The sequence below is a fragment of the Lysobacter sp. DMC104 genome, from assembly GCF_056313665.1.
Map to the genome: position 1 here is coordinate 54966 of NZ_JBQUZW010000007.1, position 57671 is coordinate 112636.

General features: G+C 69.7%; 43 protein-coding genes and 1 other RNA gene (2 of these 44 cut by a window edge). 26 read left to right on the forward strand and 18 right to left on the reverse strand.

Going from position 1 to position 57671, the window contains the following annotated elements:
• From ACT53R_RS10505 to ACT53R_RS10530, 6 genes are all read left to right on the forward strand, one after another.
• Nucleotides 1-181, forward strand: partial view of a DUF1631 family protein gene (locus tag ACT53R_RS10505; protein ID WP_476171822.1) — the 3' portion only. Its footprint begins 2444 nt before the window's first position; the window shows 181 of its 2625 coding nt (coding positions 2445-2625); its start codon lies beyond the left edge, outside the window; the stop codon is at nt 179-181.
• On the forward strand, nt 178-525 hold the full coding sequence (locus ACT53R_RS10510) for a PilZ domain-containing protein (RefSeq protein WP_476171823.1): 348 nt from the start codon (nt 178-180) through the stop codon (nt 523-525). The genes ACT53R_RS10505 and ACT53R_RS10510 overlap by 4 nt, the downstream gene beginning before the upstream one ends.
• Before the next feature lie 54 nt (nt 526-579).
• On the forward strand, nt 580-1911 hold the full coding sequence (gene pepQ / locus ACT53R_RS10515) for a Xaa-Pro dipeptidase (RefSeq protein WP_476171824.1): 1332 nt from the start codon (nt 580-582) through the stop codon (nt 1909-1911).
• 18 nt (nt 1912-1929) lie between these two features.
• Entirely contained in the window at nt 1930-2304 is a 375-nt protein-coding gene (locus ACT53R_RS10520; RefSeq protein ID WP_476171825.1) for a hypothetical protein, read from the forward strand.
• Between the two features lie 307 nt (nt 2305-2611).
• The gene (locus ACT53R_RS10525) at nt 2612-2908 is read left to right on the forward strand and encodes a DUF3634 family protein (protein WP_476171826.1); all 297 of its coding nucleotides are present in this window, start codon (nt 2612-2614) and stop codon (nt 2906-2908) included.
• 358 nt (nt 2909-3266) lie between these two features.
• The gene (locus tag ACT53R_RS10530) at nt 3267-5489 is read left to right on the forward strand and encodes an endonuclease/exonuclease/phosphatase family protein (RefSeq protein WP_476171827.1); all 2223 of its coding nucleotides are present in this window, start codon (nt 3267-3269) and stop codon (nt 5487-5489) included.
• 58 nt (nt 5490-5547) lie between these two features.
• Here the strand turns inward: ACT53R_RS10530 and ACT53R_RS10535 are convergent, their stop codons facing one another.
• Nucleotides 5548-6933, reverse strand: a complete 1386-nt coding sequence (locus ACT53R_RS10535; protein ID WP_476171828.1) for a DNA polymerase Y family protein — start codon at nt 6931-6933, stop codon at nt 5548-5550.
• A gap of 245 nt (nt 6934-7178) precedes the next feature.
• Here ACT53R_RS10535 and ACT53R_RS10540 point away from each other — a divergent pair, with 245 nt between their 5' ends.
• Complete coding sequence (locus tag ACT53R_RS10540; RefSeq protein WP_476171829.1) at nt 7179-7871, forward strand: hypothetical protein; 693 nt, start codon at nt 7179-7181, stop codon at nt 7869-7871.
• 12 nt (nt 7872-7883) lie between these two features.
• On the opposite strand, the gene ACT53R_RS10545 is transcribed toward ACT53R_RS10540, so the two are convergent.
• From ACT53R_RS10545 to ACT53R_RS10580, 8 genes are all read right to left on the reverse strand, one after another.
• Nucleotides 7884-8567 (reverse strand): hypothetical protein, encoded by a 684-nt coding sequence (locus tag ACT53R_RS10545; RefSeq protein WP_476171830.1) that lies wholly within the window; start codon nt 8565-8567, stop codon nt 7884-7886.
• Nucleotides 8568-8592: 25 nt separating this feature from the next.
• Entirely contained in the window at nt 8593-9240 is a 648-nt protein-coding gene (gene rpiA / locus ACT53R_RS10550) for a ribose-5-phosphate isomerase RpiA (RefSeq protein ID WP_476171831.1), read from the reverse strand.
• Nucleotides 9241-9251: 11 nt separating this feature from the next.
• The gene (locus ACT53R_RS10555; RefSeq protein WP_476171832.1) at nt 9252-9716 is read right to left on the reverse strand and encodes an EVE domain-containing protein; all 465 of its coding nucleotides are present in this window, start codon (nt 9714-9716) and stop codon (nt 9252-9254) included.
• Nucleotides 9713-10306 carry a 5-formyltetrahydrofolate cyclo-ligase gene (locus ACT53R_RS10560; protein WP_476171833.1) on the reverse strand — a complete coding sequence of 198 codons (594 nt, stop codon included), beginning with the start codon at nt 10304-10306 and terminating at the stop codon, nt 9713-9715. The genes ACT53R_RS10555 and ACT53R_RS10560 overlap by 4 nt, the downstream gene beginning before the upstream one ends.
• A 198-nt stretch (nt 10307-10504) precedes the next feature.
• Nucleotides 10505-10691, reverse strand: a non-coding RNA gene (gene ssrS / locus ACT53R_RS10565) — 6S RNA.
• Between the two features lie 132 nt (nt 10692-10823).
• Nucleotides 10824-11114, reverse strand: coding sequence for a cell division protein ZapA (locus tag ACT53R_RS10570; protein ID WP_476171834.1), 291 nt, complete (start codon nt 11112-11114; stop codon nt 10824-10826).
• 10 nt (nt 11115-11124) lie between these two features.
• On the reverse strand, nt 11125-11346 hold the full coding sequence (locus tag ACT53R_RS10575) for a TIGR02449 family protein (RefSeq protein ID WP_476171835.1): 222 nt from the start codon (nt 11344-11346) through the stop codon (nt 11125-11127).
• 31 nt (nt 11347-11377) lie between these two features.
• Nucleotides 11378-13627 carry a putative bifunctional diguanylate cyclase/phosphodiesterase gene (locus ACT53R_RS10580; protein WP_476171836.1) on the reverse strand — a complete coding sequence of 750 codons (2250 nt, stop codon included), beginning with the start codon at nt 13625-13627 and terminating at the stop codon, nt 11378-11380.
• A gap of 125 nt (nt 13628-13752) precedes the next feature.
• Here ACT53R_RS10580 and ACT53R_RS10585 point away from each other — a divergent pair, with 125 nt between their 5' ends.
• The gene (locus tag ACT53R_RS10585) at nt 13753-14310 is read left to right on the forward strand and encodes a UPF0149 family protein (RefSeq protein ID WP_476171837.1); all 558 of its coding nucleotides are present in this window, start codon (nt 13753-13755) and stop codon (nt 14308-14310) included.
• Nucleotides 14311-14341: 31 nt separating this feature from the next.
• Nucleotides 14342-15667 carry an aminopeptidase P N-terminal domain-containing protein gene (locus ACT53R_RS10590; protein WP_476171838.1) on the forward strand — a complete coding sequence of 442 codons (1326 nt, stop codon included), beginning with the start codon at nt 14342-14344 and terminating at the stop codon, nt 15665-15667.
• A gap of 27 nt (nt 15668-15694) precedes the next feature.
• Here the strand turns inward: ACT53R_RS10590 and ACT53R_RS10595 are convergent, their stop codons facing one another.
• The 5 genes from ACT53R_RS10595 to ACT53R_RS10615 are packed head-to-tail and all read right to left on the reverse strand — an operon-like array spanning nt 15695 to nt 18856.
• Nucleotides 15695-16198 (reverse strand): endonuclease V, encoded by a 504-nt coding sequence (locus ACT53R_RS10595; RefSeq protein ID WP_476171839.1) that lies wholly within the window; start codon nt 16196-16198, stop codon nt 15695-15697.
• A 30-nt stretch (nt 16199-16228) separates the two neighbouring features.
• Nucleotides 16229-16693: a hypothetical protein gene (locus tag ACT53R_RS10600; RefSeq protein ID WP_476171840.1), complete on the reverse strand. Its 465-nt coding sequence runs from the start codon at nt 16691-16693 to the stop codon at nt 16229-16231.
• Entirely contained in the window at nt 16690-17244 is a 555-nt protein-coding gene (locus ACT53R_RS10605) for an NUDIX hydrolase (RefSeq protein ID WP_476171841.1), read from the reverse strand. Before ACT53R_RS10605 ends, ACT53R_RS10600 begins: the two co-directional genes overlap by 4 nt.
• 23 nt (nt 17245-17267) lie before the next feature.
• Nucleotides 17268-18266 (reverse strand): 5'-3' exonuclease, encoded by a 999-nt coding sequence (locus tag ACT53R_RS10610; protein ID WP_476171842.1) that lies wholly within the window; start codon nt 18264-18266, stop codon nt 17268-17270.
• Nucleotides 18263-18856, reverse strand: a complete 594-nt coding sequence (locus ACT53R_RS10615) for a nitroreductase family protein (protein WP_476171843.1) — start codon at nt 18854-18856, stop codon at nt 18263-18265. The genes ACT53R_RS10610 and ACT53R_RS10615 overlap by 4 nt, the downstream gene beginning before the upstream one ends.
• A 150-nt stretch (nt 18857-19006) precedes the next feature.
• On the opposite strand from ACT53R_RS10615, the gene ACT53R_RS10620 reads away from it, so the two are divergent.
• The 7 genes from ACT53R_RS10620 (at nt 19007) to ACT53R_RS10650 (ending at nt 26633) form a co-directional block, all read left to right on the forward strand.
• The gene (locus ACT53R_RS10620) at nt 19007-21346 is read left to right on the forward strand and encodes a DUF1631 family protein (RefSeq protein WP_476171844.1); all 2340 of its coding nucleotides are present in this window, start codon (nt 19007-19009) and stop codon (nt 21344-21346) included.
• A 162-nt stretch (nt 21347-21508) separates the two neighbouring features.
• Nucleotides 21509-22654, forward strand: a complete 1146-nt coding sequence (locus tag ACT53R_RS10625; RefSeq protein WP_476171845.1) for an NAD(P) transhydrogenase subunit alpha — start codon at nt 21509-21511, stop codon at nt 22652-22654.
• A 266-nt stretch (nt 22655-22920) separates the two neighbouring features.
• Complete coding sequence (locus ACT53R_RS10630; RefSeq protein ID WP_476171846.1) at nt 22921-23703, forward strand: hypothetical protein; 783 nt, start codon at nt 22921-22923, stop codon at nt 23701-23703.
• 57 nt (nt 23704-23760) lie between these two features.
• The gene (locus ACT53R_RS10635) at nt 23761-24969 is read left to right on the forward strand and encodes a TrbL/VirB6 family protein (protein ID WP_476171847.1); all 1209 of its coding nucleotides are present in this window, start codon (nt 23761-23763) and stop codon (nt 24967-24969) included.
• Nucleotides 24966-25460: a DUF4189 domain-containing protein gene (locus ACT53R_RS10640; protein WP_476171848.1), complete on the forward strand. Its 495-nt coding sequence runs from the start codon at nt 24966-24968 to the stop codon at nt 25458-25460. Before ACT53R_RS10635 ends, ACT53R_RS10640 begins: the two co-directional genes overlap by 4 nt.
• 81 nt (nt 25461-25541) lie before the next feature.
• Nucleotides 25542-25940, forward strand: a complete 399-nt coding sequence (locus ACT53R_RS10645) for a hypothetical protein (protein ID WP_476171849.1) — start codon at nt 25542-25544, stop codon at nt 25938-25940.
• Nucleotides 25941-26078: 138 nt separating this feature from the next.
• Nucleotides 26079-26633, forward strand: coding sequence for a hypothetical protein (locus ACT53R_RS10650; RefSeq protein ID WP_476171850.1), 555 nt, complete (start codon nt 26079-26081; stop codon nt 26631-26633).
• A 109-nt stretch (nt 26634-26742) separates the two neighbouring features.
• Here ACT53R_RS10650 and ACT53R_RS10655 read toward each other — a convergent pair whose 3' ends face one another.
• Both ACT53R_RS10655 and ACT53R_RS10660 read right to left on the reverse strand, forming a co-directional pair.
• Nucleotides 26743-28491, reverse strand: a complete 1749-nt coding sequence (locus ACT53R_RS10655) for a M28 family metallopeptidase (RefSeq protein WP_476171851.1) — start codon at nt 28489-28491, stop codon at nt 26743-26745.
• 96 nt (nt 28492-28587) lie between these two features.
• Nucleotides 28588-29313, reverse strand: a complete 726-nt coding sequence (locus tag ACT53R_RS10660; RefSeq protein WP_476171852.1) for a DUF4097 family beta strand repeat-containing protein — start codon at nt 29311-29313, stop codon at nt 28588-28590.
• Nucleotides 29314-29421: 108 nt separating this feature from the next.
• On the opposite strand from ACT53R_RS10660, the gene gpmI reads away from it, so the two are divergent.
• The 5 genes from gpmI (at nt 29422) to ACT53R_RS10685 (ending at nt 38381) form a co-directional block, all read left to right on the forward strand.
• A complete protein-coding gene (gene gpmI / locus ACT53R_RS10665; protein ID WP_476171853.1) occupies nt 29422-30972 on the forward strand; it encodes a 2,3-bisphosphoglycerate-independent phosphoglycerate mutase in 1551 nt (516 codons plus the stop codon).
• Nucleotides 30969-32282, forward strand: a complete 1314-nt coding sequence (locus ACT53R_RS10670) for a murein hydrolase activator EnvC family protein (protein ID WP_476171854.1) — start codon at nt 30969-30971, stop codon at nt 32280-32282. Before gpmI ends, ACT53R_RS10670 begins: the two co-directional genes overlap by 4 nt.
• 94 nt (nt 32283-32376) lie before the next feature.
• On the forward strand, nt 32377-33717 hold the full coding sequence (locus ACT53R_RS10675; RefSeq protein ID WP_476171855.1) for a S41 family peptidase: 1341 nt from the start codon (nt 32377-32379) through the stop codon (nt 33715-33717).
• Between the two features lie 163 nt (nt 33718-33880).
• A complete protein-coding gene (locus ACT53R_RS10680) occupies nt 33881-34774 on the forward strand; it encodes an ABC transporter ATP-binding protein (RefSeq protein WP_476171856.1) in 894 nt (297 codons plus the stop codon).
• A 10-nt stretch (nt 34775-34784) separates the two neighbouring features.
• The gene (locus ACT53R_RS10685; protein ID WP_476171857.1) at nt 34785-38381 is read left to right on the forward strand and encodes an ABC transporter permease/M1 family aminopeptidase; all 3597 of its coding nucleotides are present in this window, start codon (nt 34785-34787) and stop codon (nt 38379-38381) included.
• 42 nt (nt 38382-38423) lie between these two features.
• On the opposite strand, the gene ACT53R_RS10690 is transcribed toward ACT53R_RS10685, so the two are convergent.
• Nucleotides 38424-38744 (reverse strand): DUF1820 family protein, encoded by a 321-nt coding sequence (locus ACT53R_RS10690; RefSeq protein WP_476171858.1) that lies wholly within the window; start codon nt 38742-38744, stop codon nt 38424-38426.
• Nucleotides 38745-38793: 49 nt separating this feature from the next.
• Complete coding sequence (locus ACT53R_RS10695) at nt 38794-39486, reverse strand: rhomboid family intramembrane serine protease (protein WP_476171859.1); 693 nt, start codon at nt 39484-39486, stop codon at nt 38794-38796.
• A gap of 208 nt (nt 39487-39694) precedes the next feature.
• Between ACT53R_RS10695 and ACT53R_RS10700 the strand changes: the two genes are divergently transcribed.
• The 5 genes from ACT53R_RS10700 to ACT53R_RS10720 form a co-directional block, all read left to right on the forward strand.
• Entirely contained in the window at nt 39695-41059 is a 1365-nt protein-coding gene (locus tag ACT53R_RS10700) for an OmpP1/FadL family transporter (RefSeq protein ID WP_476171860.1), read from the forward strand.
• A gap of 788 nt (nt 41060-41847) precedes the next feature.
• Nucleotides 41848-42054 (forward strand): MbtH family protein, encoded by a 207-nt coding sequence (locus ACT53R_RS10705; protein ID WP_374297959.1) that lies wholly within the window; start codon nt 41848-41850, stop codon nt 42052-42054.
• A 131-nt stretch (nt 42055-42185) separates the two neighbouring features.
• Complete coding sequence (locus ACT53R_RS10710; RefSeq protein ID WP_476171861.1) at nt 42186-53387, forward strand: amino acid adenylation domain-containing protein; 11202 nt, start codon at nt 42186-42188, stop codon at nt 53385-53387.
• 110 nt (nt 53388-53497) lie between these two features.
• Nucleotides 53498-56776: a non-ribosomal peptide synthetase gene (locus ACT53R_RS10715; protein ID WP_476171862.1), complete on the forward strand. Its 3279-nt coding sequence runs from the start codon at nt 53498-53500 to the stop codon at nt 56774-56776.
• 1 nt (nt 56777) lies between these two features.
• Nucleotides 56778-57671 carry the 5' portion of a serine hydroxymethyltransferase gene (locus ACT53R_RS10720; RefSeq protein WP_476171863.1) on the forward strand. It continues 564 nt past the right edge of the window, so 894 of the gene's 1458 nt are visible here — the first part of the coding sequence; it begins with the start codon at nt 56778-56780; its stop codon lies beyond the right edge, outside the window.

Here is a 57671-nt window from a genome sequence, read left to right on the forward strand (position 1 = left end):
CGAGGCGCCGCCGGCCGACATCGCCGTGCGCTCCTCCCCGGCCGCGCCCGTCGCGCCGCTGGAAGGCGCGGCCGCGCGTTCGGTCGCCACCGCCGCGCCGCCGCCGCTGCGCACCGTCGAGCCCTATCCGGGCCTGATCGGCGATGAGTCCGCGCCGCCGCCGAAGGGAGATGCACGATGACCGCCCGCGAACACCGGCGTTCCCCGCGGCGCAAGGTCGCCGAGACCGTGCGCGTCGCCGACGTGATGACCGAGGAAATCGTCGGCCGGGTCGGCAACCTGTCCGAAGGCGGCATGCTGCTGATCGCCAGCGTGCCGCTGACCGAGGACGCGCTGTACCAGTTCCGCTTCCGCCTGCCCGGCGACGGCGCCACCGACATCGAGGCCGGCATGCACCTGCTGTGGCTGGATCGCGCCAGCTCGCCCGGCCAGTCGTGGGCGGGTTTCCGGTTCATCTCCATGAGCGACGCCCATCGCGACGCGCTGCATGCCTGGGTCGAAGCGCCCGGTGCGCATTACGATTGATCGTCCGGCCGGCCCGTGGGCGCGGTCGTTTTCCCCACTTCCCGCGAGCCTGCCATGACCGCCGATCCGTCCCGCCTGTATGCCGACCACCTTGCCGTCGTCCGCGCCCGCGCCGATGCGGCGCTGGAGCGCGGCGGCTTCGACCACCTCGTGGTGCCCAGCGGCACGCCGCATTACCAGTTGTTCGACGATCGCGACTATCCGTACGCGGTCAATCCGCAGTTCAAGGCGTGGCTGCCGCTCACCAACGCGCCGGGCAGTTGGCTGGTTTACACGCCGGGGCAGCGCCCGCAGCTGATCTTCCTGCAGCCGCACGATTACTGGCACGTGGTGCCGCAGGCGCCGAGCGGCGAATGGGTCGAGCACTTCGACATCCATGTCATCCGCGAGGCGGACGACGCGAAGCACCTGCTGCCGAAGAACGCCGCGCGCTGCGCGATCCTCGGCGAAGCGCAGAGCGCGCTCGGCGCGTACGGCGCCTATGCGCCGAACAACCCGCAGGCGGTGCTCGACTACCTGCACTACCACCGCGCGTACAAGACGCCGTACGAGATCGCGATGATGCGCGAGGCCACGCGCTGGGGCGTGCGCGGGCACCGTGCGGCCGAGCGCGCGTTCCGCGCCGGCGCCAGCGAGTTCGGCATCCACCTGGCCTACTGCCAGGCCGCGCGCCAGGACGCGAACGACCTGCCGTACAACAACATCGTCTGCCTCGACGCACATGCCGCGGTGCTGCACTACACCGATCGCGACCGCACCGCGCCGGCGCACGCGCGCAGCTTCCTGATCGACGCCGGCGCCAGCCATCGCGGCTACGCCTGCGACATCACCCGCACCTATGCCGCCGACACCAACGGCGAATTCCAGGCGATGATCGACGCCGTCGACGCCGCGCAGCTGCGCATGTGCGCGCAGGTTCGCGCCGGCATCGACTACCGCCAGATCCACCTCGACGCGCACCTCTCGCTGGCCCGCATCCTCAAGTATTTCGAGCTGATCCATGTCTCGCCCGAAGTCGCGGTGGAAACCGGCGTCAGCAGCGCCTTCTTCCCGCACGGCATCGGCCACGGCATCGGCCTGCAGGTGCATGACGTCGCCGGCTTCGCCGCCTCCGATGCCGGCGGCACAATTCCCAAGCCCGACGGCCACCCGTACCTGCGCCTCACCCGCACCCTCGAACCCGGCATGGTCGTCACCATCGAACCGGGGATCTACTTCATCGACATGCTCCTCGACGCACTCAAGGACAAGGGCCTCGGCCCCAGCATCAACTGGGACCGCGTCGCGCAGTTCAAACCGTACGGCGGCATCCGCATCGAGGACGACGTCGTGTGCACGGAAGGCGACGCGGTGAATCTGACGCGGGAGGGGTTTGCGGCAGGTTGATGTTGAGGATTGATTTTTATGCCATTTGTCAAATCTAATTTCATCGGGCAATCAATGCCAATGGATCGGCCTATGAGTAAATTGCGGATGATATGTGTGTGGACCTGTGTGACCATGCTTTTTTCCGGCTGCCAGAATGGGCCGAGCTATTCCACATACGAAGATTGCATTCTTGCAGAGATAAAAGGGTCTCAATCGTCGGCAGCGGTTGCTGTGATACGGGATGCGTGCCGTCGTAAGTTTCCTCTTTCTGCTTCAGAAATTGCAGAGAAAAAGCGAGTAGAGAATCAGAGAATTGCTGACGAGATGGATGCGGCCCAATCTGCAGCTGAGGCTGCAGCTGCGGCAGCAGATGCTGCTGCCGCCAAGAGTGCTTCGGAGCAGAGCAAATGATTGCGAGATTGGCGCAGGTTCGTAGGGCGGGCTCCAGCCCGCCATGAACGAATCGCCGAGCCGCGAGATTCGATCAATGCCTGATGCCAACAGCAGATCCCTCCGCGGGCTTCGCCCGCGTTCGGGATGACAATCAAAGGGACGATGTGTCTGGTACGCAGGCGAGTGCGTCGTTCGATGTCCGGCGTGATCGGCAGCGTCGCAGCGGTGAGCCAGATCCCGTCCGACGCATCGGTTTCGCTATGCTGTGGCGCATCGTTCCCGCCGGCGCACCGTGCGCCGGCCTGCCGCATCCCCGGTGATTGTCATGGTGCCTCTGCTCATCCGCATCCTCATCCTCGTCGTCCCGGCCTGGTGGCTGCTGGTCGGGATCGGTCTGCTGCCATCGCCCTTCAGCCGGACCACGATCCGGATCCGCAACGGGCAGATCCGGATCGCTGGCGCGGACCTGCCGCCGCGGGCGCGCGAGCACGTCGCGGACGTCATGCGTGAAGCCAGGCTCCCCGCGGGCTTCATCACGCTGTCCAGAGACCGGCGGGTGACGTTCTCGCGCGGCATCCCGGAAGGCATGCGCCAGCGGCTGCGCAATATCCTGCTCAACTGACGGGCATCGCGCGCGGCTTCGTCGGGCCGCGTTCCGGCGGCATCACGGCCGCGGTGACGGCCGCCGCGATGTCTCCCGCGCCTCGCGATGCGCGGTTTCTGCCATCACCCTGAACTGGCGTTCGCGCTCGCATTGCGGCCGGATGCGGACATCGGTCTGTCCGCATCGCGGCGTTTCACGCGTGACTCTCGACCATGTGCCGCCGTGCACCTCTGCCCTTGCGGGCGGGGCGATCGGCACATGCGATCCCCGTTCACGTTCACGATTCACGCATTCCCCTTCGCACCTCGTGCCTGATCGACTTCGTCGATCGGGCCGCTCCCGGTCGCCCCCTCATCCATCGGAAGGAAGAATCCCCATGCACCTGCGTGTCCTCACCTACAACGTCCAGTGCCGCCCGATCGTCGACAATGTCGACAACGAGGCGCGTGCCGAAGAGATCGCGCGCCGCATCGCGGCGTCGCCATGGGACTACGACATCGTCTGCCTCAACGAGGTCTTCGACGAAGACGCACGCGAGAAATTCGTCGCGGGCCTGAAGTCGAAATATCCGCACTATGTCGAAAGCATCGGCGGTGATCGCGGTTTCGCTTCCTCGCTGTCGGACACGGACAGCGCGGGTTTCGTCGCCTTGTCCGTCGGCCTGCGTGCGCTCACGCTGGGTCTGTTCGACCTCTTTGCAAAATCCGAGGACAGCGGGCTGATGTTGTTCAGTCGCTTCCCGTTCGACCGGAAGCCCGATCCGGAAGATGAGGCGAAGACGCTGCCGGCGATCAACTGGAAGCCGTATTCGCAGCGGGAGAACGAAGATGCGTTGTCCGAGAAAGGCGCGCTGGCGATCCGCCTGCTGCTGCCCGATGGCGGGAAATTCGTCATCGGCGCCACGCACATGCAGGCCAGCGATGGGGACGACGATGAGCACGAGGACATCCGCCGCTCGCAGATCGAGGAAGCCTGGGCCAACCTGCAACCGTTGATCACCGAAGGCACGACCCAATACGATTTCGCCCACTGCGGCGACATGAACGTCGATGGCACGATGAGCCTGCCGGATGCCGGCGATGCGGGCAGGGAATGGACGGCGCGCTTCTCGGCGCCGATGCGCGGTCCCGCGGACTACTGGGATGCGGTCGCGTTCGAGCAGAGCCCGCACCTGTGGGATGCCGTGGGTGGCGGCCTGATCCACCCCGAAGATCCCGGCACCACCGTACCCACGACGCATGGCGACCGGCGTTACGACTACTTCGTCACCCGTGCCGGCACCGGCAACCGCACGCTGCAGCATGCCTTCATCGACCATGCGCTGCGGCGGACGGCGACGACCCTGTCCTTCACCAGCGACCACTGGCCGGTCGCCGCGGATTTCATGCCCGACCATCGCGGGCCGGGCAGCAGCGCCGCGCGCGGCGTGCCGGTGACCTGCGACGAGGCCTCGCCGTCGTTCGGCGCGAGCGGCCGGCTGCGTGCCGGCCAGATCCGCTGGTTCTGCGTGCGCAACGCCGGCACCTACGAATTTTCGACCTTCGGCGCCGCCCTGTCGGTGTACGGAAAGAAGAATCTGAGCCAGCCGCTGGCCGTCTACAAGACGCTGGATCGCGGCGCCGAGCGCGGCGTCAAGTACGTGTTCCCGGATGCGCCGATCTTCGTGAAGGTGCAGGCGGAGGATCGCCATGCAAGGCAGGATTTCGCGTTGAACATCCGCCGCTACCTCGGCACCAGCCTGGAGGACGCGATCGTGCTGGTGCATCGGCAGGTGGTGCACTCGAACCACCGCATCGGCGTGCCCGACAGCGGCTATGAGTGCCGTCTCGCCGACGGCGAGCGCGTGGTGGATGCACGCTATTTCGAATTCGACGTGCTGGAAACGAGCAGCGGCAAGCCGCAGCGGATCCGCCTCGACTGCGCATGCAGCACCGCCGGTGCGCCGATGCGGCTGATCGTGGGCCGCGAGGCCGGGCCGGACACGCTGGACGTCGTGGCCAATACCGATTACGCGACGGGCACGCTGTCGCTCCAGGCCGAATTGCCGGCGGGACACTACTTCGTGGTCGCGCAGCGCCAGCCCGGAAGCGGCTTCGCCGGCTCGGAGTTCTCGCTGTCGTGGGATTCGGACGTGTCGGTGCTCTACATGCCCGAGGGCTATGAAAGCCTCAAGACGCGTGACGGGATCAATCCCCTGGCCGGGCTTCCGGCGCCGCAGGACGCGTGCCTGCTGTGCATCGAGGAAACCGACAGCCCCTTCGACCTCGGGTCCGACGACATCGCGATCGAGCTGTTCGCGGACGGCGTCAGCGTCGCCGTCGTCAAGAACAGCGAACTCGGCAATTTCGACACGGGCAGCCCCCGTGCGCTCGACCCGTGGTTCCCGCCGTACGTCACCTATGTCGACCGGTTGCAGCTGAAGATCGTCGAGGAGGATTCGTTCGAGGACGACGACGGCAGCCTGGAGTTCCCGGTCGCGGCGAAATATCGCCGCGGTGCCCGCCCGATCGTCAAATGGCTCGAGTCCGGGGCGGTGGTGGTCGAGGAACGCGCGGATTTCAGCGGCGGGACGTATTCGTTGACGGTGACGCTGGCGTGATGCACGACAGGCCGGGCGGGGGTTCCCCGCCCGTGCCGTCATGCAGGAGGCGGAGGCTTCAGGAACGGGGCGACGTCTGTCGCTCCTTCTCCCGCGCCAGTCGATGCGCGGTTTCCGCCATCACCCTGAACTGGCGTTCGCGCTTGAGCCACAGCTCGTGGCCGTCCAGCGCTTCCTGCGCGATGCCGACGTCTTCCTCGAGGTCGGTCTTCGGGATCTGGCCGAAGGCGATGCGCATCGGTGCGGCCTTCTCGGCCAACGCGTGCTGCATCGCGCCGAAGTACAGCGCGTTGTTGCCGTAGCGCTGGTTGATCCTGTCGAGCACGGCGCTCATCTCGCGGCTGCGGTGGCGCTCGGGCATGAGCTCGCCGCTGATCGCGCCGCGCGGCTCCAGCTGCACCAGCGTCACCGACACCGACAGCGGCGGATGGCGGCGTTCCTTCCAGCGGCCGTTCGCGAGTGCGCGTTCGAGCGGGCGCAGGCTGTCGCCGAGCAGCTTGAGGAACGTCGGGGTGTCGTCGATCGGCGCGAACGACAGATCGCGCTCGAAACGCTCGTCGCGACCGACGAAGCGCATGCGGATGGCGAGCCCGCCGGCGAGGAAACCTTCGTGGCGCAGGCGCATCGCTGCTTTCGCCAGCAGCTTGAACAGCACCGAGCGTGCGCCGTCGTAGCTGCGCAGCTCCGGCCCCAGCACGTGCGAATGCCCGACCGAGCCGCGTTCGCTCTTGCGTGCCGGCAGCTCGAAGCCGCGCAGTTGCAGCCAGTAGCGTTCGCCCTCGATGCTGCCCCAGGCCGCGCGCAGGTGTTCGCGCGTGGCGGCACAGAGTTGTTCCGCCGTGTGGATGCCCGCGCGCTTCAGGCGCTTCTCCATCGACGGGCCGATGCCGCAGAAATCGCGCAGTGTCAGCGCGTGCAGGCGATGCGGCAGGTCGTCCTGTTCCAGCACGACCAAGCCGTCCGGCTTCTGCATGTCGGACGCGGTCTTGGCAAGGAACTTGTTCGGCGCGATGCCGATGGAGCAGCCGATGGCATCGAAGCCGCGATCGAGGATCGTGCGCTTGATGCGTCCGGCGATTTCGATCGCGTTCTCGCGCAGGCGTTCGCGGCCGATCAGCCAGCAGGGGACTTCGTCGATGGATTCCGGGGTGCCGTGCGGGATGCAGTCCTGGATCGCGTCCATCAGCGCGTGGTGCACTTCGACGTAGCGTGCCGGTCGCGCCAGCCGCAGCACGATGTCCGGGCAACGCTGCTTCGCTTCCCACACCGGTGTGCCGGTCTTCACCCCGAAGGCCTTGGCCTCGTAGCTGGCGGCGATGCAGCAGGTGGTGTCGGCCATCACCGGCACCACGCCCACCGGCCGGCCGCGCAGGCGCGGGTCGTCCTGCTGCTCGACCGAGGCGAAGTACGAATTGAAGTCGACGAAGAGGCAGCGCAGGGTCATGGGGCGGGTCGCAGGAAGGCTGCGGCACGTCCGCCCCAACGGGCGTGCGGATGGTTCGGTGGGGACGAGCCCCGGGCCCGGTCGCCGGACCGGGATGGGGATTATGGCACCGCCGGTCGGGCGTCGAGGCCACCGCCGACCGGCGGCCGAGCATGAACGGCGGGCAGGCCACGGTTGCCGCCAGCTGGAGGCCGCTTCGCCGGTGTGGCCATACTCGGCCCTCATCCACGAGCGGGGGCGGTGCCATGACCAGCGTGCTGCGGGGAATCGTGCTGAGTGCGGGGTTGCTGGCGGTGGGTGCCGCCGCGGCGAGCGGCATCAACGGGATCAACGGCGGGATGCCCAACCGCATCTCCATGAACGTGACGGTGCCGAAGCAGACGCAGGGTGCGACCTTCGGGGAGAAGGTCAATGCCGGCCTGCATGCCGCCGGCAGCGCCATCCAGCAGGGCGCCAGTCTGGCGATCGCGTGCGGCGCCACGGTTTGCACCGTGACGCTTCCCGACGGCAGCGGCTACCGCGCCGATCTGGACGCTCTGGCGTTGGCGCCGCTGGCACCGGGGCAGGCCGCGTCCGCTGCGGACGCAGGCCCCGGCGCGGGCATCGTGTCGGCCGCGGTGTCGTCGGTCGGCAGCCTGTCCGGTGGTGGCAGCGGCGCCGCAGCCGCCTCGTACGCGCGCACCGCCACGCCGGCGCCGCTGGCCAGCCAGCGCCGCGCCAATGGTGATGTCGACGTCACCGAGCCGCTGGGCGACGGCGATTACGTGCTGAGCGTCGTGGTCGAGAAAGCGACCAGCGGCCTCAAGGACACGCTGAAGACGCAGGTGCGCATGGCCGCACCGCAGCGCATCCGCATCGACCTGGTCTTCGGCGTGGAAGGCGGCGTGCTGAAGGCGCGCCACGACACCGCGAAGAACGCGATCGGCAACATCCGCTGATCGCAGCCAGCGTCAGCCCGCGGCGGGGTAGGTCCAGAGGGCGTACCCCCAGGAAGCACAGGCCAGGAGCAGGATCGTCAGGCCGAGGTAGGACGCGGCGTGCACCCAGCGGGTGAAACGCCGGTCGTGCCCCACGGCGAGCAGCGTCAGCGCATTCCCCATGGGCTGCAGCGGGATCGGCAGCAGATTGAGCACGGTCAGCCACAGCGCGATGCGGGACATCGCTTCCGCCGGCGACGCAGCCGCCATGGCGATGTAGTCGGCGATCATCACTTGCGCCGCCGTACGCGGCGCAAGCGTGCCTGCGACGATGTGTCCGGGCACGGCCAGAACGGTGTCGAGATCGATCCACGGCGTCATCAGCAGCCCGAGCAGCAGCAGGACGAATGGTTCGATCGTGATCGACGCCGCGCGCCAGCGCGGGAGCGATTCGAAGGGTTTGCCGCCGACGGTTCCGTCGGCGGGATCTCCGGAATGGAGCGACTTGCTGCGCACGGTGCTGCCCAAGGGCAAGGGGCCGATCGTGACCGGAATCCCGGCGACCCGCAGCCGCAGGCCCTTGCCCTCGAAAAGGGCGCCGATCTGCACGCTTGCGACGCCGACGCCTGCGAGACGGAAGCCGTTGGCGTGGACGAATGCCGCGAGACAGACGAAGAGGTATGCCGTGATCGTCAGCAGGCAGACCAGCCAGAGCATCGACGCGCTACGGCGGGCCGGCGGCTTACAGCACCGTCGGCGGTTCGCCGCCGACGATCACCACGTCGGCGGGGCGGCGCGCGAACAGGCCGACGCTGACCACGCCGGGGATCTGGTTGAGGTCGCGCTCCATCCCGACCGGGTCGGTGATGGCGAGGCCGTGCACGTCGAGGATCCAGTTGCCGTTGTCGGTGACGACGTCGTCGCGCCACACCGGCTGGCCGCCGGTGATGCGCAGGATCTCGCGCGCCACCAGGCTGCGCGCCATCGGGATCACTTCCACCGGCAGCGGGAAGCGGCCGAGGATGCCGACCTGCTTGCTCGGGTCGATGATGCAGACGAACTTCGCGCTGGCCTCGGCGATGATCTTCTCGCGGGTGAGCGCGGCGCCGCCGCCCTTGATCAGGCGCTTGTGGCCGTCGCATTCGTCGGCGCCGTCCACGTACAGGGACAGCGGGCCGGTGGCGTTGAGTTCGAGCACGTCGATGCCGTGGCTGCGCAGGCGCGCGGTGCTCTGTTCGGAACTGGAGACCGCGCCCTGGATGCGGTCCTTCATGCGGGCGAGGCCGTCGATGAAATAGGCGACCGTGGAGCCGGTGCCGACGCCGACGATCATGCCGTCCTCGACGTAGTCGAGGGCTTTCTCGGCGGCCAGGCGTTTCGCTTCGGACATGGAATGGACACTTATTCGAGGGAAAGGATGATCTTCCACTGCGCGGCGGTCACCGGCAGCACGGAGAGGCGGTTGCCCTTGCGGATCAACGCGAAGTCCTCGCCGAGGCGGTCGGCCTGCGCGCGGATCTCGTCGAGCGGGATGCCGCGGGCGAGGGTGCGCACGTGGCGCACGTCGACGAGGTCCCAGCGCGGCTGTTCGCGCGTGGATTTCTCGTCGAAATACTTCGACTTGCGGTCGAACTGGGTGGGATCGGGATACGCCGCGGTGGCGACCTCGGCGATGCCGTACACGCCCGGCACGTCGGCGTTGGAGTGATAGAACAGCACGCCGTCGCCGACCTGCATCTGGCGCATGAAGTTGCGCGCCTGGTAGTTGCGCACGCCGGTCCAGGGCTCGACCTGGACGCGGGCGAGATCGTCGATGGAGAAGTCCTCGGGTTCGGACTTCATCAGCCAGTGGCGAGTGCGGCTCATGCGGGCGGCGTGTGCGGAAGGAACGTGTCGGTTTCGGTGCAGACCGCATCCAGCGGGACATCCCAGTCTTCGACGGCCAGGGCGTCTTCGCGCTGGACCGAGAAGCCGGCGCCCACCAGCCAGGGCGGCGCTGCGGCGCTGCGGCGGAAGGCGAGGGTGCGATCGTACCAGCCGCCGCCCATGCCCAGCCGGTGGCCGGCGGCGTCGAAGCCGACCAGCGGGGTGACGATCAGGTCCATCGCGTCGGCCGGCAGCGGCGTGGCGACCGGTTCGGGGATGCCGAACCGGTTGGCGGCCAGCGCCTCACCCGCGCGCCAGGGCGCGAAGCCGAGCCGGCCGTCCTCGCCCAGCACCGGCAGGCAGTAGCGCACCGTCGGCGGCAGCCGCAGTTGCCAGACGTGCAGCGCGATCTCGCCGTCCATCGCCCAGTAGCCGGCGACGTGGCCGCTCTGCGGCGCGAACGGCAGCGCCAGCAGCCGCGTGGCGAGCGCTTCGGCCGCCGCGATGCGCGTCGCGGGCGCGAGGGCGCGGCGGCGGTCGCGCAGACTGCGGCGCAGGGCGTCGCGCGCGGGATCGGGGGCAGGAGGCATCGACGGGGCGCGGAGCGCGGAAGCGGAAGTCGACGCGCATTGTGCGCCATGCGTCACGTCGACATCAAAGCGCTGCGGCGCATGTGGCCGACGCGTCATCGCCGCATCGCGGATCGTTCGCATTCCGCGAACGAAAAGGCCCGCGTCATGCGACGCGGGCCCGCTCGGGTGCGCACGCGGCGCACCGGGAAATCGAAGGCATCCTCCGCCATGTCGATGCGTGCGAAACGACCTTGAACCCGGGGTTCAAGTGGGGACGCTTGGCTTCCATCGGGCTTCCCGCTGCGAAGGCGGACATGCACACCCGGATTCCGTTGCGCCCCCGTGGTCGTCATTAAGGGACAAGGCGAATGTTTGCGCACGCCGTCGGTCACGGCAGAGGACGCAGGCGCAGTATAGGCGCGTCGTGCGCGATGGCAAGCGCCGTGCGTCGCGAAAACATGCGGCACGCAGCCTGCGCAACGCGTGGAACATCGTGTGTCGTGTTTCCCGCGCGGCGTGGCGCGGTGGAGACCGATCAGTCCGTGCCGGGCAGTGCGTCGAGCCTGCGGTTCAGGTCCGCGAGCGTCTGCGCGAGTTCGCGATCGCGCGCGCGCTGGCTTTCGCGCATGAGTTCCAGTTCGTGGGCGAGGTTCAGCGCCGCGAGCACCGCGACGCGATCGACCGCGGCCATGCGATTGCCGCCGCGCACTTCGCGCATCTTCGTCTCGAGCAGCCGCGCCGCGGCGAGCAGGCTTTCGCGCTGTTCGGGATCGACGCCGACGGTGTACTCGCGGTCGAGAATGCGGATGTTGACCGCTTCGCTCATGGGCGCAGGCTCACGTGTGCTGTTCCAGCGACTTCAGTCGCGCGATCATCGCTTCCACGCGCGAACGCGCCTGCTCGTTCTTCGCCAGCAACTGCGAGCGCTCGCTGGCCATCTGCTCCTGCTGCAGGCGCAGGCTGCGGTTCTCTTCGCTCAGGCGCTGCACGCGCTGGGCGAGGGCGTCCACCCGGGCGGCGAGGGCGCGCAGTTCGGCGATGGCGTCGGCGGTCTGCATCCGGGCACGATAGGCAGGCGCCCGCCGGGGGTCAAGCGTGGTCGGTGCCGGCCGGCGCCGGGCCCCGGCCGCCCGCCGCGACCGCGGCCGAGGTGGCCGCAGGCGACCACTCGCGGATGAACCGCAGGCAGGCGTCCTGATCGACCGGGCGGGACAGCCAGTAGCCCTGGATCTCGTCGCAGCGGAAATGGTCGAGGAACCGCAGTTGGGTTTCGGTCTCCACGCCCTCGGCGACCACGGTCAGGCCCAGCGAGTGGGCCATGGTGATGACGGTGGTGGTGATCGCGGTGTCGTCCGGGTCGCGGTTCAGGTCGGTGATGAAGGTCTTGTCGATCTTCAGCGTGGTGATCGGCAGGCGCTTGAGGTAGGCCAGCGACGAATAGCCGGTGCCGAAGTCGTCGATCGCCAGCGACACGCCCATCTCGCGCAGCGCCTGCAGCTTGGCCGCGGACTGCTCGGCGTTCGCCATCAGCACGCTTTCGGTCAGTTCCAGCTCCAGCGCGTGCGGCGGAACGCCGGTATCGGCCAGCGCCTGGCGCACGATCTCGCTGAAGTCGCCGCGCAGCAGTTGCAGCACCGACACGTTGACCGCCACCGTGAGGTCGGTGAGGCCGGCGTCGCGCCAGCGGCGCAGGGTGCGGCAGGCTTCGCGCAGCACCCATTCGCCGATCTCCAGGATCATCCCGCTTTCCTCGGCGAGCGGGATGAACTGGATCGGCGGCACTTCGCCGAAGTCCTCGCTGGTCCAGCGCAGCAGCGCCTCGACGCCGGTGATGCGGCGGGCGATCAGCGACATGCGCGGCTGGAACACCAGGCGCAGTTCGCCGCGGTCGATCACCTTGTTCAGCGCGCCCGACAGCTGCGCGCGGCGGCGGTTGGCGATCTCCATGTGGTCGTCGTAGCGCACGAACGTGCGACGGCCGGCGGCCTTGGCCTGGTACATCGCGGTGTCGGCCTGCTTCAGCAGCTCGGTCGGCACCTGGCCGTGGTCGGGGTAGAGGCTGATGCCGATCGACGGCGAGATCACCACCTCCTGGCGGTCGTCGAGCACCAGCGGCGCTTCGAACGCGGTGATGATCTCCTGCGCCACGCGGTCGGCGTCGGCCGGCTCGCTCAGGTTCTCCAGCACCACGGTGAACTCGTCGCCGCCGAGGCGGGCGACGGTCTGGTGCTCGCCCACGGTTTCCTGCAGGCGCATCGCGGCCGCACGCAGGATGCGGTCGCCGGCGGTGTGGCCCAGCGAGTCGTTGATGTCCTTGAACCGATCCAGGTCGAGGAACAGCACCGCGATGCGGTGGTCCTGCCGGCGCGCGCGGACGATCGCCCGCGACAGCCGCTCCGACAGCATCGCGCGGTTCGGCAGGTTGGTGAGTGTGTCGAAGTTGGCGAGGTAGCGCAGTTCCTGCTCGGCGCGCTTCTGTTGGGTGATGTCGGTGATCACCGCGATGTAGATGCGGTGCTCGCCATGGATGCTCTCGGTCGCGTTGGACTCGATCTGGCACAGGAATTCCTGGCCGTTCTTGCGTCGCTGCCACATCTCGCCGGCCCAGTGGCCCTCGTTGGCGAGGCGCTGGCGGATGCGGTTGTAGAAGGCGAGGTCGTGCTGGTTGCTGTCGAGCAGGCTGCCGTTCTGGCCCATCACCTCGCGTTCGGCGTAGCCGGTGGTGCGGGTGAAGGCGGGATTGACCGAGATGAAGTTGAAGTCGCGGTCCAGCACCATCACCGCTTCGTTCATGCTGCGCAGCACGGCGATCGCGATCCGGCGCTCGCGCTCGGCCTGGCGCACCCGGGTGATGTCGCGGGCGGTGCCGGCGATCCGGCGCACGCGATCGCCTCCGTTGCCGTTCCCGCCGGTGTCGACCGCGCGGCCGCGGGCGCGCACCCAGACCCATTCGCCGCGCTGGTCGAGGATGCGGTGCTCGGAGATGAACAGCTCGGCCTCGCCGCGCAGGTGGGCGCGCAGCTTGGCGTCGACCTGGGCACGGTCGTCGGGGTGGATGTTGTGGTCGCTTTCGGTGATGGTGCGGACGTGGAGGTCGCCGTGGTGGCCGCGCGTCTCGACCCACATCCGGTGCATGTGCCCGGTCTTGAGGTCGTAGTCCCAGTACTGCTCGGAGGACGCCCACAGCGCCAGTTTCAGCCGCTCCTCGCGGTCGCGCAGTTGCGCGGTGTAGCGCTTCTCGGCACGTGCGCGGCGACCCAGCGCGAAGACCAGCACCAGCAGCACCGCGCCGGCCACGGCCAGCGCGAGGTAGACCTGCAGGTTCGCGGTATCCGGCATGAGGCCCCCCGGCGCCCCCGGCGAAGCGCCCAGTGTACGGGCTCCGGGGGCGCTTGCCGAGCGAGGCCGCACGGTTGGCCGTTGTACACTGCGCCACCGCCGAAGGACGCCGACGACCGCCGATGATGTCAGCCCTGCCCACGCCGGAATTGCCCGATCTCGATGCGGTGGACGGCGCGATCCGCGCCCGCACGCTGGGCGTCGGCGCCTCCGAACTCCACGGTGCGCTCTGCGGCTGGCTGGCCGGCGGCGGGCAGGATTCCCCGCGCTGGCTGGCGCAGGTGCTGGCCGACGACGCGCTCGCCGCGCCGGTCGCCGGCGACGCCCTCGACCGCCTGCGCGCGGCCAGCGTCGCGCAGATGGAGGACCGCGACTTCGGTTTCGCGCTGCTGGTCCCCGGCGCCGACGCGCCGCTGGTGGAACGCAGTGGCGCCCTGTTCGACTGGTGCCGGGGTTTCCTCGGCGGCTTCGGCCTGGCGGCGGGGCAGCATCCGAAGCTGGGCGAGGACAGCCGCGAGGCGTTGGCCGACCTGGCGAAGCTCGCCGCCGCCACCGCGCAGGAGGAAGGCGACGAGGACGACGAGGACGCGCTGGCCGAGATCGAGGAATTCGTCCGCGTCGCCGCCTTGCTGCTGCACGGCGACTGCGCGATGGCGGCCCGCCATCGTCGCCAGCTCCACTGAGCCTCGTCCCACCGACGCCGCACCCCGACGCATGGCCACGCACACCGGCATTTCCGCCCAGACCTACGTCCGCCGCCGCCGCCAGCTGATGCGCATGGCCGGGGACGACGCAATCGTCGTGATCCCGTCGGCGCCGGAGCGCATCCGCAGCCGCGACACGCATTACCCGTACCGGCAGGATTCCGACCTGTGGTACCTCTGCGGCTTCGCCGAGCCCGAGGCGGTGCTGGTGCTGATTCCCGGCCGCAAGCACGGCGAGTCGCTGCTGTTCTGCCGCGAGCGCGACCCCGACCGCGAAGGCTGGGACGGCCCGCGCGTCGGCCCCGAGGGCGCGGTCGACGCGCTGGGCATGGACGACGCCTACCCGATCGACGACCTCGACGAGATCCTGCCCGGGCTGCTGGAAGGCCGCTCACGGGTCTACTACCACTTCGGTCGCGACACCGAATTCGACCTCAAGCTGATCGGCTGGGTGAACCGGGTCCGCGCGCAGATGCGGATGGGCGCGCAGCCGCCGCACGAATTCCTCGAACTCGGGCACCTGCTCGACGAGATGCGGCTGTTCAAGGACCGCGAGGAACTGCGGCTGATGCAGCGCGCCGCCGACATCAGCATCGAGGCGCACCAGGCCGCGATGCGCGTCGCGCGGCCGGGCATCCACGAATACGAACTGCAGGCGGAGATCGAGCGCGTGTTCCGCCGCCACGACGCCGAGCCGGCCTACGGCAGCATCGTCGGTGCCGGCGGGAACGGCTGCGTGCTGCACTACCGCGCCAACAACGCGCAGGCGCAGGACGGCGCGCTGGTGCTGGTCGACGCCGGCGCCGAATACCGCGGCTACGCGGCGGACATCACCCGCACGTTCCCGGTCAACGGCCGCTTCACCCCGGCGCAGCGCGCGCTGCACGACCTGGTGGGCGCGGCCCAGCGCGCGGCGCTGGCGCAGGCGCAGCCAGGCGTGCCCTACGAGGTCGGCCACGTCGCCGCGGTGGAGACGCTGACCGAAGGCCTGCTCAAGCTCGGCCTGCTCAAGGGCACGCTGGAGAAGAACCTCGCCGAGGGGCACTACAAGCGTTTCTACCGGCACAAGACCGGGCACTGGCTGGGGCTGGACGTGCACGACGTCGGCGAATATCGCCTCGACGGCGAATCGCGGCTGCTCGAGCCCGGCATGGTGTTCACCATCGAACCGGGCCTGTACGTGTCCGCCGACGACAAGACGGTGCACGAACAGTGGCGCGGCATCGGCATCCGCACCGAGGACGACATCCTGATCACGAAGGAAGGCCACACGGTGCTGACCGATGGTCTCGCCCGCAGCGCGGACGAGATCGAAGCGTTCATGGCCGGCGACTGAGCCGGCGGCTGGCCGGTAGAGCGGTCTTCAGGCCGCTGCTTTCCGACACGCCTGATCCACGCGCTTCAGCAGCGTCGGCAGGCGGTGTGCACCGTGCATCGCGCGGACATGCGCCTGTGCCTTTTCCAGCGGCAGTCCCGCAGCGGTGACGTAGAGCGGCCGCGCGCTGTCGCCACGACGCACCTCGAAACCCGCATCCATGCCGACGAACGCGGTCTTGGCCACGCCGATCACCGGCACGCGGCCGTCGAGCGCGTCGAACAGATGTTTGCCGAGCCCCGGACGACCCGCATCGTCGAGGAACACATGTCCGTCGACGATGACGACGTCCGGTTGCAGCGCATGTTCGCGCAGCAGGCCGAGCAGGCAGGGCAGCTCGCGCCGGTAGAACGCACCCGGTACGTAGTCCGCCACCTCGGACATATGGGTGAGGCAGGTCCTTGACGCCTCGCCGCACGGCCAGTCCTCGAACAGCACCCCGGCGACGATCGCGCCGCATCCCGGGTAGTGCACGTCGAGGGCGAGGATCATGTCGGCGGATGTCCGTGCCGCTGCAAGGATCTAGTGATCGGCTTCGTGCAGCGTCGCATTCCGGCCGACTCCATCCAGCAGGGCGCGGAGTTCGAACGCGAACGCCCGCACGGCTTCGTACGTGGTCGGCAGGGCCATCCGTACGCATTGCCGGGAAGTGTGGCGGCCGTCGAGTTCACGGTCGTCCGCCAACTGGATCGTGCAGCGGACGCCACCGCGATAGCCGATGGCATCGAACGCGATGTGCAGGCGAACCGGATCCTCGCCGGCTTCGGGCGGCAGGAAGTGGTCGCTTCGGATGTCGATGGTTTCGCCCGGCGGGATCGGGTAAGTGGAAGCCAGACGGTCGGCGAAATACGCGATGCCCTCGCGCGAAAACCACGCGGTCGCCGTCCCGGAAAAGCCATCGGAAACCGCGGAGGCGTCCAGTTCGATGCCGCTGTCGTCTGCGGATTCGATCCGAAACGTCAGGTGGCCGTCCTGCGCCATCGTCACCCTGCCGGCGATCCATCCGGATTGCGGTCGATCATCCACAGCCCGCCCCAGAGCTTGAGGTCGAGTTCGTAGCCTTCGCGCTGCCTGGCCACCAGCCACGCGGGCGCCTCGGCGCGCGGCACGGCGTGCACGGTGATGTCCTCGCCGTCGACGCCGCCGCCGTCGCCTACGCGCACCAACCCGGTGGCGCGCACGAAGGCGATGCGTTCGTTGCTCATGCCCGAGGACGTGGGGCCGATCAGCAGTACTTCGACCTTCTCCGGGTGCCAGCCGGTTTCCTCGGCGAGTTCGCGCTGCGCGGCGCGTTCCAGCGTGTCCTCGATGCCGTCGCCATGGGCGAGGTCGCCGACCAGCCCGGCCGGCATCTCGATCGTGCGCGCGCCCAGCGGCACGCGGTACTGCTCGACGAACAGCACCTCGTCGTCCGGGGTCACCGCGACGATGATCACCGCCATGCCGTCGCGGCCGTGGGTGCGTTCGCAGTATTCCCAGCTGCCACGGCGCTTCAGGCGCAGCCAGCGGCCTTCGTACACGGTCTGTTCGTCGGTCATGCGGTCCTCGTCCGTTTGCTGCTCTACCGATATTCGTCTTCGAGCGTCGCGGTGGCCGGCGCGAACTCCAGCCCACCCGCGGCGTACAGCCGGCGTCGGGTCATCGGCCCGAAGCGCAGGTGTTCGCACAGCGGGCCGAGCGTGGCCGCGTCGGCGGGATCGCGATGGAAGCGCGGCGCGGTGTCGCCGACCGGCGCGTCGCAGGCGATCGTCGTCAGCTGCCGGAACAGGCGCGCGGCGTCGCGATGCTCGCGCAGTTTCGCCGCGGCCTGCGCGGCGCCGCGCAGGCGCAGGAACGGCACCTCCTCGACCCGCGCCAGCAGGCTGTCGAGGTCGCCGAAATGCGCCAGCAGCACGGCGGCCGTCTTCTGGCCGATGCCGGGCACGCCGGGGATGTTGTCGACGGCGTCGCCGCACAGCGCGAGGTAGTCGGCGATCTGGTGCGCTTCCACGCCGTGGCGCGCCTTCACCCCGTGCACGCCCCAGCGCTGGTTGCGGGCGTAGTCCCACTGCTCGTCGCCGAGGTGCAGCAGTTGCGACAGGTCCTTGTCGGCCGACAGCACGATGCCGCGATGCCCGGCGGCGCGCGCCTGCACCAGCGCGCTGCCGATCAGGTCGTCGGCTTCGTAGTCCGGATGCCCCAGCACGGTCAGGCCCAGCGCTGCGCACACCGCGCGGCAGTGTGCGAACTGGCGCTTGAGTTCTTCCGGCGCCGGGTCGCGGTTGGCCTTGTAGGCCGGGTAAAGCGCGTTGCGGAAACAGGTGTCCAGCGCTTCGTCGAAGGCGACGGCGATGTGTTTCGGCCGCTCGCGTTCCAGCACGTCCAGCAGGAAGCGGGTGAACCCGGCGACGGCGTTGGTCGGCCAGCCGTCGGCGTCGGTGAATTCGTCTGGCATCGTGTGCCAGGCGCGGAAGACGTAGATGCTGGCGTCGATCAGGTAGACCGGCGGATCGCCGGACGGCAGGTCGCGGTCGAGCACATCCCGATCGAGGGCGTCGTCGTCCTGCCCGAAGCCGGTCATGCCGGCGTCCAGTCGGTCAGCAGCGCGGCCGGATCGGGCCGCTCGCGTTCGGGCACGTCGCCCTGCGCGGTGCCGATGTGGATGAAGCCGGCGATGACCTCGTCGTCGCCCACGCCGAGCAGCGCACGGATCTCAGGGTCGTACGCGGCCCAGCCGGTCAGCCACTGCGCGCCGTAGCCCAGCGCCTGCGCGGCCTGGAGCAGGGCGAAGCAGACGCTGCCGGCGGACAACAGGCGTTCCTGTTCAGGGATCTTCTCGTCCGGCCCGAGCCGGGCGATCACGGTCACCGCCACCGGCGCGAAGCTGAAACGCAGCCGGTCCTTCTCGATGGCGGCGCCGGCCGCCTGCGGGTCGCGGGCGCGGCTGCGTTCTGCCAGGCGTTCGCCCAGCGCGAGGCGCGCGTCGCCGGCGATGCGCAGGAACCGGAAGGGCACGCGCTTGCCGTGGTCGGGCACGCGCACGGCCGACGCCAGCATCCGCAGCAGGGTCGCATCATCGGGCCCCGGTGCGCCCAGCTGGCGGCTGGGGACCGACCGTCGGGCGTCCAGAAGCTGCAATGCGGGGGTGGGATGATTTGAGGAGGAGTTCACAGAAGCCGTCCGCCCCTTTCGGGGATGGTTGTCGCCTGAACCGCGGTGCTCCATTCTCCACAGAAAGCCCCCCAGACACGACCCCATATGGACGACAACGGCCGCTACGCCGGTGGATATCCTCCGCCCGCCCGCCCGAGTGCGGAAAAGGTGTTCGAAACAGTCCGCCGCGATGCGGTGACCGCGCTGTCGGGCATCCTGGCGGGCTTCTGGGGCGACATCGAGGAGCAGGTCCGGCTCGCGTCCATCGCCAGCCCGGACAGCCGCGCGATCTACGACGACCGCCTCGCCATCCGCCTGCTGAGCCAGCGCGCGCTGGAACTCGCCAGCCGCTACCGCGAGGCGCTGGAGACCGCGTTCGACCAGTGGCGCAACCCGCGCCCGCGCGCGGTCGACAACAAGAGCCTGAGCCTGATGTCCGAGGCCCAGCTCGAAGTGCACCTGTCGGGCCAGCAGATCGTCGAACTGCTCGAATACCAGCTGATGCATCCGCTGCACACGCTGCACGAGCGGCTGGACGCGCTGGCGACGTCGCTGGGCCTGCCACGGCAGGGGCCGGCCACCAATCCGCTGCGCCCGGAAGTGCCGGTGCAGGCCTTCGTGAAGCTGTTCGGCGAGGACGACCTCACCCCCGAACTGCGCCGCCTCATCTTCCTCCAGCTCGAAAAGCGCCTGTCGAAGTCGCTGGACGAGCTGTACACCAAGATCAACACCCAGCTCGAACACGGCTTCACCCAGCGCGAGGAAGCCGGTGGCCCGCAGTCCTCGGCCGGCGGCTGGACGCCCGATGGCGGTCTGGTCGAAGGCCGGCCGCAGGGTCCGCAGGGCGCCGTCCCGTCGCAGGGGCCGGGCGCGCATGCCGACGCCGGGTTCCCGCCGGGTTCGGGCGGCATGCTGTCAGACGACCAGCGCCCGCTGCGCTATCGCGAGACCGTGCACCAGCAGCTGCGCGCATGGCGCCAGGCCGTGCTGCGTCGCGGTGGCAGCGCCGCGCCGGGGACAGGTGGTGGCGGTGGCGGCTCGGTGTCCCCGTTCCCCGGCCAGGCGGGTGCTGGCGGCGGCGGTGGCGGGTTCGGTGGCGGCGGTGGCGGCCATCACGGCGGTCCGGGCGGCGGTGATGGTGGCGCCATGTTCAACGGCATCCGCGTGCTGGCGCCGCAGGAACTGATGGGCATCGCCAACATCCTGCAGAGCGACGACCCCGAACCCTACGTCCGCGCGCTGACCGACGACGCCGAACGGCCGCTGTCGGCGGTGATCCGCGACCAGATCGTCAGCGGCTCGCGGCAGATGGGCCTGGATCCCACCCAGACCCGCTTCAACGAAGTCGACGAGGACGCGATCGACCTCGTCGCGATCCTGCTCCAGACCCTCGCCCGCGGCTATGCGCCGATGCCGCGTTCGCGCGCCATGTACGGCCGCCTCGTCGCGCCGTACCTCAAGCTCGCGCTCAGCGACGACACGCTGTTCGACCAGCGCGGCCATCCCGGCCGGCGCCTGCTCGAAGCCCTGAGCGAAGCCTGCGACGGCAACAACGGCGAGAGCCCGCAGGACCAGCAGACGCTGACCCACGCCGAACTGGCGGTCGACAAGGTCGTCGAGGAATACCGCGACGACAAGACCATCTTCGAGATGGCCGCCGCCGAGCTGCGCGACCACCTCGAACAGCAGCGCAAGATCCGCGAAGTCGCCGAACAGCGTGCGGCCGAAGCCGTCGGCGGCCGCGAGCGCCTGCACCACGCGCGCCGCACCGTCGACGAACTGCTGGCGGCGAAGCTGGGCCAGCACGCGCTGACCGACGGCATCGCCGAATTCCTCACCGGCCACTGGCGCCACCACCTGGTGCAGACCTGGCTGCGCGAGGGCCCGAGTTCCGCGCAGTACCTGTCCGCGCTGTCGATCGGCGACGGTCTGGTGCAGGCGGACCATGACGCCGCACGCTGCGAGGGCGGCAAGGTCGCCGACAAGATCCTCGAACTGCAGGGCCCGCTGGGCCGTTGCTACGCCAGTTGCGGACTCGACGCCTCCGCCGCGCGCGATTCGCTGGCGAAGATCGTCGCCGCGCTGGCCTTCCCGGACCAGCCGCGCCAGCTGCATCCGATGGCGAACGATGATGCGGTGCCCGAGGTCAACGACGCCGCGCAGTGGGGCGGCCTGCGTCCCGGCGCCGGTGCCGATGCCGATCCGACCCTCGTCGCCAAGATCCGCCGCCTGCGCGTGGGCCAGAACCTGCGGCTGGTGGAAGAGGACGGCCGCGAGACCGCGGCGCGCATCGCCTGGACCAGCCCGCTGAGCGCGCGCTACCTCATCGTCAATCGCCGCGGCATGCGCAAGCTGGTGCTGTCGCCCGAGGAAATGGCGGTGCTGGTCGCACGCGGCCGCATCCTGCTGCGTTCGTCCGAGCCGCCGTTCGACGAAGCCATGCGCGAACTGTGGCAGCAGCTCGATCTGCCCGACCACGCACCGACGTCGTCCACGTCCACGTCCTGATCGCACCGACGCGGCACGATTCCGGTCCGCGTCCATACGTCCACGTTCCCGTCGCCGCCCGCTGCCTCCTGCGCTGCGGGCGGCGCGCATGCGGACGACGCCCGCGCGTCCCGCACCTGCTAGGATGCGGACAACCGGTTCGGAGCGATGGGGAGACGGGCGATGGCGGAAACGGCGGAAGCGGCGGCGCAGCAGGCGGCAGGCCCGAAAGTGATCGTCGGTGCGGTGCGCGAGCGCGCGCCCGGCGAGCGGCGCGTGGCGCTGACCCCCGAGACCTGCAAGAAGTACGTCGCCGCCGGTGCGCGGGTCGCGATCGAACGCGGCCTCGGCGAAGGCGCGAACCAGCCCGATGCCGCCTACGCCGATGCCGGTGCCGAACTGCACGACGACGCGGCCGCGGTGCTCGCCGCCGCCGACATCCTCGTCTGCGTGCAGCCGCCGTCGAACGACGCCATTGCCGCGATGAAGCCCGGCGCCGTGCTCGTCGGCATGCTGCAGCCGCAGGCCGACGCCGCCCGCGGCGAAGCGCTAACGGCGCGCGGCATCGTCGCGTTCCCGCTGGAACGCCTGCCGCGCACCACCCGCGCGCAGGCCATGGACATCCTCAGCTCGCAGGCCGGCATGGCCGGCTACAAGGCGATGCTGATCGCAGCGCAGCTGGCGCCGAAGTTCTTCCCGATGCTCACCACCGCCGCCGGCACCATCCGTCCGTCGAAGGTGCTGGTGATCGGCGCCGGCGTCGCCGGCCTGCAGGCCATCGCCACCGCCAAGCGCCTCGGCGCGCAGGTCGAAGGCTTCGACGTGCGGCCCGAGACCCGCGAGCAGATCGAATCCCTCGGCGGCAAATTCCTCGACCTCGGCGTCAGCGCCGCGGGCGAGGGCGGCTATGCCCGCCAGCTCACCGACGAGGAACGCGCGCTCCAGCAGCAGCGCCTCGCCGAACACCTCAAGGGCGTGGACGTGATCGTCGCCACCGCCGCGGTGCCGGGCCGTCCGGCGCCGAAGATCGTGAGCGCGGCGATGGTCGCCGGCATGAAGCCCGGCAGCGTCATCGTCGACCTGGCCGCCGAGACCGGCGGCAACTGCGAACTGACCCGCCCGGGCGACAACGTGTCGCACGGCGGCGTGGTCGTCTCCGGCCCGCTCAACCTCGCCAGCAGCGGCGCCATGCACGCCAGCGACATGTTCGCCCGCAACGTGCTGAATTTCGTGTCGCTGATGATCGACAAGACCGGCGCCCTGCATTTCGACTGGAACGACGAACTGCTGGCGAAGACGGTCTGGCCGGAGCGCGCCGCCGCCGGCTGAGCGGCGGTTCCCCGTACGGGCCATTTCCCGCGCCGTTTCTTGCGGCGCTTTCCGACCTTGCATCGGGACATCTCGTCCGATCGTCGTAATCGCCATCGATTGCGTCGATAACGTGACCGGGGTCCGGATTCGATGCGCGCGCTGTCGAATACAGTCGAGACGACGCCGCGGCCCGGGAGTGCGTTCCCGAAGCGAGATGCCCGGCGCGGGTGCTCGCGACCACCGGTCCGCGGGCGGTGTCGCACCTCTGCACAGGGACGTCGGGAATGGACAAGCCGTTGCAGCGCCATCGGAAGGGATCATCATCGAACCGCGAGGCTGGCCGCCGCCTGGGCATGCTGGCGGTCGTCGTCCTCGGCATCGCCGGGACTGCGCAGGCGGCCTGGCTGGTCTACGACGAGCGCGTCGAGGACGCGGTCAAGGACGTGAAGCAGGAGGTCCACGAGTTCCGCGCCGACGTCCGTCCCGCCTGGAACAAGGGCGGCAACAACGGCGCCTACAACCCGTACAACGGCCGGAAGAAGGACTACGACCTGCCGGATGGCGACACCATCACCCGCGAAGAGACCTACGGCATGGAGGCCAAGTGCGGCGAGACGAAGACCTTCGCCGGCGATGAACTCTGGAAGCTTCCGGAACTGCCCGCCAAGGGCAGCGAGGCGACGAACCTCGCCAGCCTCAACACCGAGGTCTGCCAGCGGCTGGTGGCTGCCGAGAACCGCAGGTTCAAGGCGATCATGGGCATGGTCTCGCGCATCCGCCAGCGCAACGAGGCGCTGAAGCAACTCGCCGAGAACCGTGCCAGCGTGGGCGAGAAGGGCGAGCTGGACGTCAGCAGCAACAACCTCGAGATGTCCATCGCCGACGCCCAGGTCGAGATCCAGTACCAGCAGTCGACGATCGCCGCGTACGACTCGCTCATCGCCACGCTCAAGGACTCGCAGAACAGCGTGGCCGACCGGACGATGAACGGCAAGAACACGGCGCAGGCCGACGGGGTCCGCATGATCGCGCTGGAGACCGCGCTGCAGGGGCTCACGCTGTTCTGATCAAGTCAGGCGCGACGCAGGGGGGCGTCGCCGGCATCGCTTCCACAAGGAGGTTCCATGCGGTTCGTGGCATCGTGGGCACAGGCGTTTCCCGGGGATTTCCTCCACGTCGATTCGCTCGGCAGCTTTCTGTACTACGCGCGGATCTACAAGTTCATGCAGGACCGGATCGGCGAGATCGGACCGGCGATCATGAGTCGCATGATGGGGGTCATCGGCCTCATCGCCCTCGTGCTGATGACGATCTGGATCCTCTGGCACGGCATCCGCATCGTCACCGGGCAGAGCCGCGCCTCGATGATGGATTTCATCATGCAGTCGGCGCGCAACACGCTGATCGTCGCCACCGCGACCACGATGACGTTCGTCGGCGCCAACCTGCACCACCTGCTCACCGATACCCTCGACCAGTTTGCGGTGCAGGTGATCGTCGGCGAGGAGAACAAGAGTTCGCAGGACCTGATCGAGGAAAACCTGGCGCTGATGCAACTGGCGCTGTCCAGCATCGACGCCGTGCAGATCGCGGAGGACGGCAAGATCAGCCTTGGCGAACAGAAGACCCGGGCGCTGTGGATGGTCGGCTTCGGCGCCGGCGGGCCTGCGGTGACGGCCAGCGTGATGCTGCTGATGTACCAGGTCGCGATGGCGCTGTTCATCGGTCTGGGGCCGCTGTTCGTGATGTTCCTGATGTTCGAGCAGACCAAGGCGATGTTCTGGCGATGGCTGTACTACGGCGTCGGCACCGTGTTCTCGATGGGCGTGCTCGCGCTGATGACCAAGCTGGCGCTGGAAGTGGTGGGTGCGGTGACGGCGTCGTTCTGGATCACCGCCGGCATCGGTGCGCTGACCGACACCAACCTCACCGAGGGCATGAGTTCCATGGCGATGCAGCAGGGCGGGATCGGCCTGCTGCTGACGATGCTGCTGATCAGCGTGCCGCCGATCGCCGCCAACTTCTTCCAGGGCGCGGTGAGCAACTTCATGCCTTACAGCGCGTTCGGGGCGGGCGGTGGTGGCGGGCATGCGGCACGCGCTGCCGGCGGGCATCCTTACCAGTCCCTCCCTCATTACGCTCCGCGCCCGGACAATCCCTCGAGCAGGCCCGTTGTTCCGGGCGACAATTCGGCATTCGCCGGATTGAACGGCCCGCGTGCGTTGCCGCCTGCGCCTCCGCCCGCGACCCAGGCAGGGGCGCCGCAAGGGCAGCTCACGCCGGGTGGCCTCGGGCTTGCATCGAAAACCTCCAGGAACGGTGAACCGGAATGAAGTCCTGCTTGCGATGGATGGGTGGCGTTCTGCTTTGCATGGCGTTCGGCGTGCACGCCGAGGGCGGCACTTGTCCGCCCGGGTACCACCCGATCTACACGCCGGGCGTGACGGGGTGCGCACCGATTCCCGGCTATGAAGATGAAGACGGGCCGTCGGCGTCTCCCGACCCCGAGTGGGAGACGCGCTGGGGGGCGGTCGCGGCAGGCGGCGGCGGATTCGGTGCCGCGAAGAACGCGAGCAGTCGCCGCCAGGCCATGAAGGAAGCGCAGGCCACCTGCTTGCAGAACAATCAGGGCAAAGGCTGCGGCAGCCTGATGACCTACCACGACGAATGTTTCGCCGTCGCGAGTGGAGATACCTTCGGGTTGGGCTTCGAGTCCCCGGATATCGAGCAGGCGAAACAGGGCGTGCTCGCAGCGTGCTCGAAGAAGAGCGCGGGGTGCGTCGTGATCTACGCCGAATGCAGCTACCCCGCCCGGGTGCGCTGAAACCGAAATCCCGTCATTGCAGGCACAGGCCAACGCGCGCCGGATGGCGTGGCGTTTCGATCAGGGAGCACAGCCATCGCCATGAACGCCAACATCCTCCGCGCCATTTTCGCCGTGCTGCTCCTGGTCTGCGCCTGGGCCGCTTCCGCACAGTCGGGCGGCTACTACGAACCGCTCCGGGCCGCGGGCCAGGTGGAACGGGACAACGACCCCTTCGTGTTCTGCCGCTACGGCCTGAAGCACAGGCCGCGGGCATGGTCGCCGGTGCCGGATTACGTACATTCCACGCCGGTGCCCACGCCCGGCTACTGCCCGTATCCGTCCACCAGCCCGTGTTGCTACGGCTACGTCTGCCTCAAGGCGTGGACGCAGGAGGAGTACGACGCGTTCTTCCTCTACAAGCGCGTCTGTCCGCAGGCGGAGTCCTCGGGGGCCTGGCAGGGATCGGGCGACGGCACGACGTCGCCGTATTCGCACTGAGGCGTCGCGCCCGGTCCCTCGGCCACCGGCGGGCCGGCTTCCGGCCTGTCGCGTGCGCCGGCCGGGATTCCGCAGTAAGCTCGGGCCTCCGGCCGGGACGGGACAGGGGCGTCCGTCGGCACCCGCAGGAGACCCACCATGAGCGAACGCTACGCAGGCCCGGCGCCCGGCGCCCAAGGCCACCAGGAGGCCCCGCGCGCCGTCGGCGCGCACGGCGTCGCCCCGCCCGAGCTCGAACGCAGCGGCCCGATGCTGCAGACCCCGCCCAAGCGCCAGGAGCTGGAGATGAATCCGGCCGAGCGGCAGCTGTTCGAGCGGGCGATGAACTTGGTCCAGAACAAGACCGGCATGACCGAGGACGACGCGAAGAAAGTCGCCACCGACGTGGTGCTGACCGCGCGACACACGCCCGGTCTGTCGGAGAAACCCGAGTACATGGACGTGCGCAACGGCCACGTGATGATCGCCGAGAAGGTGGGCAAGGAGCCGATCTTCAACGGCTACGTCAACGTCGAGCAGTCGCAGCGCCAGACGCAGGAACAACTGCACGACAAGGTCGCGACGCAGAACCAGCAGCGCGAGCAGCAGCAGGCCGAGGCGCAGCGCACCCAGCGCGAACCCGAGCAGCGCAACGCGTTCCAGGTCACGGAAGACGCGCTCGCCTGGAAGGCGTCGGCGCACCGCACGCTCTGACGCGGCCGCGCGGCATGCGCGATGTCGCCGGCTTCTTGCGGCGACATCCCCGCAGACACGAAAACGGCGCCGGAAGGCGCCGTTTCCGCATCACGTCTTGCGAGCCTGCTCAGTGCGCGGGCGCACCGGCCGCAGGCGGCGGATTCGCCTTCATCATCGCGTCGCGGGCGGCGCGGAAGGGGTTGCCGGTGAACCAGTTCGGCCAGCCTTCGCCGTTCGCCAGCGTTTCGCCGACCTGGTAGACCGCGGCCAGGTCTTCCATCGCGCCGTCCAGCTTCCACGTCGCCGCGTCGTACTGGTCACCGGGCTTGTGGTAGCGGTGCTCGTTGTAGTCCCTGCCCACCGCCTCGCCGGCGGCGGTGCCGCCTTCCAGCAGGTCGGTGCCGCCGTCGATGTACAGCGCCGGCACGCCGGCCTTGGCGAAGTTGAAGTGATCCGAGCGGAAGTAGTGGCCGGCTTCCGGCGTCGACTCCTGCACGAGGTGGCGACCCTGCTGCTCGACGATCGGCTTGAGCACGTCCTCCAGTTCGGAGTTGCCCATGCCGACCACGGTCAGGTCATGCGCGCGGCCGGCGACGCTCATCGCGTCGAGGTTGATCACGCCGACCGTGCGGTCCAGCGGGATCGTCGGGTGCGCGACGTAGTACTTCGAGCCGAGCAGGCCGGATTCCTCCAGCGTGACCGCGGCGAACAGCACCGAGCGCTTCGGCTTGCCCTGCTTCGCGAACTGTTCGGCCAGTTCGAGGATGCCGGCCACGCCGGTCGCGTTGTCGACCGCGCCGTTGTAGATGTTGTCGCCGGTCTCGTCGGGATGCTTGCCGAGGTGGTCCCAGTGCGCCATGTAGACCACGGCCTCGTCCGGGCGCTCGGTGCCCGGCAGCACGCCGAGGACGTTGCGCGATTCCTTCTCGACGATCGTGCTCTTGAGCGTGACCGTGAGCTTCGCCGGCAGTGGCATCGCCTTGAAGCCGCGCTTGTTGGCGGCGGCGCGCAGCGCGTCGAGGTCCAGCCCGGCGTCGGCGAACAGCGCCTTCGCCTGGTCGCCGGTGATCCAGCCCTGCAGCGGCACGCGCGGGGCCGGGTCGTCGGCCACGCGAAGGTCGTACTGCGCGCCGGACCACGAGTTCTTCACCACATCCCAGCCGTACGACGCGCCGGGCGTGTCGTGGATGATCAGCGCGGCGGCGGCGCCCTTGCGCGCGGCTTCCTCGAACTTGTAGGTCCAGCGCCCGTAGTAGGTCATGCGCTTGCCTTCGAACAGCGTTGCGTCGTTGGCGTGGAAGCCCGGGTCGTTGACGAACATGACCACGGTCTTGCCCTTCACGTCGACGCCGGCGTAGTCGTTCCACTTCTGCTCCGGCGCGTCCACGCCGTAGCCGACGAACACCAGCTCGCTGTTCTCGACCTTCACTTCCGGCTGGCCGGTGCGCGTGCCGATCACCATGTCGCTGCCGAACTTCAGCGCGTGCGGCTTGCCCTTCACGTCGATCGACGCGGTGGTCGATTCGTCGGCGGTAGTCTCCATCATCGGCACGGTCTGGAACCAGCTGCCGCCGTTGCCGGGCCGCAGGCCGATGCGCTCGAACTGCGCCTTGATGTAATCGACGGTCTTCTGCTCGCCCGGCGTGCCCGGGCCGCGGCCCTCGAAGTCATCCGAGGCCAGCATCTTCACGTGCTCGGCGAAATCGCCGGCATCGATCGCGTCCTTGAAGGCGTAGGCGGCCGGTTTCGCCGGCGTGGCGGCGGCCGGGGCGGGCGCAGGCGCTTCGGCATCGCGCTTGCAGGCGGTCAGCGCCGCCGCCGCGGCCAGCGCCAGCAGCAACCCGCGCGAGGCGGGCACGGGAGAGAAACGGGACATCGGGGACTCCGGAGGTGCGGAATCCCCGAGTGTACGGGCTGCGGCCCGCCCGGGCGCCTGCCGGAAGTCCGGGCGGTGTCGATGGTGCGGTGGCGATCAGTCGCCCGGCGCCGTCGGGCCGTCGAACGGGATCGCGGTGGCGCCGGTGATCGGGCCGGTGCGGGCGGTCTTGTGCACGTAGAGCTTCACTTCGCGCTTGAACACCAGCGGGCCGTCGACCACGGCGCCGGGGCCGATCACCACGCGCGGGACGCGCGGTTTGAAGCTCAGGCCCATGCCGTTCTGGCGCGGTTTCTCGATGGTCAGGCCGCCGCGCACGTGCGAGTCGATGCCGATGGTGACGTTGCCGTTGACCGTCTCGACGCTGCCGCCGACGTCGGTGTCGACCAGGCCGATCGCGCCGTTCACGGTCTGCACGCCGTGGGCCACGTCGCTGCCGCGGCCGGTGAAGATGCTGCCGTTCACCGTCTCGATACTGGACACGCGGTTGCGGCCCTCGATGCGGATGCCGCCGTTCACGGTCTCCAGCGAGCCGGCGACGGCGTCGACATCGGCCTTGATGCCGCCGTTGACGGTCTGCACGTCGCCGACCTTCGCGCCGGCTTCCAGTTCCACGCTGCCGTTGACGGTGGTGGCGTCGCCGGCGACGGCTTTCGCTTCGACGTGGATGCTGCCGTTGACGGTCTCCAGGTCGCCGTACGAGGTGCCGGCGTGGGCGGTGATGCTGCCCATGACCTTCTCGACGTCCTGGGCGGCGTGGGCCGCGGCCGGCAGCAGGGCGAAGGCGAGGGCGGCGGCGAGGACGGACCTGGACAGGGACATGGGGCGATCTCCGGTAGACGGGCGGCGCGGATGCGCCTGCGACGGGAAGCAGGATGCGACCGCTTCGCTACAATCGCACCTGCCCGAAGTCACTGCCCCGAAGGTCACATGCCTGCCTCGAAACCCGCGGTTCCCAAGCCCGTCGTGTTGATGATCCTGGACGGCTGGGGCCATCGCGAGGATCCCGCCGACAACGCGCTGGCGCTCGCGGACCTGCCGCACTGGCGCCGGCTGCTCGCGCAGCGCCCGCACTCGCTGATCCACACCGAGGGCCGCCACGTCGGCCTGCCGGACGGGCAGATGGGCAACTCCGAGGTCGGCCACATGAACCTCGGCGCCGGCCGTATCGTCTACCAGGACCTCACCCGGATCGATGCCGCGATCGAGGACGGCAGCTTCTTCGTCAACGCCGAACTGCGCGCGGCCTGCGCCGCGGCCAAGGCCGCCGGCGGCACGCTCCATGTCATGGGCCTGCTCTCGCCCGGCGGCGTGCACAGCCACGAACAGCACATCTTCGCGATGCTCGACCTCGCCGCGCGCGAAGGCGTGGCACGGGTCGACGTGCACGCCTTCCTCGACGGCCGCGACACGCCGCCGCGTTCGGCCGAACCCAGCCTGCGCGCGCTCGAAGCGAAGTGCGCCGCGCTCGGCAACGCCCGCATCGCGACCGTCGGCGGCCGCTACTTCGCGATGGACCGCGACAAGCGCTGGGATCGCGTGCGTCGCGCGTGGGACGCGATCGTCGACGCGCAGTCCGACGTGCGCGCGTCCGATGCGCTGGCCGCGCTCGCGGGTGCGTATGCGCGCGGCGAGAACGACGAATTCGTCGCGCCGACCGTGCTCGACGGCGCGCAGTCGATGCAGGACGGCGACGCCGTCGTCTTCATGAATTTCCGCGCCGACCGCGCGCGCCAGATCACCGCCGCGTTCGTCGATCCGGGTTTCGACGGTTTCGACGCGCGCCGCCCGGCGCTGTCGCGCTTCGTCTGTCTCAGCGAATACGACGCGAAGCTGCCGGCGCCGGTCGCGTTCCCGCCGGACGACCTGCGCGACACGCTCGGCGAGATCCTCGCCGCGCACGGCCTGACCCAGCTGCGCATCGCCGAGACCGAGAAGTACGCGCACGTCACCTTCTTCTTCAGCGGCGGCCGCGAGGACACCTACGCCGGCGAGGAACGCATCCTCGTGCCCAGCCCGAAGGTCGCGACCTACGACCTGCAGCCGGAGATGAGCTGCCCCGAAGTCACCGCGAAGCTGGTCGACGCGATCGGTTCCGGCCGCTTCGACGTGATCGTCTGCAACATCGCGAACCCCGACATGGTCGGCCACACCGGCGACCTCGCCGCCGCCATCCGGGCCGCGGAAGCGGTGGACATCGCGATCGGCGCGGTCGAGACCGCGGTGCGCGCGGCCGGCGGCGCGCTGCTGGTCACCGCCGACCACGGCAACCTCGAGATGATGCGCGACCCCGAGACCGGGCAGCCGCACACCGCGCACACAGTCGGCCCGGTGCCGTTCGTGCTGGTCGCCGACGGCCGCCCCGGCGCCACGCTGCGCACGGGCGGCGCGCTGCGCGACGTCGCGCCGACGATCCTCGACCTGCTCGGCCTGCCGACGCCGGCGGCGATGAGCGGCCGCAGCCTGATCGCGGCCGGATGAGGCATCGCGCGCGATCGGCGTCGGGGTGGGCGGCACGGTTCGCCGCCGCGCTGCTGCTGGCGGCGACGACGCTGTCCGCCGCGCCCGCGCCGTCGAAGGACGCGTCGCCCGAGCGCGCATCGCCCGAGAGCCGCCGCGAGGCACAGCGCCGGCTCGAAGCGATCCGTCGCGAACTGCGCGACGTCGCCACCGAGCGTCGCCGGCTCGAAGGCGCGCGCGGCGAGGCCAGCCGTGCCCTGCGCGCCGCGGACGAGCGCGTCGCCGCGTCCAGCCGCGCGCTGCACGACACCGACGCTCGCCTCGTCGAAACGCAGGCCGCGCTGGACACGCTCACTGCGCGCCGCGCCGCGTTGCAGGGCCTGCAGGCCGAGCAGCGCCGCGAACTCGCCGCGCTGCTGCGCGCCGCCTACGCCCGCGGCGAGGCCGCGCCGCTGAAGCTGGTGCTGGCGCAGGATCGCGTCGCCGACGCGCAGCGCCAGCTCGCCTACGACCGCTATCTCCAGCGCCAGCGGCTGGTCCGCACCCGCGCGCTGGCCGCCGAACTGGCCGAACTGGACCGCGTCGAGGCCGACATCGCCGCGCGTCGCAACGAGCTGGGCGCCGCGCGCGCGCAGCGCCAGAGCCAACTGGCGGCGCTGGCCCGCGACCGCCGTTCGCAGGCGCAGACGCTGGGCGACCTCGACGCGCGCTATCAGGATCGCCGGCAGCGCGAGCAGGCGCTGGGCAGCGATGCCAAGGCGTTGCAGGACGTGCTGGCTAAACTGCGCGCCGCCGCCGCGAAGGCCGAGGCCGAACGGCTGGCCGCCGTCCGCGCCGCCGAGGCGCAGGCGCGGGTCGACGCGGCCCGGAATGCCGCCAATCGCAGCCATGCCGGCACGCCGCGCCCGCCCAAACCGCCGCGGCAGGTCGCCAACGCCACGCCGGTGCGCGTGGGCGGCTTCGGCTGGCCGCTGTCGGGCGCGCTGCTGGCCGGCTACGGTGGCCGCATGCCCGACGGCCGCGCCAGCAGCGGCCTGCTGATCGCCGCGCCCGCCGGCACGCCGGTGCGCGCGGTCGCCGACGGCACCGTCGTGTTCTCCGAATGGATGACCGGCTACGGCCTGATCCTGATCGTCGACCACGGCAACGGCACGCTCAGCCTGTACGCCCACAACGAAAGCCTGCTGAAGGAGGCCGGCGCCAGCGTGAAGCGCGGCGACGCCGTGGCCCGCGTCGGCGACTCCGGCGGCCTGTCGCAGCCGGCGCTGTACTTCGAACTGCGCCGCAACGGCCAGCCCGTCGACCCCGGCAGTTGGCTGCGCCGCCAGTGAACGGCTACGGTACCGGGAGCCGGCCCGGTGAACCCGCGGCCATCGCCGCGGTCCCAAGCCCCGGCCCTTCGCCGTTTCCGCTCCGGAGTCCCCGATGCCCCTGCTGATGCCGCCGTCCCGTCGCCGCCTCGTGCTGGCCCTGATGCTCGCCCTCGGCGTCGCGCCCGCCTTCGCGCAGGACGGCGCGGTGAAGGACGGTGGGCCCGCGACCGCCGGCGACGCGGTGAACGCGACCGCGAAGGACGACGGCAGCAAGATCCCGCTGGAGGATATCCGCCGCTACGTCGGCGTCTACAACACGGTGAAGCAGGCCTACGTCGAGCCGATCGACGACCGCAAGCTGATGCAGGCGGCGATCCGCGGCCTGCTGCAGGACCTCGATCCGCACAGCGCCTACCTCGTGCGCAGCGATGCGCAGGCCTTCGACGAGGACGCCAACGGTGCCTACCAGGGCATCGGCGTGGAAGTGCAGCAACAGCCGGACGGCCCGATCCTGGTCGTGTCGCCGATCGACGGCTCGCCCGCCGTCGACGCGGGCGTGCGTTCGGGGGACCTCATCATCGCCGTCGACGGCAAGCCGCTGACGCCGGACAGCATCGACGCCAATCCGCTGCGCGGCGAGATCGGCTCCACCGTCAAGCTCACCGTCCGCCGTGCCGGCGCGAAGCAGCCGCTGGAACTGGCGGTGAAGCGCGACGTCATCCGCGTCGCCAGCGTGCGCAGCCGCATGCTCGAACCGGGCTACGCCTACCTGCGCATCAGCGCGTTCCAGGCCGACACTGCCAACGACTTCGAGCGCAACCTCGATACGTTGCAGACGAAGGCCGGTGCGCCGGGCCTGCGCGGGCTCGTGCTCGACCTGCGCAGCAATCCGGGCGGCCTGCTGACCTCGGCGGTGCAGATCGCCGACGACCTGCTCGACAAGGGCGACATCGTCAGCACGCGCGGCCGCGATCCGCTGGGCAACACGCTGTTCCGCGCCACGCCGGGCGATCGCCTGCACGGCGCGCCGATGGTGGTGCTGGTCGACGCCGGTTCCGCGAGCGCCGCCGAAGTGCTGACCGCCGCGCTGCGCGACAACCAGCGCGCACAGGTCGTCGGCAGTCGCACGTTCGGCAAGGGCTCGGTGCAGACCGTGCTGCCGCTGGACAACGGCGACGCGATCAAGCTCACCACCGCGCGCTACTTCACGCCCAGCGGCAAGTCGATCCAGGCGCACGGCATCGATCCCGACGTCGTGCTGCGCCCCGACGGTGGCGTCGCGCACCCGGCCGGCTATTCCGAAGCCGCGCTGTCAGGCCACCTGCGTGGCGACGAGGAAGCCGAGAACGCAGCGGTCGGCGACGTGCTCGAAGGCGAAGCACCGGTGACTGCCGCGCTGGCCGCGCTGAAGAAGCAGGTCGCCTCCGCGCTGCCGCCGCCCGACCGGCGCTGAGCGGCGCATCGCGCCTGCGATCACGCAGGCGTCTGGTCCGGAAGTCATGGCGACCTTCGTCACGCCGTGCCGTTTGCATGACCAACGGCGGGTTCGGCCTCGCCTGAACGCTCCCTAGCATGCGCTCAGCCCGGATTGGCGGGCGCCACCGGGGACCCCACGCATGCTCACCATCCGCGACCTTCGCAAGACGTACGCCAACGGCGTGCGCGCACTCGACGACGTGTCCCTCGACATCCCGCGCGGCATGTTCGGCCTGCTCGGCCCGAACGGCGCCGGCAAGTCGTCGCTGATGCGCACGCTGGCCACCTTGCAGGAGGCGGATGCCGGCACCGCGGTGTTCGACGACGGCGCCGGCACCCGAATCGACGTGCTGCGCGACAAGGACGCGGTGCGGCGGCGGCTCGGCTATCTGCCGCAGGATTTCGGCGTGTATCCGAAGGTCAGCGCGCTGGACCTGCTCGAACACTTCGCGGTGCTGAAGGGCATCACCGATCGCCGCGTGCGCCGCGAGGTCGTCGATGGCCTGTTGCAGCAGGTGAATCTGTGGGACGTGCGCAAGCGCAAGCTCGGCGGGTTCTCCGGCGGCATGCGCCAGCGCTTCGGCATCGCGCAGGCGCTGCTCGGCGATCCGCGGCTGGTCATCGTCGACGAACCCACCGCGGGCCTCGATCCGGAGGAACGCAACCGCTTCCTCAACCTGCTCGCGTCGATCGGCGAGAACGTCGCGGTGATCCTGTCCACGCACATCGTGCAGGACGTCACCGACCTGTGCCCGAACATGGCGATCATGAACAAGGGCCGAGTGCTGCTGACCGGCCGGCCCGCCGACGCCATCGCCGCGCTCGAATCGCGCATCTGGCACAAGCGCGTGCCGATGGAGGCGTTGCCGAAGTACCAGCAGGCCTTCCAGGTGCTGTCGACGCGGCTGGTGCAGGGCACGCCCGAGATCCACGTCTATGCCGAGCAGGACCCGGAGGATGGTTTCGAGCTGATCCGTCCGGACCTCGAGGACGTCTACTTCCAGCGCCTGCGCCAGCACGCCGTCGCGGCCTGAGGAGGCGACCATGTTTGAATTCTTCCGCTTCGAGCTGCGCCAGCAGCTGCGATCGCCGGTGCTGTGGTTGCTCGGCATCCTGTTCGCGCTGATGGCCTTCGCCGCGCTGACCACCGACGCCGTGCAGGTCGGTGGCGCGATCGGCAACGTCCATCGCAATGCGCCGCGCGTGATCATCGGCCTGTCGGTGGCCTTCAGCATGATCGGCATGCTGTTCGTCGCGATGTCGGTGCATGCGGCGCTGCTGCGCGATTTCGAGATGGGCACGGCCGAACTGATCTTCGCCAGCCCGGTGCGCCGCCGCGATTTCGTGATCGGCCGCATCGCCGCCGCGGTGGCGGCCTGCCTGTGCGTGTACGGCGTGATCGTCGGCGCGATGTTCATCGCGCAGTTCATGCCGTGGATCGAACCCGAGCGGCTCGGACCGGTCACGCTGCTGCCGTACGCGTGGAGCCTGGCGGTGGTGTTCCTGCCGAACCTGCTGTTCACGGCCGCACTGCTGTCGCTGATGGCGGTGATCACCCGCAGCATCCTGTGGGTCTACATCGGCGTCCTCGGGTTCTTCGTGCTGTATTTCGTCGGTGTTTCGCTGCTGAGTGACCTCGACAACGTGCGCACGGTCGCGCTGTGGGAGCCGCTGGCCCGGATCGCGTTCGCGCGCACCATCCGCTACTGGTCGGCCGACGAGATGAACACGCTGGTGCCGGCACTGGACGGCATGCTGCTGGCGAACCGCGCGCTGTGGACCGGCCTGTCGCTGCTGCTGTTCGGTGCCAGCCTGTCGCTGTTCAAGCCGCAGCGCACGGGCACCGGACGCGGACTGTTCCGTCGCAAGGCCGTGGTGGCCGCGCCGGAACCCGCATCGACGCCTGCATCGATGCCCGCGCCGCGCGCTGCGCGCAGCGCGGTGCCAGCCTCCACCGGTGCCCGCACCGCGTTCGCGCAGTTCGTCGCGCACCTGCGCTTCGATGCCGCCAGCGTGTTCCGCGGCGTGCCGTTCGTGATCATGCTGCTGTTCGCGATCGCCAATTTCGTGCCGAGCGCGCTGACAGCCAGCACGCTGTACGACACGCCGATCCATCCCGTGACCTCGCAGATGTTGCAGGCGTTGCAGGGGTCGTACAGCTTCGTGCTGATGATCATCGTGCTGTTCTATGCCGGCGAGCTGTTCGGCAAGGCGCGAGCGGCCAGGATCCACGAGGTCAGCGACGCGATGCCGGTGCCCGACTGGGTGCCGCTGGCGGCGAAGTTCGGTGCGCTGGTGCTGGTGATCCTGGGCTTCCAGCTGTTCGGCGGACTCGCCGCGATGGTGGTCCAGCTGGCGAAGGGGCACATGCAGTTCGAGCCCACCGTCTACCTGCGCATCCTCGCGCTGGACAGCATCGTCTACGTGCTGATGGCGGGTCTGGCGCTGAGCCTGCAGGCGTACGCCAACAACAAGTTCGCCGGCTACGGGTTGATGGTGATCTTCCTGGTGCTGCAGGGCGTGATGGGCTCGCTGGATCTCACCCACAACCTCTACAACTACGCCTCCGCGCCCAACGCGCAATGGTCGGACATGAACGGCTACGGGCAGCTGCTGCCGCCGCAGCTGTGGTTCCAGGGCTACTGGGGCCTGTTCATGACCGCGATGCTGCTGCTGGCTTCGGCGCTGTGGGTGCGGGGCGTGGGCGGCGGCTGGCGCGAGCGGCTGCGCCTCGGGCGCCGACGCCTGCAAGGCCCGCAGGGCGTCGCGCTGGGGGTGGTCGTGCTGGCCTGGGCGGGCGTGGGCGGCTTCATCTTCTGGAACACCAACATCCTCAATCACTACCGCACGCCCGACGAGCAGCTCGATCTGCAGGCCCGCTACGAGCGCGAATACTCGAAATACCGCAATCTGCCGCAGCCGAAGATCCTCGCGGCCGACATCGACGTGGACCTGCATCCGGAGACGCAGTCGATGGTCGTGAACGGCGTCTACCGCGTGCACAACCCGCACGCCGTGCCGATCGCCGACGTGCACATCGCGATGGAGGACGACGAAACCCTGGCCAGCATCGACCTCGGCGGCGCCACGCTGCGCCACCACGACGCCGAGGCGGGCTACCGGATCTACCACCTCGCGAAGCCGCTGGCGCCCGGCGAGGAACGGACGTTCCGCTTCCGCGTGGAGGTGGCGCCCAAGGGTTTCACCAACAACGGCGTCGGCACCCGCATCGTCGACAACGGCACGTTCTTCAACAACGACGTCTTCCCGGCGTTCGGCTACAGCACGGGCTACGAGATCACCGATCGCAACGAGCGCCGCAAGCGCGGGCTGGGCGAACCGCAGCGCATGCCGAAGCTGGAGGACGTGGCCGCGCGGCAGAACAACCCGCTCAGCGACGATGCCGACTGGATCGACTTCAAGACCACGATCTGCACCGCGCCGGACCAGATCGCGCTGTCGCCAGGCTACCTGGTTCGCGAGTACCGCAACGCGGCGGGCCGCCATTGCTTCCGCTACGCGATGGACCGGCCGATGCTGAACTTCTACGCGTTCCTGTCCGCGCGCTGGCAGGTGCGTCGGGGCGCGTACAAAGGCATCCCGATCGAGATCTACCACGATCCGAAGCACGCCTACAACGTCGACCGCATGATCGTCGGCGTGCAGCGTTCGCTGGACTACTACGAAACCCGCTTCACGCCCTACCAGCACCGTCAGGTGCGGATCATCGAGTTCCCGCGGTATGCGAGCTTCGCGCAGAGCTTCGCAAACACGATCCCGTTCTCGGAGAGCATCGGCTTCATCGCCGACCTTGGCGATGCTGACGACATCGACTACGTGTCCTATGTCACCGCGCACGAAGTCGCCCACCAGTGGTGGGGACACCAGGTGGTGGGGGCGGGCGTGCAGGGCTGGAGCATGCTGATCGAGTCGCTGGCGCAGTACTCGGCGCTGATGGTGATGGAGAAGGAATACGGCCGCGGCAAGATGCGCAAGTTCCTGCGTTACGAACTCGATCGCTACCTGGCCGGGCGCGCCGGCGAAGTGGTGGAAGAGCTGCCGATCTACCGTGTGGAGAACCAGCAGTACATCCACTACCAGAAGGGCTCGCTGGTGTTCTACCGCCTGCGCGAGGAGATCGGCGAAGAGGCGCTGGATCGCGCGCTGAAGAAGTTCCTGCAGGCGAATGCCTTCCAGCAGCCGCCGTACGCGACCAGCGCCGCGCTGCTCGACGCCATCCGCGCAGAGGCCGGGCCGGGACACGAAGCGCTGATCCGCGACCTGTTCGAGAAGATCAGCTTCTACGACAACCGGGTCGAAGCCGCGACCGCGAAGAAGCGTGCGGACGGCAAGTACGAGGTCACGCTGGACCTGCGCGCGGCCAAGCGCTACGCCGACGGCAAGGGCCGCGAAACGCCCGGCGTGCTCGACGACTGGATCGAGGTCGGCGTGTACGCGAAGGCGCCGTCGGGCAAGGAAGCGGACCAGAAGGCCCTGTACCTGCAACGCCACCACATCACCACGGCGCAGCCGAAGCTGACGGTGGTGGTCGATGGCGAACCGTACGAGGCCGGCTTCGATCCGGACAACAAGCTGATCGATCGCGTCTCGGCCGACAACCGCCGGCGCATCGACTTCTGATCGCGCGATGTTTCGCGGGCGGCGGCGCAGGCCGCCGCCTGCTCAGCGCGGCTTCGCCGGCAGCGGGAAGGGCGTGACCACCTTCTCGCCGCTGGCGGCGTCGCGGATCGCGGACGGCCCCTTCTTCTCGACTTCCTCGATGCGGACGATGCTCTGCATCGGCAGGTGCAGCACCTTCGTGCCGGCGAACTCGTCGCGCAGGCGTTCCTCGGTGGGATCGACCACCAGCCCGTCGTGTACGTCGAACACGAGGTCCGCGACCTCGGTGAACCCCCACAGGCTGCCGCTACCCACGCGCCCGGCGTAGAGCTCGTAGATCCGGCCGTGGTTGAGGAAGGTGACCTTGTAGAGCGTCTTCTGCATGGGCGGATGATACCGGCCCGCAGTCGCAGGGCGCGAGGCGAGGGCGGGGTCAGTAGCCGCGGCTGCGGCGCAGCCGGCGCGCGATCGACGCGCGTGCGGCGATCGCGAACAGCACGCCGAACAGGAAGCCGGCGATGTGCGCACTCCAGGCCACCGCGCCGAACGCCGGTCCGATGTAGGCGAAGCCGACCTGCAACGCCGCCCAGATGCCGATCAGCAGCGAGGCCGGCACGCGGATGAATTCGAGGAACAGCCCCAGCGGCAGGACCACGCCGAGCTTGGCGCCGGGGAACAGCGCGAGGTAGGCGCCGATGACCGCCGACACCGCGCCGCTGGCGCCGATCACCGAGCGTTCCGGTCCGCCGATGGTGAACACGGTCGCGAGGTTGGCCACTGCGCCACCCAGCAGGAACAGCGCCAGGAACCGCCACGGGCCCATTGTCCGCTCCGCGGGCAGGCCGAAGATCAGCAGGAACACCAGGTTGCCCAGCAGGTGCGCCCAGTCCGCATGCAGGAACAGTGCGGTGAACAACTGCACCCAGCGGCCATCGGCCCACAGCGCGCGGAAGGTGTCGGCGGCGTCCGGTCCCCCGGTGAGCGCGCCCCAGCCCTGCAACAGGGCGCGATGCTCGGGTTCCGGGCGAGTGCCCGCCCAGAGGTAAGCCAGCCACAGCGCCGCGAACACCAGCGGCGTGGCCCAACGCAGACCGCCCCTGCGGCGGACGGGAAGCTGAACGAACATGTCGTGAACGATCGCAAGCACGCTTGAATCCGCCATGAAACCACACCCGGCGAGGCGTGCGTGCTTGTTAGCTTCTGGTTAATGGGCGGGTTATAGTACGTACGGCGTCGTACGTCGGGAGGGGGCTTCCGGCAGGAACGGCACGGGCGAGGAACAGCGCCCGGCCGCACGGCGCAGACCCTATCCTGTCCACGGAGACGCAAGCACCATGCACAGCCACACTCGTATCGTCCAGATGTCCGCGCTCGCGCTGGGCATCGCCGGCGCGCTGGCCTTCGGCCAGGCCCATGCCTCGGGCTTCCAGCTGAAGGAAAACAGCGCCAAGGCCCTCGGCCGCGCGTTCGCCGGTTCCGCCGTCGCCCCGGGCGACACCTCGGTCGTCGTCAACAACCCGGCCGCCATGACCCGCTTCTCGGGCACCACCATCCAGGCCGACGTCACCGTCATCGACCTCAACGCCAAGTTCAGCGGCGGCGGCTATGCCGGCTACGGCTTCGGCCCGGTCGCGGCTCCCCTCACTGGCGGCGACGGCGGCGAAGCCGGCGACGTGACCCCGGTGCCGGCCATGTCGATCATCCACAAGTTCGACAACGGCCTGGCCGTCGGCGCCATGGTCAGCGCGCCCTTCGGCCTGAAGACCGAATACGACGCCAACTGGGTCGGCCGCTACTCGGCCATCAAGTCGGAAGTGAAGACGGTCGACCTGACCGTGTCCGCCGCCTATGAAATCGTGCCGGACCGCTTCTCGGTCGGCGCCGGCATCATCTACGAGCGCGGCGAAGCCGAGCTGTCGAAGGCGGTCGACTTCGGTACCGCGCTGTTCGCCAACCCGGCGACCCGTCCGCTGCCCTTCGCCCGTCCGCAGCTGCGCGACGGCAAGGCCGTCGTGACCGGCGACGACTCCGCTTTCGGCTGGATCGTCGGCATGACCTTCCGTCCGACCGACAGCCTGTCGTTCGGCTTGTCGCACCGCTCCGAGATCGACCACGAGCTCGACGGCAAGGTCGACTGGACCGTGCCGGCCGACGTCGCCACGATCTTCGGCTCCAGCCCGACTACCTCGTCGCTGTTCAAGGACGGCGGTGCGCTCGCCAAGCTCACCACGCCGAGCATCACCACGTTCAGCGCCATGTGGCAGGTCAACGACAAGCTCGCGCTGATGGGCGACTTCACGCAGACCGACTGGCATTCGCTGCGCGAAGTGCGCATCGACTTCGACAATCCCGATGCGGATTCGGTCGAACCCTTCAACTGGGGCGACACCCGCTTCTGGTCGATCGGTGCGGAGTACAAGCTGTCCGACGCCTTCACCCTGCGCGGCGGCTATGCCTACGACGAGACCCCGACCACGTTCGCCACGCGCACCCCGCGCCTGCCCGACGAGGATCGCCGCTGGTACTCGCTGGGCGTGACCTGGAACATGAGCGACAAGATCGAGCTCAATGCCGGCTACACGCGCATCCAGCCGGATACGCCGAAGATCGGCATCTTCGATTCCTCGCGCCATGTCCTGTTCGGCAAGTTCAGCAGCGACGTCAACCTGTTCGCCTTCTCGGGCCAGTACAAGTTCTGATCGCCGCCGCGGTTCCGCGACACGAGAAACCCCGCTCCGGCGGGGTTTTTCTTTGCCTGCCATCTGCCCTGCGGCGACAAGCGTCCGATCTCGGGGGCGCACCGATGACGCGCGTTCCGGCGCGACGCATGGGCACGAACGCCCGCAGGCATCGTGATGCGTCAACGCGGCGCCATCTCGATCGTTCCCGTGGGGCGCAATCGAACCGATCGCGCCGGGCTCGCATGCGCGGGTGGTGTGTGCGCATTCGTATTTCCATTTGTATGCACGAGTGTATTCAAAACCTGCAATCGAATGCAGGCGTGCGGATTCGGAATCTCGCATGCATCGCATCATGGCTGGCGGCGTCAATATCCGATGAAATGTTTGCCGGTATTGGCCCGCGCCGTGATGCATCGCTTTCGTTAAGAAAAAGTTTCCGCATCGTTAATCGTGTCCTGGCGACGGCGTCGCGAAATCGATCGGAAACTTGTTTTTCCCGAGGAAAACAAAGCGATCGCGCGCGCCCGGGAAACTCCCGGAAAACGCGGGAAATACGCGCGGGAAAGCGTCATGTGCGCAGCGTAGGATGGATTTCGCGGAAGGCGGCCTTCGCGATCCGCGGATGGTTGCAATCGAAACAATGAGGTCGATGACATTCAAGGCAGTTGATCCGCATTCTCAACGGATGAGATTTTCGCGATTCGTGCGCGCATCAGGTTGGTCGACTTGATCGTGTAATGCGTCCACGATAGGATTCATCTGCAGGGAAACGAAATGGAAAGTTGTTTGGTGATCAGGAGATGACGATGGAATCTGGTGACAACCGTATTCATGCCGTGGTGGTCAACCACGAAGAGCAATACTCGATCTGGCCTGCCGACCGCGAACTTCCGCTGGGTTGGCGCAATGCCGGCAAGACCGGCAGCAAGGAAGAATGTCTCGCGTACATCGACGAAGTGTGGACCGACATGCGTCCGCTGAGTCTGCGCCGCGCAATGGAAAGCGTGAACTGACGAGCAAGACTGCTCCTCCTCCGTAACACCAATCCGATCAACATCCTCTCGGTGCTCGTGGGCACCCGGGATTTTTTTCGTCGCCGCTCGACGCCCGATGACGGGCGGCGTGCGTCCGGATGCGCCAGGGAATGCACAAAGTGACCGACTCGATGCCCTCGACACTGCAAGACGTTCTGCATCGCGCGGCGCGCGAGGCCGCCACCGTCGAGCTCGCCTTCGTGCGTGCGGACGGCAGCGAACTCAGGCTCACCTACGCCATGCTGCTGGGGCGCGCACAGGCGCTCCTGGCCGGGCTGCAGGCCTCCGGACTGCGACCGGGCGACCACCTGCTGACGCAGCTGGGTGGCGGAGAGCAGCAGATCGAGGCGTTCTGGGCCTGCATCCTCGGCGGCATCGTGCCGGTGCTGCTGCCGAAGACGGGGAGCTGGCGGCGCGAATCGGAACCGGCGCGGCGCATGCGTGCCGTGTCGTCGCTGTTCCCGGGCGCGACGATCCTGATCGACGCCGACCAGGCGGAGGATTACGCGAACGGTGTGCCGGCGCTGGACGGCGGGCATCGCATCCTCGTCGTCGATCGCCTGCCCGAAGGCGGCATGGCGGTCGAACACGTCGCGTCGCCGGGCGATCTCGCGTACCTGCAGTTCTCGTCGGGCTCGACCGGCGTGCCCAAGGGCGTGCGGCTCACGCACGCCAACATGGTCACCAATGTCCGCGACATGGCGGAGGTGAACGGGTTCCGCCCGTCGCACGGCTTCATCAACTGGATGCCGTACTACCACGACATGGGCCTGATCGTCTTCCACCTGACGCCGACGCTGCTGATGGCGCCGCAGGTGAAGATCGAGGCGGCCGATTTCATCGCCGACCCGCTGCTGTGGCTGCGCAAGATCCACGAGCACCGGTCGGCGATCGTCGGCGGCCCGAACTTCAGCATGCGCCAGGTGCTGGAGAAGCTGGGCGAAGACGGGCCGGACGGGCTGGATCTGTCCTGCGTGTACATGTGGATGAACGGCGCCGAGCCCGTCTGGGTGAAGACGCTGTCGGATTTCGCGGACAGACTCGCGCCCGCGGGGCTGTCGCGCAATGCGGTGATGCCGGTCTACGGTCTGGCGGAAGCCACCGTCGCCGCCGCGTTCCCGCCGATGGGGCAGCCGTGGCGCGTGCATCGCCTCGATCGCCAGGCGCTGCTGCGAGAAGGCATCGTGCGCGATGCGCAACCGGGCGAGGAGGTCATCGAATACCCGGACGTCGGTTTCCCGCTGTGCAGCGTGCAGACGCGCATCATCGCCGAGGACGGCAGCGTGCTGCCGGAGAACCGGCTCGGCGAGATCTGCATCCGCGGCGGCAGCGTCACTGCGGGCTACCACGGCCAGGGATTGTCGGAGCGCCTGTTCGACACCGAAGGCTGGCTGCGCACGGGAGACCTCGGCTTCCTGCGTGAAGGGCGACTCACGATCACCGGCCGCCTGAAGGACGTGATCCTGATCAACGGCCGCAACGTGATGGCGGTGGATCTGGAGCAGCACCTCAGCCGTGCCTTCGGCCTGAAGACCAGCCGCATCGCGGCCTGCGGCGCGATCGATCCCGTCGACGGCAGCGAATCGGTGCTGCTGTTCGTGGTCGAACGTCCGCACAACCCGGACTGGACGTTCCTGCACGCACTGCGCGCCGCGGCCGAGGACTACCTCGGTTATCCCGTGCGCGCCGTCATCCCGGTGCGTCGCATCCCGCACACCAGCAGCGGCAAGATCCAGCGCCACCAGTTCGTGCCGCAATGGATGCTGGGCGAATTCGCGGAACTGGCGCGTCGCTTCGACGAACACCGTCCCGCCTCGACCGGCATCATCGATCCGCACGATGCGGTGATGACCGCGATCGCCGGCGCATGGGCACAGGCACTGGGACTGTCGATCGACGAGATCGGTCCCGACGCCTCGTTCGTGTCGCTGGGCGGCACGTCGGTCAAGGCCATGCGCATGCTGCTGCTTGCCGAGAACGCGCTGGATCGCCGGCTCGGCACGAAGGCGCTGCTCGAATGCCGCACGATCCGCGAGCTGACGCAGTTCGTCGCCGCGCTCGACGATCGACCCGATGCGGACGCATCGCCGCTGCCCGCCTCCGCGCGCGAGCGCCAGGTGCCGGTGGCGATCATCGGCATGGCCGGTCGCTTCCCCGGTGCGTCGAACGTCGAGGATTTCTGGCGCAACCTGCTCGACGGCGCCAGCGCGATCGCGCCGATGTCGGACCGGCGCTGGCCGCAGGCGGAGCGCCGCTGGCCGATCGGCGAGCTCGGCGATGCGATGGACTTCGCGGCCGCGTTCTTCCGGATCGGCGACGACGAAGCCCTGCTGATGGACCCGCAGCAGCGCCTGCTGCTGGAAACGGCGCATGCCGCGCTGGAAGACGCCGGTTGCCTTGGCGCGCGCATGCCGGCCGGCCGCCACGTGGGCCTCTATGTCGGCGCCAGCTACAACGCGCACCTCGAACAACTCATCGCATGGCGCGGCCGCGACGCTGACGCCGCGCTGCTGCGCAACAGCCAGCTGCTGCCGGCGAACCTGCTGAACATGATCGCCGCGCGCGTCGCGCAGGCGCTTGACCTCAAGGGTCCGTCGCTGGCGCTGGACACCGCGTGTTCGTCGTCGCTGGTCGCGCTGCATTACGCCTGCGCCGACGTGGCCTCGGGCCAGTGCGATCTTGCGCTGGCCGGTGGCGTCAACGTGCTGCCGTCGACGACGATGGTGCAACTGCTGCAGCAGGCCGGCGCGTTGTCCGCCGGCGGTGTCTGCCGCGCGTTCGATCGCGGCGCCGACGGCATGGTGCCCGGCGAGGGCGTCGGTCTGGTCGTGCTGAAGCGGCTCGATCGCGCGCTGGCCGACGGCGACCGCATCGATGCGGTCGTCGCCGCGACCGCCATCAACAACGACGGCCGTTCGATCGGGATCATGGCGCCGACGCCGGAAGGCCAGGAAGCCGTGGTGCGCCAGGCGCTCGCGCGCGCCGGCATCGCGCCGACCGACATCGACCACGTCGAAGCGCACGGCACCGGCACGCCGATCGGCGATCCGGTCGAACTGCGCGCGCTGTCGGCCGTGCTCGGCCCGCGCGACGCCGACGCCCGCTGCGGCATCGGTTCGGTGAAGACCAACGTCGGCCACCTGCTGGCAGCGGCCGGCATCGCCGGCGTGATCAAGCAGGTACTCGCGCTGCGCCACGGCGTGCAGCCGGCGACGCTGAACCTCGCGTCGCCGCATGAGCAATTGTTGCGCGACGATGCACCGCTGCGTCCGCTGCTGAAGGCCGAAGCCTGGGCCGCGGGTGCGCGCGCCGGCATCGCGCGCCATGTCGGCATCAGCTCGTTCGGTTTCGGCGGCACCAACGCGCACGTGATCCTGCGCGGCGCGCCCGCGCGACCGCCGGTGCGCGAACGCGCGCCCGCCGCGTGGCCGCTGTGCCTGTCGGCCCGCGACGAGCGCACGCTGGACGCGATGCGCCAGCGGTTGCACCTGCACCTGCAGACCCATCCGGAACTCGATCTCGCCGACGTCGCCTACACGCTGTGCATGGGCCGCGAGGCCATGCCGGTGCGCCGTTGCGTGCTCGCGACCGACATCGAGGACGCGATCGCGCGTCTCGACGCCGAGCGCGCGTCCGCGGCGCTGGACGCCGCCGTCGCGGTCGACCCCGCGCTGCACGAAGCCGCGGCGCGCTGGGAGGCCGGACGCGACGTCGACTGGATGCCGTACTTCGCCGCCTTCGGGGCGCGGATCACGAGTGTGCCGACCTATCCGTTCACGCGACGCACGTTCGCGCTGCCGCTGCCGAAGCCGGCGTCGACCGACGTCGCGGTGCGCGAGGCGGTCGTCGGCCGCCCCGCGTCCGAATGGGCGTACGAAATCACCTGGGCGAACGCCTCGCTGCCGTCGCCGTCCGCCCCGCATCCGGCGGCGCACGTGCTGGTGCTCGGCGCGGACAACGCGATCGGCGAAGCGCTGTGCCATCGCCTGGCCGCCGCCGGTCGCGGCTTCACCCGCGTGACCGCCGGTGTGCGCTTCCTCGAATCCGCGCCCGGTCGCTGCATGGCCGACCTTGCCACCGCGGACGGCATCGGCACGATGCTGCACACGCTGGCCGCGCGCCACGGCGCGCTGGACGTGCTCGACCTGCGCGGCTCGCGCATGCTCGGCGACGGCGGCGCGGGCGAGACCGCGACGCAGGCCGACACCCTGCTCGCCGGTGCGCTCGCGCTGGCGCAGGGCGTGCTGGCGCAGCCGCTGTCGGTGCGACGCCTGCTGTGGGCGACCGTGCACGGCACGTCCGCCAGCGGCGAGGACGAATTCCGTTCGCCCGCCGCGAGCGCGCTCTGGAGCTTCGTGCGCACGGCGTCGCTGGAACTGCCGGCGGGCATGGCCGGTGCGGTCGACCTGGGACTGCGCGACGGCGCGGCCGCGGCGATCGATGCGCTGGTGGCCGAACTCGACGCCGCCACCCGTGACGCCGCCTTCGTCGCATGGCGCGAAGCGTGCCGCCTGCAGCCGGTGATCACCGCCGTGCCGATGCCGGCGGTGCCGCGCACCGTGAGCGGCGACTGCGTGATCGCCGGTGGTCTGGGCGGTCTGGGTCTCGCGCTGGCCGAATGGCTGTCCACGCGCGGCGCGCAGCGCATCGTGCTGATCGGGCGCCGGCTGCGCGACGACGCACGCGATCGCGTCGACGCCCTGCGCGCGCGCGGCGCCGACGTGCACGTGCTGCTCGCCGACATCGCCGATGCCGAATCGATGGCCGTCGCCGGCGCGGAACTGGCGCAGCTGTGCCCGCGTGTCGACACCGTGTTCAACCTCGCCGGCGTGCTGCGCGACGTGCGCCTGGCCGACATGGGCCCGGCCGCGTGGAACGACGTGCTGCGCGCCAAGCTCGCGGGTTCGGCGCTGCTGCACGAACACACCGGCATGCTGCAGCCGCGGCGCTTCGTGATGTTCTCGTCGCTGGTCGCCGTGACCGGCCACGCCGGCCAGGCGAATCACGCCGCGGCGAACGGGTTCCAGGACGGCTTCGCTGCGTGGCTGCGCCAGCGCGGCCAGCAGGCGAGCACGATCAACTGGGGTCTGTGGGGTGAGGACGGCGTGGTCGCGCACGAGCGCACCATCGCGGCGCTCGCGCGCGAAGGCGTGTTCCCGATGGGCACCGCGCAGGCGCTCGACGTCGGCGCCGCCATCTGGCACGCCGACCGCACGCAGACCGTGGTCGCCAATGTCGCCGAAGGGTTCTTCCCGAACGCGGGCAAGGCCGGCGCGACGCAGTCCTTCGTGCAGGGCGCCGCGACGGCGGATGTTGTCGATGCCAGGGTTTCGCGCCTGGCCGAAGCCGCGCGCCGCAACGCCTCCGGTGCCGTCGACGAACGCCTGCAACCGGAACTCGACGAACTGTGCGCCGAACTGGTCGCGCAGTCGCTGCGCGAGGTCGATGCGCTGTCGTCGTCGGAACGTCGCGACATCGACGCCATCGCGGGCCGGCTCTCGCTGCGCGTCGATCGCCGCGCGCACCTGACGCGCCTGCTGCAGATCGGCCTGCGCGGCGATCGCGTGGTGGTCGAGGACGGCGGCTATCATCTCGGCGACGCTGCGGCGTCCGCCGATCCGGCCGCGCGCGCCGCGAGCATCATCGAACGCTGGCCGTTCGCGCGCGGCGCGGTCGAGATGCTGCAGCGCTGCATGGTCGCGCTGCCCGAGGTCTGGGCGGGGCGCCGGCAGCCGGTCGAGGTGCTTTTCAGCGGTGGCTCGGTCGACGAACTCGAAACCTTCTACTGCCAGTTCCCGCCGCTGCTGCGCGCGGGTGCGATGGTCGCTGGCGCGGCGCAGGCCGCGGGCGGCTGCGCGCGCGTGCTGGAGATCGGTGCCGGCACCGGCGCGCTCACGCGTGCGCTGCGTCCGGCGCTGCAAGGCGTCACCGACGAATACGCCTACACCGACGTGGGTCGCCGCTTCCTGATGCATGGGCAGGACCGCTTCGGCGATTGGCCGGCGCTGCGCACCGCGCTGCTCGATCTGGAGCAGGACCCGGTGGCACAGGGCTTCGGCGTCGGCAGCTACGACCTCGTCGCGGGCGCCAACGTCGTGCACGCGACCGCCGACATCGCGCAGACGCTGCGCTACATGCGCAACGTGCTGCGCCCGGGCGGCATGCTGCTGCTGGTGGAGACGGTGCGCCCGAATGCATTCGCCGACTGCACCGTCGGCCTGCTCGACGGCTGGTGGGCGTTCCGCGACACCGCATGGCGCAGCGACTATCCGCTGCTCACCTCCGAACAGTGGTGCGCGCTGCTCGGCCAGCACGATTTCGCAGCGACCGTGATCGAGGTCGACCGCGCCGCCGACGGCGGCTCGGGCACCGCGGTGGTCATCGCGGTGGATCGCCGTGCCGCCGTGGCGCCCGTCGCCACGCTGCCCGGTACCGCGACGAAACCGGCGCAGGCGCCAGTCGCGGCGACGTCGGCGACCACCGCCGCGCGCGCGCCGGCCCCGACGACGGCCGCGACCGGCGACGTCGACGCGCAGGCCTGGGTCGCCAGCCTGATCGAGGCCGATCTCGCGGCGCAGGGCATCGTCAATGCGTCGCACGACACGTCGTTCTCCGCGGTCGGTACCGACTCGCTGGTCGCGGTGCACACCTGCAACAGCCTGCAGAAGGCGTTGGGCGTGGAAGTGCCGCTGTCGCTGTTCTTCGAGTTCGGTTCGATCCGCGCGCTGTCCCAGCATCTCGTGTCGCGCCACGCCGACGTGATCGAGCGCGTGCGCCCGAAGGCGTCGGCCGTGGCCGCGCCGCCGGTGCCGCCGACCCTGCGGCCGGTGCCGACCGCGCCCCACTACCCGCTGTCCGCGGCGCAGCGCCGCCTGTGGTTCCTCGCCCAGCTCGAACCGGGCAACCCGTTCTACAACATCCCCGGCGCCATCGCCTTCGACGGTGCGCTGGATCCCGGCGCGCTGGAAGACGCGCTGCGTCGTGTGGTCGATCGCCAGGAGTCGCTGCGCACGCGCTTCGTCGAGATCGAGGGCGAGCCGCGGCAGATCATCGATCCGCCGGGCCATTGGCGCGTGCGTCGTGTCGACCTGTCGGCACTGTCGTCCGCGGAACAGCAGGAGGCGCTGGCGCGCATCCGCACGGAGGAGGGCGCGCAGCCCTTCGACCTCGCCGTAGCGCCGCTGATGCGCGCGACACTGGTGGTGCTGTCGCCGGAGCGGCACGTGCTGTCCTACGTGATCCACCACATCGTCGCCGACGGCTGGTCGATCCGCGTGTGGCTGCAGCAGGCGGCGCGCATCTACAACGCCGCGCTGCACGGTGCGGAAGCGCCGCTGCCGCCGCTGCCGGTGCAGTACAAGGACTACACCGTCTGGCAGAACGCGCTGGTCGACCAGGGCCACTTGACCGGGCAGGAAACCTACTGGCTGCATCGCCTCGGCGGCGAACTGCCGGTGCTGTCGCTGCCGACCGAGCGTCCGCGCCCCGCGGTGCAGACCTATCGCGGCGCGGTCGCGCACCACAAGCTGCCGCGCGGTCTCGCCGATGCGCTGGTGCAGCTCGGGCGGAATCACGACGCGACGCCGTTCATGGTGCTGCTGTCGGGCCTGGCGGCGCTGTTCCAGCGCATCACGCGCCAGGACGACGTCATCATCGGCAGCCCGATCGCCGGCCGCACCGCGCGCGAACTCGACGATCTCGTCGGCTTCTTCGTCAACGCGATGGCGCTGCGCATCGACCTCGGCGGCGACCCGGATGTCGGCGAACTGCTGCATCGTGCCCGCCGCGTCGCCACCGATGCCTACGCGAACCAGGATTTCCCGTTCGATCGACTGGTCGAACTGCTGAACCCGGTGCGCGACCTCGCGCGCTCGCCGATCTTCAGCACGATGCTGATCTACCAGTCGGCGCGGGTCGAAAGTTCGGTCGCGGGCGCGTTCGAGGGCCTGCGCATCCAGCCGCTGCCCAACGAGTGGTTCACCGCGAAGTTCGATCTGCAGTTCTTCGTGAAGGACGCCGACGACGGCCTGCACGTCGCGCTGGAATACAACACCGACCTGTGGGGGCCGTCCAGCGTGCAGCGCATGCTGGAGCAGTGGCAGCAGGTGCTCGCGGCGATGGTCGCGCAACCCGACGCGACGCTGTCGTCGCTGCCGATGCTGGCCGCGGATCATCGTCGCCAGATCCTCGAGGACTGGAACGCCGTCCCCGCTGTGACGCCGGCCGCCGACTGCCTGCACACGCTGGTGGAACTCGGCGCGCAGCGTGCGCCGGAGGCACCGGCCGTGGTCGATGGCGCGCGCGTCGTCGACCATCGCAGCCTGCATCGCGCCGCGAATGCGCTGGCGCACCGGTTGGTCGCGCTCGGCGTCGGGCCGGAAACGATGGTCGGCGTCTACGCGCATCGTTCGCCGGAGCTGATCGCCGCACTGCTGGGCGTGCTCAAGGCCGGCGGCGCCTACGTACCGCTGGATCCGGCTTATCCCGACGATCGCGTCAGCGCGATGGCCGAGGACAGCGGCGCGCAGATCGTGCTGACCACCGCGGCGCTGGCGCCGCGCTTCCCGGTCCGCGACTGCCGCTTCGTGACGATCGACGACCTGTTCGAGGCCGCGGCCGATGCGTCCGCCGACGTGCCGCCCGCGGTCCGCGTGCACGGCGAGAACGCCGCGTACCTGATCTACACCTCCGGTTCCACCGGTCGGCCGAAGGCGGTGGTCATCCGCCATCGCAGCGCCGCGGTGCTGATGGCGTGGGCGCAGTCCGCGTTCGCGCCCGAAGAACTGGAAGGCACGCTGGCGTCCACCTCGATCTGCTTCGACCTGTCGGTGTACGAGATGTTCGCGCCGCTGGCCGCGGGCGCGAGCGTGATCACCGTGCCGGGCAACGTGCTGGACCTGCCGCAGCTGCAGCCCGCGCGTCCGATCACGCTGCTCAACACCGTGCCGTCGGCCGCGCGCAGCCTGCTGCAGCAGGGCGGCATTCCCGCGTCGATCCGTACGATCAACCTCGCCGGCGAGCCCTTCACCGAGGACCTGGTGCTGTCGCTACTGCAGGGCGCGCCCGGCCGTCGCGTGGTGAACCTCTACGGTCCTTCGGAAGACACCACGTATTCCACGGTGAAGCCACTGGTGCCGGGCGCGAAGATCACGCTCGGCAAGCCGCTGGCGAACACGCGGCTGTACGTGCTCGACGACGCGCTGCAGCCGGTCGACGTGGGCGTGCTGGGCGAGATCTACATCGCCGGCGAAGGCCTGTCGCGCGGCTATTACCGTCGTCCGTCCGGCACTGCCGAACGCTTCCTGCCCGATCCGCACGCGGTCGCGCCGGGGCAGCGCATGTACCGCACCGGCGACCTCGGTCGCTGGCGCGCCGACGGCGAAGTCGAATACGCCGGCCGCGTCGACCACCAGGTGAAGGTGCGCGGGTTCCGCATCGAACTCGGCGAGATCGAGACCCGCCTGCGCGCGCATCCGTGGGTGCGCGAGGCCGCGGTCGTCGCGCGCGACGACACCGGCGGCGCGAAGCGGCTGGTCGCCTACGTCTGCACGCCGGACGACGGCGCGGAAGACGCCGCGCACGCGGACGCCGTCGCCGACGAGGCGGTGGATTCCGTGCAGCAGTGGCGCACGGTGTTCGAGGACACCTACGCGCAGCTCGAACTGGCGCGCGAAGGCACGCAGGCCGACTTCAACATCGCCGGCTGGACCAGCCGCTACGACGGCAGCCACCTGCCGCAGGCGGACATGCGCGAGTGGGTCGACGGCACCGTCGCCCGCCTGCTCGCGCTGAAGCCGCGGCGCGCGCTGGAACTGGGCTGCGGCACCGGCCTGCTGATGTTCCGCGTGGCGCCGTCGGTCGAGCACTACACTGCCACCGATTTCTCGCCGGCCACGCTGCACTACCTGCGCAGCCATCTCGACGCGCTGGGCGACAAGGCCGGTTCGGTCGAGCTGCTGGAACGTGCGGCCGACGCGATCGACGACCTGCCCGGCGACTTCGACCTGGTGATCGTCAACTCGGTGGCGCAGTACTTCCCGAGCCTCGCGTACCTCGAACGGGTGATCGAACGCGCGCTGGAGCGGCTGGCGCCGGGCGGCCATCTGTTCCTCGGCGATCTGCGCAGCCTGTCGCTGCAGCCGGCGTTCGCCGCGTCGCTGGAACTGCACGCGGCACCGGCGGCCACACCGCTGGCCGCGGCGCACTACGGCGCGTGGCACCAGGCCGCGCTCGACAACGAACTGCTGGTGCATCCGGGCCTGTTCGCGCTGTTGCAGCAGCAGGGACGCATCGGTGCGGTGCGCGTGCTGCCGAAGGACGCGCGCCGTGTCAACGAGCTGAGCAAGTTCCGCTACGACGTCGTCATCACGCGGCGCCCGCCGCAGGCCGTGCCGATGGCGTGGTCGGACTGGTCGGGCGATGGTTGGGATCTGGCCAAACTGGAACGCCGCCTGTGGCAGTCGGGCGTGGTCGCGCTGTCGGGCATCCCGAACGCGCGCGTCGCCGTCGATGCGCACGGCGCGCGCCTGCTGGCCGATCCGGGCGAGCTGAAGACCGTCGGCGAACTGCGCCGCGCGGTGTCCGCAGCCGAACCCGGCATCGATCCGCAGGTGCTGGCCGAACTCGCGGTCGCAAGCGGGCGGCAGATGGAACTGAGCTGGATCGACGGCGCCGCCGACGGTCGCCTGCGCGCGGTCTTCGCCGCGCCCGGTGCGGCGCTGCCGGAATGGACGCTGCCGCCGCCCGCCGGGTTGACGCTGGCACAGTGCGCGAGCTCGCCCGCGCAGGCATTGCAGCGTCGCCAGATCGGCGCGGTGCTGCGCCAGCATCTGGCGCGCGAACTGCCCGAGCACATGGTGCCCGGCGCGTTCGTGTGGCTGCCGCGCTTCCCGCTGACGCCGAACGGCAAGCTCGATCGCAGGGCGCTGCCCGATCCGCAGCGTCCCGGCGCCGCGCACGACTTCATTCCGCCGCGCACGCCGGTGGAACGCGAGCTGTGCGGCATCTGGAGCGAAGTGCTGGGCCAGGACCGCATCGGCGTGCACGACGACTTCTTCGCGCTCGGCGGCCATTCGCTGCTCGCGACGCAGGTCGTTACCCGCATCAACCGCGCGTTCGGCACGGCGCTGGCGCTGCGGGCGATGTTCGAGGCGCCGACCGTGGCGCGCCTGGCCGACCTGCTGCCGGCGGAAAAGCCCGCGGCCCCGGTCTCGCGCACGCCGGTGATCGCACGACGCGCGCGCTCGACGGGCGCGCAGGACCGGCTCAAGGCCGCCCTCGAAACGCTGGCGCAGGCCGGCGACGCGACATGAGTGCCGTCGACCCTGCTGTCTTCGACCCCTGCGTCTTCGAAGGCCGTGGCCGGGCGCAACCACGCCCGGCCTGACGCCCCCGACTTCATTTCTTCCAAGGATTCATCCGTATGGACACGCTGGCCTCCCGGCTTGCCGAGCTGACGCCGCAGCAGAAACGCGAACTGCTGACGCGCGCGGCGGAATTCGATCTCTTCCCGCTGTCGCATGGCCAGGAACGCATGTGGTTCCTGGATCGCCTGCGTCCCGGGACGCCGAACTACAACATGCCCGGCCGCGTCGACTTCCGCGGCCGCCTCGATGTCGCCGCGCTGGAGCGCGCGCTGCAGGCCGTGGCCGAGCGCCACGAATCGCTGCGCACCGCGTTCGTCGAGTTCGAAGGCGTGCCGATGCAGTTGGTGCAACCGCCGAAGCACCGGCTCGAACGCATCGATCTCGGCGCCTCGCCCGCCGACGTGCGCGAGGCCGAATGCGAACGCCTGCTGCTGGCCGCGGCGCGCGAGCCGTTCGATCTCGCCGAAGGCCGCCTGTTCCGCACGATGCTGGTCAGGCTCGACGACGACCATCACGTGCTGCTGCTCAACCTGCACCACATCGTCTGCGACGACTGGTCGCACGGCGTGCTGATGCGCGAGATCGCGGCCGGCTACACCGGCGGCGAACTGCCGCCGCTGGAGATCCAGTACGCCGACTACGCCTGCTGGCAGCGCGAACAGCAGCAGGCCGAGGACACCGAACACCTCGCGACCTACTGGAAGCAGCGCCTCGACGGCGCGCCGGGCCTGCTGGCGATGCCGCTGGACCGTGCGCGCCCGCCGGTGCAGAACTTCAACGGCGCACGCATCGAGTTCGCGCTGGATGCCGATCTCTCGCAGCGCATCGAGCGCCTCGCGCGCGAGCGCAACGCGACGCCGTACATGGTGGTGTTCGCCGCGTTCCAGGTGCTGCTGCATCGCTACACCGGGCAGCAGGACATGGTGATCGCCACGCCGATCGCCAACCGGCCCTCGCCGGAGCTCGAAGCGCTGGTCGGCCTGTTCTTCAACACCCTGCCGATGCGCGCCGACTGCTCGGGCGATCCGGAGTTCGCCACGCTGCTCGAACGCGTGCGCGACGCTGCGCTGCAGGACTACGCGCACCAGGACATGCCGTTCGTCAAGATCGTCGAACTGCTGCAGCCCGAGCGCGCGCTGAGCCACAACCCGCTGGTGCAGGCGATGTTCATCCTGCAGAACGCGCCGCACGAGGCGTTCGAGCTGCCGGGCCTGAGCGCGCGCATGCGCGAGGTCGACAACCGCACCGCGCAGTTCGACCTGATCCTCTCGCTGCGCCGCACCGCCGACGGCATGGCCGGCTACGTGCACTACGACACCGACATCTTCGAAGCGGCGACGATGCAGCGGCTGATCGGCCATTACCGCACGTTGCTGCAGTCGGCCTGCGCCGATCCGTCGCGCCGCATCTCGCTGCTGCCGATGCTCACGCCGGCCGAACTGCACCGCGTGCGCTACGACTGGAACGACACCGATCGCCCGCGCGAAGCCGGCGTCTGCCTGCAGCATCTCGTGCAGCGCCGTGTGGCCGCAGCGCCGGACGCGACGGCGGTGATCTTCGGCGACGAGACGCTGACCTACGGTGCGCTCGACGCGCGCGCCAACCAGCTCGCGCACGCGCTGCTCGCGCTGGGCGCGAAGCCGGGAAGCAACGTCGGTCTCTGCCTGCGGCCCGGGCCGGACATGGTCGCCGCGCTGCTGGCGACGGTGAAGGCCGGCTGCGCCTACGTGCCGCTCGACCCCGCGTATCCGGCCGAGCGCATCGCGTTCATGCTGCGCGACGCCGGCATCGCCGCGCTGATCAGCGCCGAGCCGGTCGCATCGCAGCTGCCGGCGGTCGACTGCCCGCTGCTGCTGCTCGACGGCGACACCGCGCGCGACCAGTCGACCGATGCGCCGCAGGTACACGTCACCGGCGAGCACATGGCCTACGTGATCTACACCTCCGGCACCACCGGCCGGCCGAAGGGCGTGATGATCCGCCACGCCGGCATCGTCAATAACCTGCTGGACCTCAACGAGAGCCACGGCGTCGGCCCGGCCGATCGCGTGCTCGCGCTGTCGTCCTTCAGCTTCGACATGTTCGTGTACGAGACCTTCGGCATCCTCGCCGCGGGCGGCGCGGTGGTCATGCCGCAGGGTGACGGCGCGCGCGATCCCGTGCACTGGGCCGAGCTGATCCAGCGCCACAAGGTCACGATCTGGAACTCCGCGCCGGCGCTGCTGGAAATGCTGCTGCGCCACGTCGAGAGCGTGCCCGGCATGACGCTGCCGTCGCTGCGCACCGCGATCATGGGCGGCGACTGGGTGCCGGTGACGATGCCCGACCGCTTCAAGCGCATGGCGCCGGGCGCGCGCTACGACGTACTCGGCGGCGCCACCGAGGCGTCGATCCATTCGATCACCGAGACCGTGCATCGCGTCGATCCGGAATGGACCAGCATCCCGTACGGCAAGCCGATGGTGAACCAGCGCGCGCTGGTGCTCGACGCCGAACTCAACCCCGTGCCAGTCGGCGTGCCCGGTGAGCTGTACCTCGGCGGCAAGGGCCTGGGCCATGGCTACTGGGCGCGTCCGTCGTTGACCGCCGAGCGTTTCCTGCCCGATCCGCACACCGACGTGCCCGGCGCGCGCATGTACCGCACCGGCGACCTCGCGCGCTGGCGCGAGGACGGCACGATCCTCCTGATCGGCCGCATCGACCACCAGGTCAAGATCCGCGGCCATCGCATCGAGCTGGGCGAGATCGAAAGCGCGCTGCGCGAACATCCGGCGGTGCGCCAGGCCGTGGCCGGCGCGCGCCCCGACGCCACCGGCGAGAAGCGCCTCGTCGCGTGGATCGTGTTCCATGAAGGGCAGGCGGTGCCGCTCGACGCGGTGCTCGACGTCGCACGCGCGCACTTGCCGGCCTACATGGTCCCGGGGGTGGCGATGGAACTGCAGAAGCTGCCGTTGAGCCCCAATGGCAAGGTCGATCGCTCGGCGATGCCGGCACCGGACGCTGCACCGGTGAACGCCGCGCGCGCACTGCCGCAGACTCCGCTGCAGTCACTCGTCGCCGAGCTGTTCTGCGAAGTGCTGGGCCTGGAAGCCGTGGGCCTGCACGACAACTTCTTCGACCTCGGCGGCCACTCGCTGCGCGCCACGCAGTTGGCGGCGCTGGTGCGCGAATGGTTCCAGATCGAACTGCCGCTGCGCCAGCTGCTGCTGGAGCCCACGGTTGCCGCGGTCGCGGACGAACTGCAGACGCTGGCGGCCGCGCGCAGCGTGGATCTCGATGCACTGCTCGCGGCGATGGAAGCCGGCGACGACGTCACGGAAGAGGAGATGGCCTGACATGAACATCCATGAAAAGAGCGCGCATGACCAGGACGCGTTGTCGCACATGAAGGCGCTGGCCTGCACCGGCCTCGACCGGCTGGCCGCGAAGGACCCGCTGCTGCTGGAGCTGCTGGCGCGCGAACGCCAGCGCCAGGACGAGACGCTGACGATGGTGGCCTCGTCCAGCAGCGCCGATCTCTCGGTGCAGGCTTGCCTCGGGCAGGCGCTGGCGAACGTCACCACCGAAGGCTATCCGGGCCGGCGCTACCACGCGGGTTGCGAGATCGTCGACGAGATCGAGACGCTGGCCGCGCAGCGCGCCTGCACCGCGTTCGGCGCGCGCTACGCCAACGTGCAACCGCACTCGGGCTCCACCGCCAACCAGGTGGTGATGTTCGGTCTGCTGCAACCGGGCGACTGCATCCTCGGCCTCGACCTCGACAGCGGCGGACATCTCACCCACGGTTCACCCGCGAACGTGTCGGGCCGCTATTTCCGTGCCGAGACCTACGGCCTCGGCGCCGACGGCCTGATCGACTACGACCAGGTCCGCGACCAGGCGCTGCGTCATCGCCCGAAGCTGCTGATCTGCGGCGCCAGCGCTTATCCGCGCACGATCGACTTCGCGCGCTTCCGCGCCATCGCCGACGAAGCCGGCGCACTGCTGTTGGCCGACATCTCGCACATCGCCGGCCTCGTCGCCGCGGGCGTGCATCCCAGCCCGATCGACCACGCGCACTTCACCACCACCAGCACGTACAAGCAGCTGTTCGGCCCGCGCGGCGGCCTGGTGATGTGCGGCCGCGACATCGACACCGTGATCGGCGCGGGCAATCTGACCTGCTCGAAGCTGGTGCAACGCTCGCTGTTTCCGATGGTGCAGGGCACGCCGGACCTCGGCGCGGTCGCG

What these genes read in the sequence shown, in the direction of transcription:
- ACT53R_RS10560 (WP_476171833.1), bottom strand. Translation starts at nt 10,306, where the DNA reads ATGCCTCCTGCCCCCGATCCCGCGCGCGACGCCCTGCGCCGCAGTCTG.
- ACT53R_RS10530 (WP_476171827.1), top strand. Translation starts at nt 3,267, where the DNA reads ATGCACCTGCGTGTCCTCACCTACAACGTCCAGTGCCGCCCGATCGTC.
- ACT53R_RS10705 (WP_374297959.1), top strand. Translation starts at nt 41,848, where the DNA reads ATGGAATCTGGTGACAACCGTATTCATGCCGTGGTGGTCAACCACGAA.
- ACT53R_RS10585 (WP_476171837.1), top strand. Translation starts at nt 13,753, where the DNA reads ATGTCAGCCCTGCCCACGCCGGAATTGCCCGATCTCGATGCGGTGGAC.
- ACT53R_RS10555 (WP_476171832.1), bottom strand. Translation starts at nt 9,716, where the DNA reads ATGAGCCGCACTCGCCACTGGCTGATGAAGTCCGAACCCGAGGACTTC.
- ACT53R_RS10640 (WP_476171848.1), top strand. Translation starts at nt 24,966, where the DNA reads ATGAAGTCCTGCTTGCGATGGATGGGTGGCGTTCTGCTTTGCATGGCG.
- ACT53R_RS10655 (WP_476171851.1), bottom strand. Translation starts at nt 28,491, where the DNA reads ATGTCCCGTTTCTCTCCCGTGCCCGCCTCGCGCGGGTTGCTGCTGGCG.
- ACT53R_RS10605 (WP_476171841.1), bottom strand. Translation starts at nt 17,244, where the DNA reads ATGACCGACGAACAGACCGTGTACGAAGGCCGCTGGCTGCGCCTGAAG.
- ACT53R_RS10525 (WP_476171826.1), top strand. Translation starts at nt 2,612, where the DNA reads ATGGTGCCTCTGCTCATCCGCATCCTCATCCTCGTCGTCCCGGCCTGG.
- ACT53R_RS10710 (WP_476171861.1), top strand. Translation starts at nt 42,186, where the DNA reads ATGCACAAAGTGACCGACTCGATGCCCTCGACACTGCAAGACGTTCTG.
- ACT53R_RS10670 (WP_476171854.1), top strand. Translation starts at nt 30,969, where the DNA reads ATGAGGCATCGCGCGCGATCGGCGTCGGGGTGGGCGGCACGGTTCGCC.
- ACT53R_RS10575 (WP_476171835.1), bottom strand. Translation starts at nt 11,346, where the DNA reads ATGCAGACCGCCGACGCCATCGCCGAACTGCGCGCCCTCGCCGCCCGG.
- rpiA (WP_476171831.1), bottom strand. Translation starts at nt 9,240, where the DNA reads ATGTCCGAAGCGAAACGCCTGGCCGCCGAGAAAGCCCTCGACTACGTC.
- ACT53R_RS10625 (WP_476171845.1), top strand. Translation starts at nt 21,509, where the DNA reads ATGGCGGAAACGGCGGAAGCGGCGGCGCAGCAGGCGGCAGGCCCGAAA.
- ACT53R_RS10660 (WP_476171852.1), bottom strand. Translation starts at nt 29,313, where the DNA reads ATGTCCCTGTCCAGGTCCGTCCTCGCCGCCGCCCTCGCCTTCGCCCTG.
- ACT53R_RS10520 (WP_476171825.1), top strand. Translation starts at nt 1,930, where the DNA reads ATGCCATTTGTCAAATCTAATTTCATCGGGCAATCAATGCCAATGGAT.
- ACT53R_RS10590 (WP_476171838.1), top strand. Translation starts at nt 14,342, where the DNA reads ATGGCCACGCACACCGGCATTTCCGCCCAGACCTACGTCCGCCGCCGC.
- ACT53R_RS10675 (WP_476171855.1), top strand. Translation starts at nt 32,377, where the DNA reads ATGCCCCTGCTGATGCCGCCGTCCCGTCGCCGCCTCGTGCTGGCCCTG.
- ACT53R_RS10540 (WP_476171829.1), top strand. Translation starts at nt 7,179, where the DNA reads ATGACCAGCGTGCTGCGGGGAATCGTGCTGAGTGCGGGGTTGCTGGCG.
- ACT53R_RS10510 (WP_476171823.1), top strand. Translation starts at nt 178, where the DNA reads ATGACCGCCCGCGAACACCGGCGTTCCCCGCGGCGCAAGGTCGCCGAG.
- ACT53R_RS10570 (WP_476171834.1), bottom strand. Translation starts at nt 11,114, where the DNA reads ATGAGCGAAGCGGTCAACATCCGCATTCTCGACCGCGAGTACACCGTC.
- ACT53R_RS10595 (WP_476171839.1), bottom strand. Translation starts at nt 16,198, where the DNA reads ATGATCCTCGCCCTCGACGTGCACTACCCGGGATGCGGCGCGATCGTC.
- ACT53R_RS10610 (WP_476171842.1), bottom strand. Translation starts at nt 18,266, where the DNA reads ATGACCGGCTTCGGGCAGGACGACGACGCCCTCGATCGGGATGTGCTC.
- ACT53R_RS10580 (WP_476171836.1), bottom strand. Translation starts at nt 13,627, where the DNA reads ATGCCGGATACCGCGAACCTGCAGGTCTACCTCGCGCTGGCCGTGGCC.
- gpmI (WP_476171853.1), top strand. Translation starts at nt 29,422, where the DNA reads ATGCCTGCCTCGAAACCCGCGGTTCCCAAGCCCGTCGTGTTGATGATC.
- ACT53R_RS10635 (WP_476171847.1), top strand. Translation starts at nt 23,761, where the DNA reads ATGCGGTTCGTGGCATCGTGGGCACAGGCGTTTCCCGGGGATTTCCTC.
- ACT53R_RS10680 (WP_476171856.1), top strand. Translation starts at nt 33,881, where the DNA reads ATGCTCACCATCCGCGACCTTCGCAAGACGTACGCCAACGGCGTGCGC.
- ACT53R_RS10545 (WP_476171830.1), bottom strand. Translation starts at nt 8,567, where the DNA reads ATGCTCTGGCTGGTCTGCCTGCTGACGATCACGGCATACCTCTTCGTC.
- ACT53R_RS10630 (WP_476171846.1), top strand. Translation starts at nt 22,921, where the DNA reads ATGGACAAGCCGTTGCAGCGCCATCGGAAGGGATCATCATCGAACCGC.
- ACT53R_RS10690 (WP_476171858.1), bottom strand. Translation starts at nt 38,744, where the DNA reads ATGCAGAAGACGCTCTACAAGGTCACCTTCCTCAACCACGGCCGGATC.
- ACT53R_RS10645 (WP_476171849.1), top strand. Translation starts at nt 25,542, where the DNA reads ATGAACGCCAACATCCTCCGCGCCATTTTCGCCGTGCTGCTCCTGGTC.
- ACT53R_RS10700 (WP_476171860.1), top strand. Translation starts at nt 39,695, where the DNA reads ATGCACAGCCACACTCGTATCGTCCAGATGTCCGCGCTCGCGCTGGGC.
- ACT53R_RS10650 (WP_476171850.1), top strand. Translation starts at nt 26,079, where the DNA reads ATGAGCGAACGCTACGCAGGCCCGGCGCCCGGCGCCCAAGGCCACCAG.
- ACT53R_RS10685 (WP_476171857.1), top strand. Translation starts at nt 34,785, where the DNA reads ATGTTTGAATTCTTCCGCTTCGAGCTGCGCCAGCAGCTGCGATCGCCG.
- pepQ (WP_476171824.1), top strand. Translation starts at nt 580, where the DNA reads ATGACCGCCGATCCGTCCCGCCTGTATGCCGACCACCTTGCCGTCGTC.
- ACT53R_RS10695 (WP_476171859.1), bottom strand. Translation starts at nt 39,486, where the DNA reads ATGTTCGTTCAGCTTCCCGTCCGCCGCAGGGGCGGTCTGCGTTGGGCC.
- ACT53R_RS10535 (WP_476171828.1), bottom strand. Translation starts at nt 6,933, where the DNA reads ATGACCCTGCGCTGCCTCTTCGTCGACTTCAATTCGTACTTCGCCTCG.
- ACT53R_RS10715 (WP_476171862.1), top strand. Translation starts at nt 53,498, where the DNA reads ATGGACACGCTGGCCTCCCGGCTTGCCGAGCTGACGCCGCAGCAGAAA.